The organism is Dickeya sp. Secpp 1600 (assembly GCF_003049805.1).
GTDB lineage: Bacteria > Pseudomonadota > Gammaproteobacteria > Enterobacterales > Enterobacteriaceae > Dickeya > Dickeya fangzhongdai.
Genome location: NZ_CP023484.1, coordinates 3169679 through 3227349, shown reverse-complemented (window position 1 = coordinate 3227349; position 57671 = coordinate 3169679). Strand labels below are relative to the sequence as shown.

At 55.1% G+C, this 57671-nt stretch carries 53 protein-coding genes and 1 tRNA gene (2 of these 54 running past the window's edge); 35 read left to right on the top strand and 19 right to left on the bottom strand.

All coding sequences use genetic code 11. The features are described from left to right. The 3 genes from CPA59_RS14225 to CPA59_RS14215 all read right to left on the bottom strand — a co-directional run. Positions 1-1111 carry the 5' portion of a methyl-accepting chemotaxis protein gene (locus CPA59_RS14225; RefSeq protein WP_107759786.1) on the bottom strand. The gene continues 494 nt to the left of window position 1, outside the view, so only the first 1111 of its 1605 coding nucleotides appear in the window; its start codon is at positions 1109-1111; the stop codon falls past the left edge of the window. Between the two features lie 603 nt (positions 1112-1714). Beyond that, positions 1715-1804, bottom strand: a tRNA-Ser gene (locus tag CPA59_RS14220). Positions 1805-1988: 184 nt separating this feature from the next. Then, on the bottom strand, positions 1989-2627 hold the full coding sequence (locus CPA59_RS14215) for an RpiB/LacA/LacB family sugar-phosphate isomerase (protein ID WP_038667967.1): 639 nt from the start codon (positions 2625-2627) through the stop codon (positions 1989-1991). Positions 2628-2910: 283 nt separating this feature from the next. On the opposite strand from CPA59_RS14215, the gene betI reads away from it, so the two are divergent. The 3 genes from betI to betA are packed head-to-tail and all read left to right on the top strand — an operon-like array spanning position 2911 to position 6685. Beyond that, a complete protein-coding gene (gene betI / locus CPA59_RS14210) occupies positions 2911-3525 on the top strand; it encodes a transcriptional regulator BetI (RefSeq protein WP_038919543.1) in 615 nt (204 codons plus the stop codon). A gap of 2 nt (positions 3526-3527) precedes the next feature. Then, entirely contained in the window at positions 3528-5000 is a 1473-nt protein-coding gene (betB, locus tag CPA59_RS14205) for a betaine-aldehyde dehydrogenase (protein ID WP_107759784.1), read from the top strand. Positions 5001-5017: 17 nt separating this feature from the next. Next, positions 5018-6685, top strand: a complete 1668-nt coding sequence (gene betA / locus CPA59_RS14200) for a choline dehydrogenase (protein ID WP_107760850.1) — start codon at positions 5018-5020, stop codon at positions 6683-6685. Between the two features lie 172 nt (positions 6686-6857). On the opposite strand, the gene fabA is transcribed toward betA, so the two are convergent. Then, positions 6858-7376, bottom strand: a complete 519-nt coding sequence (gene fabA / locus CPA59_RS14195; protein ID WP_033567674.1) for a bifunctional 3-hydroxydecanoyl-ACP dehydratase/trans-2-decenoyl-ACP isomerase — start codon at positions 7374-7376, stop codon at positions 6858-6860. Between the two features lie 90 nt (positions 7377-7466). After that, positions 7467-9197: a Lon protease family protein gene (locus CPA59_RS14190; RefSeq protein ID WP_049855062.1), complete on the bottom strand. Its 1731-nt coding sequence runs from the start codon at positions 9195-9197 to the stop codon at positions 7467-7469. Positions 9198-9407: 210 nt separating this feature from the next. Here CPA59_RS14190 and matP point away from each other — a divergent pair, with 210 nt between their 5' ends. Further along, a complete protein-coding gene (matP, locus tag CPA59_RS14185) occupies positions 9408-9872 on the top strand; it encodes a macrodomain Ter protein MatP (protein ID WP_022634045.1) in 465 nt (154 codons plus the stop codon). A gap of 146 nt (positions 9873-10018) precedes the next feature. Here matP and CPA59_RS14180 read toward each other — a convergent pair whose 3' ends face one another. Continuing rightward, positions 10019-10204: a GhoT/OrtT family toxin gene (locus tag CPA59_RS14180; RefSeq protein WP_023637881.1), complete on the bottom strand. Its 186-nt coding sequence runs from the start codon at positions 10202-10204 to the stop codon at positions 10019-10021. 592 nt (positions 10205-10796) lie between these two features. Here CPA59_RS14180 and CPA59_RS14175 point away from each other — a divergent pair. After that, positions 10797-11072 carry a hypothetical protein gene (locus tag CPA59_RS14175; protein ID WP_038667978.1) on the top strand — a complete coding sequence of 92 codons (276 nt, stop codon included), beginning with the start codon at positions 10797-10799 and terminating at the stop codon, positions 11070-11072. Between the two features lie 1083 nt (positions 11073-12155). Next, the gene (locus CPA59_RS14170) at positions 12156-13820 is read left to right on the top strand and encodes a methyl-accepting chemotaxis protein (protein ID WP_038919537.1); all 1665 of its coding nucleotides are present in this window, start codon (positions 12156-12158) and stop codon (positions 13818-13820) included. A 144-nt stretch (positions 13821-13964) separates the two neighbouring features. Here the strand turns inward: CPA59_RS14170 and CPA59_RS14165 are convergent, their stop codons facing one another. Both CPA59_RS14165 and CPA59_RS14160 read right to left on the bottom strand, forming a co-directional pair. After that, complete coding sequence (locus tag CPA59_RS14165; RefSeq protein ID WP_107759782.1) at positions 13965-15455, bottom strand: PepSY domain-containing protein; 1491 nt, start codon at positions 15453-15455, stop codon at positions 13965-13967. Between the two features lie 165 nt (positions 15456-15620). Continuing rightward, positions 15621-16073, bottom strand: a complete 453-nt coding sequence (locus CPA59_RS14160) for a DUF2946 domain-containing protein (RefSeq protein ID WP_107759780.1) — start codon at positions 16071-16073, stop codon at positions 15621-15623. 470 nt (positions 16074-16543) lie between these two features. On the opposite strand from CPA59_RS14160, the gene CPA59_RS14155 reads away from it, so the two are divergent. Beyond that, complete coding sequence (locus CPA59_RS14155; RefSeq protein WP_107759778.1) at positions 16544-18046, top strand: glucan biosynthesis protein G; 1503 nt, start codon at positions 16544-16546, stop codon at positions 18044-18046. Further along, positions 18039-20591, top strand: coding sequence for a glucans biosynthesis glucosyltransferase MdoH (gene mdoH, locus CPA59_RS14150; RefSeq protein ID WP_038919533.1), 2553 nt, complete (start codon positions 18039-18041; stop codon positions 20589-20591). The genes CPA59_RS14155 and mdoH overlap by 8 nt, the downstream gene beginning before the upstream one ends. Before the next feature lie 103 nt (positions 20592-20694). Here the strand turns inward: mdoH and mdtG are convergent, their stop codons facing one another. The 3 genes from mdtG to CPA59_RS14135 all read right to left on the bottom strand — a co-directional run bounded on the left by mdtG (position 20695) and on the right by CPA59_RS14135 (position 24200). Next, a complete protein-coding gene (gene mdtG, locus CPA59_RS14145) occupies positions 20695-21921 on the bottom strand; it encodes a multidrug efflux MFS transporter MdtG (protein WP_038919532.1) in 1227 nt (408 codons plus the stop codon). A gap of 30 nt (positions 21922-21951) precedes the next feature. Next, positions 21952-22872: a Kdo(2)-lipid IV(A) acyltransferase gene (locus tag CPA59_RS14140; protein ID WP_107759776.1), complete on the bottom strand. Its 921-nt coding sequence runs from the start codon at positions 22870-22872 to the stop codon at positions 21952-21954. A gap of 230 nt (positions 22873-23102) precedes the next feature. Next, positions 23103-24200: an NADH:flavin oxidoreductase/NADH oxidase gene (locus CPA59_RS14135; protein WP_107759775.1), complete on the bottom strand. Its 1098-nt coding sequence runs from the start codon at positions 24198-24200 to the stop codon at positions 23103-23105. Positions 24201-24409: 209 nt separating this feature from the next. Here CPA59_RS14135 and CPA59_RS14130 point away from each other — a divergent pair, with 209 nt between their 5' ends. Beyond that, entirely contained in the window at positions 24410-25468 is a 1059-nt protein-coding gene (locus CPA59_RS14130) for a rhodanese-related sulfurtransferase (RefSeq protein ID WP_107759773.1), read from the top strand. A gap of 48 nt (positions 25469-25516) precedes the next feature. Here CPA59_RS14130 and CPA59_RS14125 read toward each other — a convergent pair whose 3' ends face one another. The 5 genes from CPA59_RS14125 to pyrC form a co-directional block, all read right to left on the bottom strand. Continuing rightward, entirely contained in the window at positions 25517-26095 is a 579-nt protein-coding gene (locus CPA59_RS14125) for a YceI family protein (RefSeq protein ID WP_038667996.1), read from the bottom strand. Positions 26096-26123: 28 nt separating this feature from the next. Beyond that, positions 26124-26678 (bottom strand): cytochrome b, encoded by a 555-nt coding sequence (locus CPA59_RS14120; RefSeq protein WP_107759771.1) that lies wholly within the window; start codon positions 26676-26678, stop codon positions 26124-26126. A 379-nt stretch (positions 26679-27057) separates the two neighbouring features. After that, a complete protein-coding gene (gene bssS / locus CPA59_RS14115) occupies positions 27058-27312 on the bottom strand; it encodes a biofilm formation regulator BssS (protein ID WP_013318447.1) in 255 nt (84 codons plus the stop codon). A gap of 296 nt (positions 27313-27608) precedes the next feature. Continuing rightward, on the bottom strand, positions 27609-27851 hold the full coding sequence (gene dinI, locus CPA59_RS14110; RefSeq protein WP_038919528.1) for a DNA damage-inducible protein I: 243 nt from the start codon (positions 27849-27851) through the stop codon (positions 27609-27611). Between the two features lie 109 nt (positions 27852-27960). Beyond that, the gene (pyrC, locus tag CPA59_RS14105; RefSeq protein ID WP_038919526.1) at positions 27961-29004 is read right to left on the bottom strand and encodes a dihydroorotase; all 1044 of its coding nucleotides are present in this window, start codon (positions 29002-29004) and stop codon (positions 27961-27963) included. Positions 29005-29184: 180 nt separating this feature from the next. On the opposite strand from pyrC, the gene CPA59_RS14100 reads away from it, so the two are divergent. Beyond that, a complete protein-coding gene (locus CPA59_RS14100; protein WP_033111932.1) occupies positions 29185-29472 on the top strand; it encodes a putative quinol monooxygenase in 288 nt (95 codons plus the stop codon). A 72-nt stretch (positions 29473-29544) separates the two neighbouring features. On the opposite strand, the gene rne is transcribed toward CPA59_RS14100, so the two are convergent. After that, positions 29545-32730 (bottom strand): ribonuclease E, encoded by a 3186-nt coding sequence (rne, locus tag CPA59_RS14095; RefSeq protein WP_107759769.1) that lies wholly within the window; start codon positions 32728-32730, stop codon positions 29545-29547. Between the two features lie 578 nt (positions 32731-33308). On the opposite strand from rne, the gene rluC reads away from it, so the two are divergent. Then, the gene (gene rluC / locus CPA59_RS14085; RefSeq protein WP_107759766.1) at positions 33309-34265 is read left to right on the top strand and encodes a 23S rRNA pseudouridine(955/2504/2580) synthase RluC; all 957 of its coding nucleotides are present in this window, start codon (positions 33309-33311) and stop codon (positions 34263-34265) included. A gap of 54 nt (positions 34266-34319) precedes the next feature. Here rluC and CPA59_RS14080 read toward each other — a convergent pair whose 3' ends face one another. After that, positions 34320-34904: a nucleoside triphosphate pyrophosphatase gene (locus CPA59_RS14080; RefSeq protein WP_038921030.1), complete on the bottom strand. Its 585-nt coding sequence runs from the start codon at positions 34902-34904 to the stop codon at positions 34320-34322. Positions 34905-35064: 160 nt separating this feature from the next. On the opposite strand from CPA59_RS14080, the gene yceD reads away from it, so the two are divergent. From yceD to CPA59_RS13965, 23 genes are all read left to right on the top strand, one after another. Next, the gene (yceD, locus tag CPA59_RS14075; RefSeq protein ID WP_038668008.1) at positions 35065-35586 is read left to right on the top strand and encodes a 23S rRNA accumulation protein YceD; all 522 of its coding nucleotides are present in this window, start codon (positions 35065-35067) and stop codon (positions 35584-35586) included. A gap of 16 nt (positions 35587-35602) precedes the next feature. After that, positions 35603-35773, top strand: a complete 171-nt coding sequence (rpmF, locus tag CPA59_RS14070; RefSeq protein ID WP_012769343.1) for a 50S ribosomal protein L32 — start codon at positions 35603-35605, stop codon at positions 35771-35773. Positions 35774-35799: 26 nt separating this feature from the next. Continuing rightward, positions 35800-36846 (top strand): phosphate acyltransferase PlsX, encoded by a 1047-nt coding sequence (plsX, locus tag CPA59_RS14065; RefSeq protein ID WP_038919521.1) that lies wholly within the window; start codon positions 35800-35802, stop codon positions 36844-36846. A 6-nt stretch (positions 36847-36852) separates the two neighbouring features. Next, entirely contained in the window at positions 36853-37803 is a 951-nt protein-coding gene (locus tag CPA59_RS14060) for a beta-ketoacyl-ACP synthase III (protein WP_038919520.1), read from the top strand. Between the two features lie 19 nt (positions 37804-37822). Continuing rightward, a complete protein-coding gene (gene fabD / locus CPA59_RS14055; protein ID WP_038919519.1) occupies positions 37823-38752 on the top strand; it encodes an ACP S-malonyltransferase in 930 nt (309 codons plus the stop codon). Between the two features lie 14 nt (positions 38753-38766). Next, complete coding sequence (gene fabG, locus CPA59_RS14050) at positions 38767-39501, top strand: 3-oxoacyl-ACP reductase FabG (RefSeq protein ID WP_013318435.1); 735 nt, start codon at positions 38767-38769, stop codon at positions 39499-39501. Between the two features lie 154 nt (positions 39502-39655). After that, complete coding sequence (gene acpP, locus CPA59_RS14045; RefSeq protein ID WP_012765204.1) at positions 39656-39892, top strand: acyl carrier protein; 237 nt, start codon at positions 39656-39658, stop codon at positions 39890-39892. Positions 39893-39973: 81 nt separating this feature from the next. Continuing rightward, the gene (gene fabF / locus CPA59_RS14040) at positions 39974-41212 is read left to right on the top strand and encodes a beta-ketoacyl-ACP synthase II (RefSeq protein WP_038919517.1); all 1239 of its coding nucleotides are present in this window, start codon (positions 39974-39976) and stop codon (positions 41210-41212) included. A 124-nt stretch (positions 41213-41336) separates the two neighbouring features. Next, positions 41337-42140, top strand: a complete 804-nt coding sequence (gene pabC / locus CPA59_RS14035) for an aminodeoxychorismate lyase (protein ID WP_107759764.1) — start codon at positions 41337-41339, stop codon at positions 42138-42140. Positions 42141-42146: 6 nt separating this feature from the next. Continuing rightward, positions 42147-43178: an endolytic transglycosylase MltG gene (gene mltG / locus CPA59_RS14030; protein WP_100849770.1), complete on the top strand. Its 1032-nt coding sequence runs from the start codon at positions 42147-42149 to the stop codon at positions 43176-43178. Beyond that, complete coding sequence (tmk, locus tag CPA59_RS14025; RefSeq protein ID WP_107759762.1) at positions 43168-43812, top strand: dTMP kinase; 645 nt, start codon at positions 43168-43170, stop codon at positions 43810-43812. Before mltG ends, tmk begins: the two co-directional genes overlap by 11 nt. Positions 43813-43819: 7 nt before the next feature. Next, complete coding sequence (gene holB / locus CPA59_RS14020; RefSeq protein ID WP_049855073.1) at positions 43820-44830, top strand: DNA polymerase III subunit delta'; 1011 nt, start codon at positions 43820-43822, stop codon at positions 44828-44830. Positions 44831-44849: 19 nt separating this feature from the next. Beyond that, positions 44850-45644 (top strand): metal-dependent hydrolase, encoded by a 795-nt coding sequence (locus CPA59_RS14015; protein ID WP_038668027.1) that lies wholly within the window; start codon positions 44850-44852, stop codon positions 45642-45644. 316 nt (positions 45645-45960) lie between these two features. Further along, a complete protein-coding gene (ptsG, locus tag CPA59_RS14010) occupies positions 45961-47394 on the top strand; it encodes a PTS glucose transporter subunit IIBC (RefSeq protein ID WP_049855074.1) in 1434 nt (477 codons plus the stop codon). A gap of 283 nt (positions 47395-47677) precedes the next feature. Then, positions 47678-48739: a malate/lactate/ureidoglycolate dehydrogenase gene (locus CPA59_RS14005; RefSeq protein WP_107759760.1), complete on the top strand. Its 1062-nt coding sequence runs from the start codon at positions 47678-47680 to the stop codon at positions 48737-48739. A gap of 113 nt (positions 48740-48852) precedes the next feature. After that, a complete protein-coding gene (gene hinT, locus CPA59_RS14000) occupies positions 48853-49203 on the top strand; it encodes a purine nucleoside phosphoramidase (protein WP_107759758.1) in 351 nt (116 codons plus the stop codon). A 7-nt stretch (positions 49204-49210) separates the two neighbouring features. Beyond that, positions 49211-49594 carry a YcfL family protein gene (locus CPA59_RS13995; protein ID WP_038919509.1) on the top strand — a complete coding sequence of 128 codons (384 nt, stop codon included), beginning with the start codon at positions 49211-49213 and terminating at the stop codon, positions 49592-49594. Positions 49595-49615: 21 nt separating this feature from the next. Next, entirely contained in the window at positions 49616-50206 is a 591-nt protein-coding gene (gene lpoB, locus CPA59_RS13990) for a penicillin-binding protein activator LpoB (RefSeq protein WP_038668036.1), read from the top strand. Next, complete coding sequence (locus tag CPA59_RS13985; RefSeq protein ID WP_107759756.1) at positions 50184-51047, top strand: phosphotransferase; 864 nt, start codon at positions 50184-50186, stop codon at positions 51045-51047. The genes lpoB and CPA59_RS13985 overlap by 23 nt, the downstream gene beginning before the upstream one ends. Before the next feature lie 96 nt (positions 51048-51143). Next, positions 51144-52169 carry a beta-N-acetylhexosaminidase gene (gene nagZ, locus CPA59_RS13980; RefSeq protein WP_107759754.1) on the top strand — a complete coding sequence of 342 codons (1026 nt, stop codon included), beginning with the start codon at positions 51144-51146 and terminating at the stop codon, positions 52167-52169. A 35-nt stretch (positions 52170-52204) separates the two neighbouring features. Next, complete coding sequence (ycfP, locus tag CPA59_RS13975; protein ID WP_038668043.1) at positions 52205-52747, top strand: alpha/beta hydrolase YcfP; 543 nt, start codon at positions 52205-52207, stop codon at positions 52745-52747. Between the two features lie 294 nt (positions 52748-53041). Next, on the top strand, positions 53042-54349 hold the full coding sequence (locus CPA59_RS13970) for an NAD(P)/FAD-dependent oxidoreductase (RefSeq protein ID WP_038919504.1): 1308 nt from the start codon (positions 53042-53044) through the stop codon (positions 54347-54349). 354 nt (positions 54350-54703) lie between these two features. Then, positions 54704-55243 (top strand): glycine zipper 2TM domain-containing protein, encoded by a 540-nt coding sequence (locus CPA59_RS13965; protein ID WP_038919503.1) that lies wholly within the window; start codon positions 54704-54706, stop codon positions 55241-55243. A 74-nt stretch (positions 55244-55317) separates the two neighbouring features. Here the strand turns inward: CPA59_RS13965 and CPA59_RS13960 are convergent, their stop codons facing one another. Next, positions 55318-56391 carry a LacI family DNA-binding transcriptional regulator gene (locus tag CPA59_RS13960; RefSeq protein WP_038921029.1) on the bottom strand — a complete coding sequence of 358 codons (1074 nt, stop codon included), beginning with the start codon at positions 56389-56391 and terminating at the stop codon, positions 55318-55320. Between the two features lie 303 nt (positions 56392-56694). On the opposite strand from CPA59_RS13960, the gene CPA59_RS13955 reads away from it, so the two are divergent. Then, a protein-coding gene (locus tag CPA59_RS13955; protein WP_107759752.1) for an MFS transporter crosses the window boundary here: on the top strand, positions 56695-57671 show its 5' portion. It continues 322 nt past the right edge of the window; only the first 977 of its 1299 coding nucleotides appear in the window; its start codon is at positions 56695-56697; its stop codon lies beyond the right edge, outside the window.

The window sequence follows — 57671 nt, the reverse complement described above, 5'->3', positions numbered from 1 at the left end:
TATTGGTCTGGAAGGCGATACCCTCAATGAGATTGGTGATATCGGCTACTTTTGCGGACCCGTTGGCGATCTCTTCCATCGCGCGCATCATACGCTGCACCGCTTCATCGCCATGTTGGACCGCAACGCTCGCTTGCTGACCCAGCCGATTGGCCTGGGCGGTATTGTCGACATTACTTTCGATGGTGGATGAGATTTCATGCATACTGGCGGCGGTCTGTGCCAGCGAAGAGGCCTGTTCTTCCGTTCTGGCGGAAAGGTCTTCGTTGGCGGCGGCGATTTCACCGGATGCCGTTGAAACGCTTTCACTGGCGGAACGCACGTTAGCCAGAACGGTGGCGAACCGCTGAATCAGGTTGTTAAAGGCGCTGGCGGTCTGGCCGATTTCATCGTTCTTTCTGGTGTCGGCCTGCAGGGTTAAATCCAGATTTTCACTAACGGTGAGCAGCGTCTGACGCAGGGCGTTCAGGCTGGCGCGCACATAGCTGATAATCACCGTGGACAAGGTGCCGGCGGCGAGCAGGGCAACCACAATCAACCCGACCAGCCCGAAGAACGCCTGTTTGAAACTGGTGGTATTTTGCTCCTGCAGTCCGCCGGCCAGACCGACGTTGTAGTTGTACTGATCCTGAAAGCCTTTTACCAGTTTCTCCTGAGCCAGCGTGACATAGCCCTGAGAGGCAAAGGCCTTCTCTGCGGCCTGAGTATCGGTTTGGGACTGCTGAAAAAGCTTATCTTTAGCGGCACGGAAGTCGCTCAGATATTGCAGATTATCATTAGCCATCTGCGCATCTTTGTTGTCAGAGACCAGATCCTTTTTATACGTGGCATTCAGTTTTTCAACGCTGCTCAGCGAGTCATCAAGCGCTCGTTTTAAGGTATTGCGCTGTTGCTCTTCCCGGGTAAGAAAAATAAGCGCCAGATCGCTACGTGCATCGTTTAATGCATTATTCGATTTCACCAAATTATCAAGGCTGGGTAATGTGTTAGTCATCACATATTCCAGACGATCTTTTGACTGGCTAAGTGAATGAAGACCGAAACCACCTACGCTAATCAGCGCCAGGGAAAATATACTGATTGCGATAGCTAATTTTTTCACAATGGTCATGTTGAAATGCTCCGCCAGAAATGAGGATGGAGGTAAAAAAGTATAATTATCTTACCGCGCTGAATTTATTTTATTTAGATTAAGTGAACATTAATGACAATAAAAAATCGATTTTTATTTAGGTTTCCATGGAAAATATAAGCTGGATGATTAATAGTTTGATTTGTTATTTGGTTCTTATATCAACGAGTTGTTTAATGTTGGGATAATATGATTGCAGTATTCTAAAGAGGGCAGTGTTAAAGAGAATGCATGGAACAGATTGTCATGTAAAGGAAAGTTAATATTTTTTGCTTTTAACAAATGGTTTTTCTTTTCTGTGAACATCTACCGTTGCGATGCTGTCTGGCAACGGGCCATCTTTGTCGACTTCGGCATGGATTCTCGTCGAGCCCGAACGCGGGTAAAAACTCAGACATGGTTTGGGAAGGGAAGTCGGTTCGGTTGGGATAGATTTGCGCGCAGCGCTCGCCATACTGGTCGTCTACGGCGGTCCAAAACGGCGGGCCGTTTTGTCGAATCCTGTCGCGGGTTCTCATCCGTCCCATCAGCGGTTAAAAAACAAAAACCCCAGACTTGCGTCTGGGGTTTTTGTTTTTAATCTGGCGGTGAGGGAGGGATTCGAACCCTCGATACGTTTTCACGTATACACACTTTCCAGGCGTGCTCCTTCAGCCACTCGGACACCTCACCGGATCGTCGCCGTCAGGGGCAACGGGGCGCTACTATAGGGAGTCACCCTGTTATGGTCAAGCAGTATTTCAGGCTTTTGAAACGTCTGGCTAACTGTTGTTCGACCTGAACGGAAGCACGCCAAATAACCGATAAAAAAAGACCACCGCCGGGGCGGTGGTCAGAATAACGCTACCCGGCGGAATTAGTTCAGCAGGGATTTGATGTAGCTGGTCAGTTCAGCGTTGGTGCTGTTAGCGAAGAAATATTCCTGGAATTTCGGACCGGCAATAGCGCCTTTGACCAGATCCTGATCCAGACCTTTCAGAATGGTGATCAGGTCGCGGTAGGTCACCTCTTTAACGGCATCCAGGATTTTCTTGTTACGCTGCTGCGGAACTACGCGATCGCTTGGGTAGCCGCGGCCGCCTTCTTCTTTGAACAACTGAGTGAACAGGTTTTCCAGGTTCAGCTCGGCGCCCCAGCCAAAGCCTTTGGCGTAAGGCAGAGAAACCGCGTTACCGTTGTTGATCTGGGAGAACAGGTAAGCGTCAGACGGGTCAACAACCAGACCACAGATCACACCCGGGAAAGAGTTACAGGCCAGCATGGCGCCCTGACCGGTACCACAACCCGTGACCACGAAATCAGCGGCACCGGAGTTCAGCAGGATGGCAGCCAGGATACCGTTCTGGATGTAGGTCAGCTGTGCAGCATCTTCAACAGCATATTGACCGTAGTTGTATACGGTGTGACCCTGCGGCTCAACGGCTTTGGACAGGGCTGCGGCGATAATCGCGTTCTTTGCGGCCTGGCTGTTCTCGTTAATCAGTGCAATTTTCATGTTCGTTCCTTTATATGTGCGGACAACTACATTTTTTAAAACACTATTTCATTTCGATGGCCCAGTATACCTTGCTCGCCAGAAACCGCAAACCACCAGAAACCGGAATTGATCGCAAAAACGTGAGCTGATCGATCTCTCGCGGTTGTCGTCGTTCCTGCGATTTGTGGGGCGGATTTATTTTTGATTGATCGTTCAATTAAAAAAAGTTTCAATGAACCCTTTATAACCAGACAACAATTCGGCTGACGCAGCCGTAATACGTCCGCCGCAGGAGGTGTTTATGCCCAAAGTCGGGATGCAACCGATCAGGCGACAGCAATTGATCGACGCCACATTGATGGCGATTGACGAAGTGGGACTGCATGAGGCGTCCATTGCGCAGATTGCCCGACGAGCGGGCGTTTCTAACGGCATCATCAGCCACTATTTTCAGGACAAAAATGGCCTGCTTGACGCCACCATGCGTTACCTGTTGCGTCTGCTGGGCACCGCCGTCAGGACGCGTCTGGCCGCGCTGACGTCAGACGACCCCAGGTTACGGTTACAGGCGATGGTGGCAGGGAATTTCGATGCGAGCCAAACCAGCGCCGCAGCGATGAAAACCTGGCTGGCCTTTTGGGCCAGCAGCATGCATTCCCCCAACCTTTACCGACTGCAGCGCGTCAGCAGCCGCCGGCTTTATTCCAACCTGTGCGTCGAATTTCGTCGCTGTTTACCGCGTGAAGAGGCGCGCCGCGCGGCAAGAGGTTTGGCGGGGCTAATTGACGGATTGTGGCTGCGCAGCGCGCTGAACGACAAGGAGGGGAACCGGGAGGAGTCTCTGGCGGTTGCCTGCCACTTTATCGACTGTCTGCTGAGGACAGCGCCCTGCGCCACACCTGAACAGGAGAACTGATCATGTCACGTTATGGTTTACAGCCGCTGTTTATCCACGGCGAACGGGTCAACAGCGACGGTAACGACAGCTTTCCTGCCGTTAATCCGGCGACGGGCGAAGTCATCGCCCAGCTACAGGAAGCCACGGTCGGCGATATCGAACGGGCGGTCGCGTCTGCGCAGCATGGGCAACGCGTATGGGCTGCGATGACGACGATACAACGGGCGCGGGTGTTGCAGCGCACCGTGGCGATACTTCGCGAACGCAATGACGAGCTGGCATTGATGGAAACCCATGATACCGGCAAACCGTTGGCGGAAACCCGAGCAGTGGACATCGCCACCGGGGCTGATGTGCTGGAGTATTACGCCGGGCTGGCACCATCGCTGGAAGGGCAGCAGATCCCGCTGCGCGATCTGTCCTTTGTCTATACCCGGCGAGAGCCGTTGGGCGTGGTGGCGGCGATTGGCGCCTGGAATTACCCGATTCAGATTGCGCTCTGGAAATCCGCCCCTGCGCTGGCGGCGGGCAACGCCATGATCTTTAAACCCAGCGAACTGACCTCGCTGACAACCTTGCAACTGGCGGAGATCTATCATGAGGCGGGGCTGCCGGCGGGCGTATTCAATGTACTGACCGGTAGCGGCAAGCGCGTTGGTCAGGCGCTGACGCGTCATCCCGGCATCGCCAAAGTGTCTTTTACCGGCGGTGTGGTGAGCGGCAAAACGGTGATGGCGAATGCCGCTGAGTCCAGCCTTAAAGCGGTGACGATGGAACTGGGCGGCAAATCGCCGCTGATTATTTTTGATGACGCCGATTTGGATCGGGCCGCCGATATCGCCATGGCGGCCAACTTTTTCAGTAGCGGCCAGGTGTGTACCAATGGTACGCGGGTATTTATCCCGGCTGCGCTGAAGCGGGCTTTTGAGCACAAAATTCTTGAGCGCGTGGCTCGTATCCGCATGGGCGACCCGACCGACCTAACGGTGAATTTTGGTCCGCTGGTGAGCGTTGCCCACCGGGAGTCAGTGCTGCGTTACATCGAACTCGGCAAGACACAAGGCGCCAGATTGTTGACCGGAGGCGATGTGCCTGAAGGCGACGCATTCGCTCGCGGCGCCTGGGTGGCTCCCACGGTATTCACCGATTGCCGGGATGACATGACCATCGTGCGCGAAGAGATTTTCGGGCCGGTGATGAGCATCCTCACATACGGCGATGAAGAAGAGGTGATTCGGCGCGCCAACGCTACCGATTATGGATTGGCGGCTGGCGTGGTGACGCGCGATATCAGCCGGGCGCATCGGGTTATCCATCAGTTGCAGGCCGGAATCGGCTGGATCAACACCTGGGGCGAATCGCCGGCGCAGATGCCGGTTGGCGGTTACAAGCACTCGGGCATCGGACGTGAAAACGGCATCGTCACGTTGCAAAGTTACACCCAAACCAAATCCATTCAGGTCGAACTGGGAGATTTCAATCCGATTTTTTAATGCTGACGGAGAATGACATGGATTATGACTACATCATTATTGGCGCCGGCTCTGCCGGCAACGTGCTGGCCGCCCGGTTGACGGAAGACCCGGATGTCAGTGTTTTGCTGCTGGAGGCGGGCGGCCCCGATTACCGGCTGGATTTTCGAACTCAGATGCCAGCCGCACTGGCCTGGCCGTTACAAGGGCGGCGCTACAACTGGGCGTATGAAACCGATCCTGAGCCGTATATGGATAACCGGCGGATGGAGTGCGGGCGCGGTAAAGGATTGGGCGGATCGTCGCTGATCAACGGCATGTGCTACATCCGCGGCAACGCTATGGATTTTGAACACTGGGCGTGCTTGCCCGGCCTGGCAGACTGGCGCTATCGCGACTGCCTGCCGTATTTTCGCCTGGCGGAACGGCGCGATAGCGGCGCTGATGCATATCACGGCGATCAGGGACCGGTGTGTGTGACGACACCCAAAGCGGGAAACAACGAGCTTTTTCATGCGATGGTCGCCGCAGGCGTACAGGCGGGTTATCCGCGTACGGATGACCTGAACGGCTATCAGCAGGAAGGGTTTGGCCCCATGGATCGCACGGTAACCCCCGACGGACGCCGGGCCAGCACCGCCCGCGGTTATCTGGACATGGCGCGGGGGCGAGCGAATCTGACCATCGTGACCCATGCGCTGACCGATCGCCTCCTGTTCGACGGCAAGCGGGCGATCGGCGTCAGCTATCTGCGTGGCGACAGCAATCAGCCGCAGCAGGTTTTCGCCCGGCGTGAAGTCCTGCTGTGCGCGGGAGCGATTGCATCGCCGCAGATATTGCAGCGCTCCGGCGTCGGCCCGGCGGATTTGTTGCGCAGTCTGGATATTCCGCTGGTGCAGCATTTGCCGGGGGTGGGGCAGAATCTGCAGGATCATCTGGAAATGTATCTGCAGTACCGCTGTAAACAGCCGGTTTCGCTTTATCCGGCGCTGAAGTGGATCAATCAGCCGAAGATTGGCGCCGAATGGTTGTTTTTCGGTACCGGTATCGGCGCCAGCAATCAGTTTGAAGCCGGTGGGTTTATTCGCAGCAGCGAAGCATTTGACTGGCCTAACCTGCAATTCCACTTTTTACCGGTGGCGATCAATTACAACGGCTCTCAGGCCGTGCGTGAACACGGTTTTCAGGCGCATGTCGGATCGATGCGTTCGCCAAGCCGCGGCCGTGTCCATCTGCGATCCGGCGATCCGCGTCAACACCCGAGTATTCTGTTCAACTATATGTCGACTGAACAGGACTGGCAGGAGTTTCGCGCGGCGATTCGCATTACCCGGGAAATCATATCGCAGCCGGCGTTGGATCGTTATCGGGGGGCAGAAATCAGTCCGGGGCCGCAGGCGCAGAGTGACAACGAGCTGGATGCGTTTATTCGCCGGCAGGCGGAAACCGCCTACCATCCTTGCGGTTCCTGCAAGATGGGGCAGGATGCGATGGCGGTGGTGGACGGTCAGGGGCAGGTGCACGGGCTTTCCGGATTGCGGGTGGTGGATGCGTCGATCATGCCGCAGATTATTACCGGTAACCTCAACGCCACCACGATCATGATGGCGGAGAAAATCGCCGATCGGATTCGCGGACGTACGCCGTTACCACCCAGCGAGGCGGATTTTTATGTCGCGAGCTCCGTGTCGGCTCATCCGGAATGAACCCTCAACAGCAATATACGCCATGCGGCACGTTGTCATATGACGAGTAGCCGTGCAGGGAAATCGCAGATAAAAAACGGCGGTAAGAGAGTGTGTTGAAGGGAAGGGATAACCTGTGTCGGCATTGCCCTTCATAGCAAAACGCGGCGTTAGCGCCGCGTTTTATCTGCTGTCAGAAGGTGCTGGTATCTTTGAACAGACCCACTTTCAGGTCGGTTGCGGTGTAGATGAGACGACCGTCGACCAGAACTTCACCATCTGCGATGCCCATGATCAGCTTACGGTTGATAACGCGTTTAAAGTGAATGCGATAAGTCACTTTTTTCGCCTCCGGCAGTACCTGACCGGTGAATTTCACTTCGCCCACGCCCAGTGCGCGGCCTTTTCCTTCGCCGCCCAGCCAGCCGAGATAGAAGCCTACCAATTGCCACATGGCATCCAGACCCAGGCAGCCTGGCATCACCGGATCGCCGATGAAGTGGCAACCGAAGAACCACAGATCCGGACGGATATCCAGTTCTGCTTCCACATAGCCTTTTCCATGCAGACCACCTTCTTCGGTCATCGAGATGACACGATCCATCATCAGCATGTTGCCGGCCGGCAGTTGTGGTCCCTGCGGACCAAACAGTTCACCGCGTCCGCTGGCGAAAAGGTCTTCTTTGGAATAGGAATCGCGTTTGTCTACCATGTTTCTATAAGCCCTGTTTTTGTGGAGCACGCAGGTTAGCGTACAGATGTACGCTGAGCAAGTCTGTTGCTTCTGGACCAACCAGTTTCCTCAACGGAAAAACCACGGGAAGCGGCGGCGTTCCGGAGGCGCCAACTGCGCGATCCGCTCGCGGATCGCCGCCAGCAGACTGGGCTGCCGATCGTCATCATACGGCATCTGGGTCAACAGCATCAGCGCTTCGGCCACCGAATCCACGATGTAGATATGGAATTGCCCTTCACGCACGGCGTCGACCACTTCCGGCTGCAGACACAGATGACGCTGATTGGTCGCTGGAATAATTACGCCCTGTTTGCCGGTCAGACCACGACGCTGGCATACTTCGAAAAAGCCTTCGATTTTTTCGTTGACGCCGCCGATCGGTTGCACATGCCCAAACTGGTCGACAGAGCCGGTGACGGCCAACTGTTGATTGATGGGGAGCAGCGACAGGGCGCTGACCAGCGCGCTGAGCTCAGCCAGCGAGGCGCTGTCGCCATCGACTTCACTGTAGGACTGTTCAAACACGATCGATGCGGAAAACGGCAACTGCTGTTCCAGTTCCAGTTCGGAAATCAGGAATGCCTGCATAATCATCATGCCTTTGGCGTGCAGGTTGCCGCCCAGCTCAGCCTTGCGCTCGACGTCGGTCAGCTCGCCGTCGCCCGGGTGCACCACGCAGCTGATGCGGGTCGGTTCGCCAAACATCAGCGGATAACCGGGATACTCCAGCACTGATAACCCATTAACCTGACCGATCATGTCGCCTTCGGTTTCGATCAGGATCTGACCAAGCTCGATTTCGTCCTGCATACGTTCGGACAGGTAACCTTCACGCCAGCGACGCGCGGTAACGGCATCAATAATAGCCTGCCCGGTGATGTCTTCCTGACGGGCATAGAGCGCGGCGTGTTTGAGCTGATGGAGCAGCCACTGCGGGCACAAGGGGACATTGCCCTGATCGCCGCTATAGCGCACCGCCAGCGTAAACAGTTCCGGCCAGGCATCGGCGGCCAGCAGCGGCAACTGGTTTTCCAGGCATAACGCATTGATGTAGGAACACCAGTGCACCATGTCTTCGGGTTCGATCAACTGCAACTGTGATTCAAATTCGCCATAAATCGCCAGTTCGCCCAGCTCCGGCTCCATCTCATGGATATCGCCCAGGCTTTCACGATCGCCAAGCACGATCAGACGCAAATCGACCGGCATCGGCGGAATCTCTACTGGCAAGGGCCGCCGTTCGTCGGGAGACAGCCAGTGGTACTGACCGTCAATGATGATCTGCTTGAGCCGCAGCCACATCAGCGGCTGCGCCAGTAATGTTCGGGCGGACAGAATCAGCGTACCGCCGTTGACGCGATGGAGCAGGCCGGGCTGCAGGCTGATATCGTCTTTGTACACCCGCACACAGCCAAACAGCTGTTCCGGCTCGATCCACTCCTGATAGCCGCAGCGCAGGGTGGCCGCAAAATTGTCATCCGGATATTGGGCTGGCTGGATACTGATTTGACGACCGTCGATCTGATAACGGTTACCATGCAGCGTTTCCGATTGTCGGGCCGGTAGATGAGCGATGGCATTGGCAATCAGTGCCAGATAAGCGTTGTTCTCCTGTGCCTTCAACAACATGAATCGGGAAGGCGAGCGGGGATGGCAGAAAATCGTCAGCGCATCGGCCAGGCGCGGCTGTACCGCTGAGAACTCGGCGGGGGCAAGTTGGGCTGCCTGGGAGAATAATGTCTGATATGGCGTATGATCGGGCAGCAGTTGCTGCCATTCGAGTCGGTTACTGGTCAAAGTATCTGCTGTAATCGTTTAAAGGAAAACCGTAATTATACAAGAATTCTTGGGGCTGCATATGCACTGAGTCCGGAGATGCGAACAAGAGAACATCCACAGGCGAATTTTTGGACGAAAAATAGTCAGCAAGGCATTGCCTGAAACGGGAATATCGGGCAACAATGGGGACAAGTTCAGGCACGTTACACGGTCACTAAAGAATAATGTATGAAATATCAACAACTAAAAAATCTTGAGTGCGGCTGGAAGTGGAAGTACCTGGTCAAAAAACATCGCGAAGGCGAGCCAGTCACGCGCTTTATCGAGCAAAGCGCGGCCGATGAAGCCGTAGATCGATTGCTGAAAATGGAAAGCCAGCCAGTACTGGTGCTGGAGTGGATTGCGCAGTGCATGAATCCGGCTCTGGAAAACCGCATGAAACAGACGATCCGCGCCCGGCGCAAACGGCACTTCAACGCCGAGCACCAGCATACCCGCAAGAAATCCATCGATCTTGAATATCTGGTCTGGCAGCGTCTGGCGGCGCTGGCGCAGCGCCGCGGCGTTACCCTGTCGGAGACGATCGTGCAGTTGATCGAAGACGCAGAGCATAAAGAGAAATATGCCAGCCAGATGTCGCTGCTCAGACAGGATCTGCAAGCGATGCTGAACCAGCCGCCGGAAAACGAATAGCCTGATTAATGTATGCCAGCGACAGAAAACGGTCTGACTGTTAAACAGAACAGACATCAGCGCTGGCGAATCCTCATTTTCCGTACGACCCGCATTTTGAACCGGGCAGCAAATATCATGTCTGCTAATTCATTAAGTGATAATAATTAAAAAAATGAAAAAACGATCACCACTGGAAAACTTAATGGCCAGGTGACGCCGATTAATATTGAGGCCAGAAAGCGCATGGTCAGAGAATTATCTTTGCTCATAAAAAAAGTAAATAGCATCGAGACCGAAAGGCCCAGGAAATAGAGGGTTCTGATCATTTCCCACAGGTGATGGTGTGACACATTTACTTCCTTATGGTTACAGGGGCGCGTATTCTATGCTGTTAAAACTTTTCGATCAATCGATTAACCTGCCTGATGCCCGGATGCGCCCGCGGATGGACAACCCCCGCTACGCGGCCGCTGGCGGAGCGCTTTGGTTCGCCTCAACGTACCGGTGAGCCGTCATCTGTCGGCTGATGCGTCGGTAAAATGTTAACAACGTGGTATCGCGTTGTTGGCGCCGTCGGTCAGCCGTGCATTCGTTGTAATAATATTACGCGCAGTCTCTATTTATTTTTGACGGACGTGTCAAAGAATACAGATCCGGAAGAATCCGAACCTCAATTGATAATTTTTTCAGCGGCTATTTATTTACAGGTGGAACGGATAGCTGAAAATGTTAAATCTATCCGGCGCAGACAGCCGATATGACAAAGATAAAACGCCGGATGAAAAATGTGAGATAAAACTGCGATCTATATCACATCAAAAGTATGCTTGTTTATATTTTTTTGTGGTTTTCATGACATTTATATTAATTTTTTGTTTCAGTATGGACTTTATCAGGAGACTGGCATAGTTTGAGATTTTCTCCTGCCATAAAGGTAATGAAATGAGTGAGATATCAAGTCTGTCACTGAAAATCCCGTTGGATCTGAAAGAAAAGATCAAAGCGGCTGCGCTGGAAAACGAGGTCTCGATCAGTGCTGAGGTCAGTGCTCGTTTGCTGAAAAGTTTTGATATCGAAGACCATGCCCATGACGCTGATGAGGCAGAGATCGTTGATAGTCAGAATACGGAAGAGATCGTGGAGCAACCGCTGACGGCGAAGGAAATCAAAAAACTTCGTCAGCTGCTGAAAGGCAAAGGCACTTCCAGGAAGAAGTAATTCCGGCTTTCGCATGCTGTATCCATCGCAGGGATACAGCATTCATCCCACCTTCATGCTGTTCTTCCTCATTTCCCCATTTTTTCTTTTGGCTCGCGTATAGCGGACGTCAGGGGCGAACGCGCCTGTGGCAACGTGGATGATATCTGTACGTGACAAGGCGCGGGCGACGATTTCAGATAATCTGGCGGAACTCTTACGGTATTCTACTTACTTAACCTCAAAGGGACGGTAAATGGAGAGAACGTGGCAATTCCCGGTCGATAATCGTTAAAAACCGGGTAAGAATCATCGAGCGTAATAGCGAGGAATAACCATTAAGCAGGTAAGACGAAAGGTATCTGAATGAAATAAGATTCACTTTTCTGTTAGAACATTACTCTGAAAGCGTAAATATTCGGCTGGTTTTACCAAAATTTGTCGAGTATTTTTCTGTTCTATCGTAGACTGACGCCAATTTCAGAAGAAAAATTTTGGGCGTAATGATATTTCTTGTATGGAAAGTCACGTGAGTTATCGCGTGACGAGGTAGAAATTTCTGTAAGATTTTTTTTGTATTAACAACAACGCACTTATCATTCCTTTTATAATGTGAAACAATCCGCTATCAGCGTGGTCTTAGACAAGGTGATTGCGCTGATAATGGGGATGGCAGGATGCCGCATCCGATTATTGTTAATCAATAGCCGGAATAAATAACCGTGCCGCGGTTTAGGTTTTGGCCTGAACCGTGGCATGGTTACTTCACCTGCTGATTCATGGCGGGAATTGATGATCACGGAGGATAAAATGATTCCCAGGACTGGAATAACACGTTGGCGTGTTCATTGCGCCGACTGGATTGGTTCGACTTTCACCCATACCGGGTTCCATCATTCAGACTCTACTGCATGGCGTGCAGGTAAGAGCTCTGTGCTGTTACCTCACCCCGTTTCTCTGCTGCCCGGGCAGCGATGGCTTGCCGATGGTTCATCTTGCAATGGAATGACTTTCTTAAGGTATGGAGCCTGGTAAATATAAATTATTTGCCACTTGATTTTTAATTGGATTGTAACCGAAAGGATTTTATTAAAGGGGCTTGCAATGAATTTTTCTAATTTAAAAATAGGCTATAGACTGGCAATCGGATTTTCATTTCTTATCATTATGCTACTGATCGCAGGGGCGGTGGCATTAAGTAATCTGAGCGATTTTAACCGTAAGATGGATTATACCGTTTCCGAACTTTATCCGATGACGGCAAAAGGAAATAAACTGATCGATGAGCTGAATAATGCCCTATTGGGACAGCAACTCATATTGATGCTGGATTCTAATGAGGATATTAAACGCAAGAATGAAGAAACCAAGGGACATTCTGCGGAGATTACGGCCTTGCTGGCCGATTTAAGCAAAAATGTCAAAGATGCTCGCTCAGCCAGTCTGCTAAGTGATATTCAACAGATTCGTAGTGAATATAGCGTATCGGGAAATAAGCTGATGGATCTGGCCAGCCGCGGCAATAAGCAAGACGCGGTGGCAGAATTGATTAATGTCTCTCTGACGTTGCAACAAAAATATAAGGACAAGGTAGCCGAGTTCATTGACTATCAGGATGATCTGATGATGAACGCGCGGGAAGCGGTGCAAAAGAGCTATACCGATATTCGCATGGTCTTGTGGCTGGTTTTTATTATTAGCATCGTAGCCGGAGGGCTGATCGCCTGGTGGATCACCCGTAGTGTGACGCAGCCGCTGCAGGAGGCGTTAACGCTGGCGGAAAAGGTCGCGAAAGGCGATTTGACTACCGAAGCCTCTGCCTGTGCGCAGGATGAAACCGGCAAGTTGTTGCATGCGCTGTATGAAATGAATGACAGCCTGCGTAACATTGTCAGTCAGGTGCGTGATGGCGCGGAAACCATTTCTTCCGCCGCATCGCAGATTGCCGCCGGCAATCAGGATCTGTCCGCTCGTACCGAAGAACAGGCCAGTTCTCTGGAACAGACCGCCGCATCGATTGAACAACTGACCGCCACCATCAAAAATACGGCGGCAAATACGGAGCATGCGGCTTCGCTGGCGGGGCAGGCTTCCGAGATTGTTCGCCAGAGCGGCGAAATGATGGCGGATGTCACGCGGGAAATGCGCGAAATCCGAAGCGGATCCCAGCGCATGGCGGAAATCATCGGCGTGATTGACAGTATCGCCTTCCAGACCAATATTCTGGCGTTGAATGCCGCGGTGGAAGCCGCCCGCGCCGGTGAGCAGGGAAGGGGATTCGCCGTTGTGGCTAGCGAAGTCCGGGCGCTGGCGCAGCGCAGCGCCAATTCGGCCAAGGAAATCAAGGAACTGATTGATAACTCGGTGCAGAAGGTGCAGGACGGCATGTCGCTGGTGGAAAATACGGAACAGACGATGGGCGCAGTGATTGATAATGCGCACAACGCCGATGGCGTGATCACTGAAATCGCCAAAGCCAGTCTGGAGCAGAGCGAAGGCATCAACCAGATTAACCTGGCGATTGGGCAGATCGATACCACGACGCAGCAGAATGCGGCGCTGGTGGAAGAATCTGCAGCGGCGGCGCTTTCTCTGCAGGAACAGGCACAAACGCTGGCAAAAACCGTCAGTGTGTTCAAACTGAATAGCAACTGGTCCGACAAAGGAACGACGCGGCGGCAGCCGGGAGGAAAGGGACTGGCGCTGGCCGGTTTGCCAGGCGCTAAAGACGCAACCGGATCTGATGCGCCGGAATGGGCGACCTTCTGATTCGTAATAATGTTGAATGAAAACCGCAGTCGATTATGACTGCGGTTTTTTTACATCCGCCCGTGCTGACTGAACATGTGCGTTGGCCGATACAACATGCCGGCCCGCGTCAGTCATACCGGCCTTCGGTGGTCAGTCGGAATGTTACGCCGTCTGACGTTGTCGCGACCAGCGCCAGATATCGACCAACAGGAACATGACCAGACTGATCCCCATCACCGGCAGGCTGACCGCCAGCGCACCCGTAATAACCAGCACCAGCAACCGAAGGCGGCCGTTCAGTTGCAGGAAGGCGGTCGTCAGTGTTTGCAGTGGGTTATAGGGGGAAGGACGCGCCGGCCGACGGCTCCACCACATCCGGTATCCCCAGACGATCAGAGAACAAAGCCCGAGGCCGAATGCCGACAGCAGCAGTTGATTGGCTAGTCCGAACAGTACCCCCATATGCGCGTCAATCCCCCAGCGTGTCAGTTTGGCTACTAGCGGATAGTCGGCAAAATTGACTTTGTCGATGACGCGGAACGTCATCGGGTCAATCGCTACGGCGTCAACCTGCGTGGGCCATGCCCGATCAATTTCGCTAACGGTCCACGCCCGCTGAGCCCTGGATGCCGGGCGAATCTCTATTTTCCCGGCATCAATTCCCGCAGCTCTGGCGGCAGCCAGTACGCTATCAAACGTTTGCGGCGTGGTCTGGGAGACTGCCGGATGCATTGGCATTGGCATCGACATCATGTCGTGTTCGGCATGCTCCGAGGGAGGAGAGGGCGGCGCTGTATCAAGGCGGGTATTGACCGACGGCGTTTGCCAGCCCATGACCGCACGAAGCTGGGCGACGTTGTCGCCGGCCCAACGCGACCAGGTCAGGCCGGTCGCTGAAAAGAATAGCAACCCGACCAGCAGCAACAGGCCGGTAACCGCGTGATTGCTGCGTAATCGCTGGCGTTGCCGGGCTGGGCTCAGGTGCCCTGCGGCGGGGCGGTGATGCAGGCGAGGATGATTTTTGCGGGTCGAGATCCAGATATACAGGCCGCCCAGGGCGGCAATCCATAGCCAGGAGGCGGCCAGTTCGCTGTAGTTTCGGCCAAGATCGCCCAGCAACAGACTACGGTGCAGATAATCCAGGCTGGTGCGAAACGGCAGAATGCCGCTGGTGCCGTATACCGTGAGCGCGCCGCGGATGTCGAGTGACACCGGATCTACAAATACCGCAAAACTTTCTGATGGACCGAGATCGGGCAGGGAAAACATCACCCGCGTCGTCTGCCCGGCTTCCGGCGCCGGGCGAACCGCGGTTAGCCGGGCGTGCTGGGCCTTATCGCCCAAAGCGTGGGTCGCCGCCGTAATTTGTTGCGACAGCAACGTAGGCGCTCCTGCGGCGTCAGTAAACAACTGGTGAGAATAGAGTTTTGATTCAATCTGCGGCGTCAGCACATACAGCGTGCCGGTCAGAGCCGCGATAAAGATGAACGGGCCGATGAATAACCCGATATAAAAATGCAACCGCATCAGCAATGCCTGCAACGCTGCGCGCTGTGAGCGGACCTGACTGTTGCGAGTCGCGTCGTACGTTAGCGGTGTATCAATGACCGCTCCCGCCTGAATGAAGGATGTCTCGGTTTTTGACTCGGACATAAAACCTCCGCATAGGGTAAGCCAGCAGTCGACAAAGATGAATGTCACTCCTGTCGACAGGCGTGGTTGTTCAGCGGCATCTGGTGATAAAAAACCATCAGCAAGAGTGACCGTAAGCGGTGTCAGACACGGCTTTAATGAACAAATGGTTTTGATGGTAATGGCTTATCCACGAGGAGGGGCGCGGGGTAGCGGTGAAAGGAAACGTGGGTTATGGAACAGGGAATAGACGGGGAGAAGCGCTTGCCAGCGAGGCGACCAGACGGCGACGACAGCTTGAAGCAGGCCTGATAATGCCAGCAGCGGCAGATAAGAAAGCAGCACGCAGTAACCGCAGGCGGCATGATCCATGCCCATGCCCATGCCCATGCCCATGCCCATGCCCATCTTATCCATATCTCCTTTGGGCGTCGCAGCAGAAACCATGGCATGGTGGCTGTGATGCTCCGGCATGGAGAGGCTGGCGGAAGGCGAATGGTGATGTGGGCGCGGCGATATCTGAACGTGATGACTGGCCCGCAATGACTGCGAGATGGGCGGGGCCAGAAAGATCATGACAAGGGCCAGTATCCCCAGCCAGGCTGGGGTTCGCCATTGTCTCAGTTCAAACAGAGACATGCGTTACATGTGACGATGAGAAAAAGGCAACATAGCCGACACTGTACCCGATCATGGAATAAGGGTTAAGAAAATGTTCTTTTTTGATCATCCCAGGTGAAAAAGTTGCGTTCCGCTTTCCATAAAACACCGGTTAATGGGCGTCAGACCCAGAAGTTTCTTGCTACTGCGGTCATGTGAGAGGAAAATTTACCCTCGTTTCTCAACGGACTAATCCTAGGCATTTTTAGGGCGATATCCGTTATGGTTTTTCATCCTGAAAAGGCGGTTTGTCATTTAGGCGTGTCGATGTTGTTTAAACGATGACCTATTATGATGAACCATTCTTTTCTCAAGTTGTCGGAAAGCTAACTTATCCATTAATATGGGTTTTAGTTGATTTAGGCACACATACAGGGGGAGATGTGCTGGTTAATAAATTTAGGGTTAAGCAGCGGGTTGCTAATCTTCGCTGGGTTTCAGCTGCGGTCATGCTGTCTCTGACATCATTGCACGCTTGGGCTTTTTCCATTGACGATGTTGCGCAGAAGGCGGAAAAGCTTGCTGAAAAGGGGTATGAAGCGCCAAAGAGTAATCTTCCGGCCCAGTTTCGCGACATGAAATTCGCCGATTATCAGCAGATTCGCTTCAACCAGGACAAATCCTACTGGAATTCGGACCAGACGCCTTTCAAACTGCAGTTCTACCATCAGGGTATGTATTTTGACATTCCGGTCAAAATCAATGAAGTGACTGCCACTGAAGTCAACGAAATCAAATATTCTACCGACTATTTCAATTTTGGTTCCGTCAACCACGATCCGGCGACGGTGAAAGATTTGGGCTTCGCAGGCTTCAAGGTCCTGTACCCGATCAACAAAGCGGATAAGCACGACGAAATCCTCAGTATGCTGGGTGCGAGCTATTTCCGCGTGGTGGGTAAAGGACAAGTGTATGGTCTGTCGGCCCGCGGCCTGGCTATCGACACGGCGTTGCCGTCCGGCGAGGAGTTCCCGCGTTTCCGCGAATTCTGGATTGAGCATCCGAAGCCGGAAGACAAACACCTGGTGATTTACGCGTTGCTGGATTCTCCGCGTTCCGTCGGCGCCTATCGCTTTGTGCTCTATCCGGGCAGCGACAGCATGATGGATGTGGAAGCCAAGGTTTATCTGCGCGACAAAGTGGGCAAACTGGGCGTAGCGCCGCTGACCAGCATGTTCCTGTTTGGGCCGAACCAGCCGTCTCCGACGCTGAACTATCGTCCGGCGCTGCATGACTCCAACGGCTTGTCTATCCATGCCGGCAACGGCGAGTGGATCTGGCGTCCGCTGAATAATCCGAAGCACCTGGCGGTAAGCACCTATACGATTGAGAATCCGAAAGGCTTCGGGTTGCTGCAGCGTGGTCGCGATTTCTCCGGTTATGAAGATCTGGACGATCGTTACGATTTGCGTCCCAGCGGCTGGATTGAAACCAAAGGCGACTGGGGTAAAGGCAAGGTGGAACTGGTAGAGATTCCGACCGCGGATGAAACCAACGATAACATCGTGGCTTTCTGGACGCCGGAAAACCTGCCTGAGAAAGGCAAACCGCTGGAAGTTAAATACCGCCTGCATTTCACCAAGGATGAAGAAGCGCTGCATTCGCCGGAACAGGCCTATGTGATGCAGACCATGCGTTCAACCGGCGATGTGAAACAGTCCAATCTGATTCGTCAGCCGGACGGCACCACTGCATTCCTGGTCGATTTCGCCGGCGGCAAAATGAAGGAGCTGGATCCGAATGCGCCGGTCGCGTCACAAGTCAGTATCGGTGACAACGGCGAAATTGTGGAAAACACTGTTCGCTATAATCCGGTAACCCATGGCTGGCGTCTGACACTGCGTATGAAAGTGAAAGACAACAAGCAGCCGACGGAAATGCGAGCGGCATTGGTCAATGGCGAAACTACATTGACTGAAACCTGGAGCTATCAGCTGCCTGCTAATGAATAAATCAACTTCTACTCTCGAGTATATCGAGAAATTGCCTCTGCCTGCCGAGCAGGCAGAGGCCCTGCGTGAGAGCTTGTCCTCGTCTCAGGATCTGTCTTCCCTGCATCATTCTTTGTCTGATGATTCTGTCGTCACTATGCAATCGCCGGATGATGTTCCGCTGGTTTCCGTACCGCGTCGTCTGGAACTGGCGTGGGAAGACGGGTTGAACGGCGGTAAGCAACTGGGTAAAGACCGTGAAGGGCGTACTGCGCTGCAGGCGATGCCGCGTATCACTCGTGCTTCTATGTTCCCTGATGCCTGGCAGACGAACCCGATGGTGCGCTGGTGGGATATGCTCAACGGGCGTTCCAAACCACTTCGTCATCAGTACAAGACGGCGGAAGAGAACGAAGCGGAAAATCGTTGGCGCAGGGTAGGGACGTTGCGCCGCTATATCCTGTTGTTGCTGACGCTGTTCCAAACCGCTATTGCTACCTGGTATATGAAGACCATTCTTCCTTATCAGGGGTGGGCGCTGATCGATCCTTTCGCGATGGTGCATCAGGACGTATGGCGTACGGTTATGCAACTGCTGCCTTATGTGCTGCAGAGTGGGATTTTGATCCTGTTCGCTATCCTGTTCTGTTGGGTCTCGGCCGGTTTCTGGACCGCGTTGATGGGGTTCCTGCAGCTGCTGATCGGCAAGGACAAATACAGTATCTCGTCGACAACGACCGGCAATGAACCGCTGAATCCGGAACACCGCACGGCACTGATCATGCCGATCTGCAACGAAGATGTGGAACGTGTGTTTGCGGGATTGCGGGCGACTTACGAGTCGGTTGCGGCTACCGGCGAGCTGGATCATTTCGACATTTATGTGCTCAGCGACAGTAACGATCCGGATATTTGCGTCGCCGAACAGAAAGCGTGGATGGATCTGTGTCGTGAAGTTGGCGGTGCGGGTCGAATCTTCTATCGCCGTCGCCGTCGCCGTGTGAAGCGTAAGAGCGGCAATATCGACGATTTCTGCCGTCGCTGGGGCAATCAGTACAGCTATATGGTGGTGCTGGATGCCGATAGCGTCATGAGCGGCGAGTGCCTGACTTCGCTGGTTCGGTTGATGGAAGCCAACCCGAGAGCCGGGATTATCCAGTCTGCACCGCGTGCATCGGGTATGGATACGCTGTATGCCCGCTGCCAACAGTTTGCTACTCGTGTTTATGGCCCGCTGTTCACCGCCGGTTTGCACTTCTGGCAATTGGGTGAATCCCATTACTGGGGTCATAACGCCATTATCCGTGTTAAACCGTTCATTGAGCATTGCGCACTGGCGCCGCTGCCGGGTGAAGGGTCGTTTGCCGGTTCCATCCTGTCGCATGACTTCGTTGAAGCCGCGCTGATGCGTCGTGCCGGGTGGGGCGTGTGGATTGCCTACGATCTACCGGGTAGCTATGAAGAGCTGCCGCCTAACCTGCTGGATGAATTGAAACGCGACCGTCGCTGGTGTCACGGTAACCTGATGAACTTCAGGCTGTTCCTGGTTAAAGGCATGCATCCGGTGCACCGTGCGGTGTTCCTGACCGGGGTCATGTCTTACCTGTCCGCGCCGTTGTGGTTCATGTTCCTGGCGCTCTCCACGGCATTGCAGGTGGTGCATACGCTGATGGAGCCGCAGTACTTCCTGCAACCTCGCCAGCTGTTTCCGGTATGGCCGCAGTGGCGGCCGGAACTGGCGATAGCTTTGTTCTCGACAACATTGGTTCTGTTGTTCCTGCCGAAATTGCTGAGCGTCATTCTGGTATGTGCTAAAGGCGCTAAGTCTTACGGCGGAGTGGCCAAGCTGTTTATCTCGCTGCTGATTGAAATGCTGTTTTCCGTGCTGCTGGCGCCGGTACGCATGCTGTTCCACACCGTGTTTGTGGTCAGCGCGTTTCTGGGATGGTCGGTGCAGTGGAAATCACCGCAGCGTGATGATGATGCGACACCCTGGAGCGAAGCCTTCACCCGCCATGGTTCTCAGCTGCTGCTGGGACTGGTTTGGGCGATTGGCATGGCATGGCTGGATTTGCGCTTCCTGTGGTGGCTGGCGCCTATCGTATTCTCGTTGATCCTGTCGCCGCTGGTATCAGTACTGTCCAGCCGTGCCGGCGTGGGGCTGGCCTGCAAACGCGCCAAGCTGCTGCTGATCCCGGAAGAGTTCGAGCCGCCGCGTGAACTGGTGGCGACCGATGAGTATTTCCGTCGCAATCGTGAGCGCAAGCTGGAGCATGGTTTCATGCATGCGATCTTTGATCCGTCAATCAACGCGCTGACCAGCGCAATGGCGACGGCGCGTCACCGCTTCAGCAAGCCGATTGAGGATATGCGCGAGCAACGCGTCAATGATGCACTGAGTCGCAAACCGCAGGATGTTGATGGCAATCTGCGTCTGGCGTTGATTAGCGATCCGGTGACGTTGGCTCGCCTGCACCATCGGGTGTGGAGTCAGCCGGATACTCACAGCGACTGGCGAAGCCATTATCAGGCACTCGCCGCTCCGGTGATTAAAAACGCCCAGTAAGTCAGGGTGATCGACGAAAAAGCAACGGCCAGTCCGTTGCTTTTTTTATGGGCTGATTCTGTCCATTATCAGGATTACGTTCATCCCACACCGGAGAACCGCTTTATTCAGGTTCAGATACCGGTATGCGATTGGGTTTGCGGCGTAGAGAGAACCATGAGTAGAACGCGTTGATCATCACGACGGCAGCGGTAACCAGAAATACGGCTCTGAACCCAAAGCTGGCGGAAATGCTGGCGCCCAGTAGCGGCCCCGTCACGTTGCCGACATCACGGAATGATTGGTTATAACTGAATATCCGGCCGGCGACCTGATGAGAAGAATGGTAGATCAGCAACGTTTGCACGGCGGGTAACAGTGCGCCGTCAGCGGCCCCCAGCAGGAAACGCAGCAACGCCAGTTGCCAGGGCGACTGTACGAACGCCATCGGGATGAGTAGCAGCACCGAGAGTATCAACATGGCGATCAGGATGCGCTCCGGGCCAATCTTGTCGCCGAGTTTTCCCAACCGTGGGGCGCTCAGCAGTGCCGATACGCCCGGAATGGCGGCGATAGCGCCGCTGATAAAGGCCAGATTATCGGTCTGACCCGCCAGTTCACGCACATACAACGTCAGAATTGGCGCGATAGAGCCGGTGGCTATCTGGATAATCATGGTTGTCACAAACAGGCTCATCACCAGATGCGGGTTTTTCAGTGAAATCATCACCTGGCGCCCGCTGAGCATGTCCTTTTTCCGAACGGGCTCAATTCGTTCCCGAATGAGAAAGAGCGTAATTAGAAAACAGATGAACAAGACCACCGCTGTGATGAAGAAGACCGGCCGCAAGCCAAAGGTATCCGCCAGATAGCCGCCTAAGAGCGGCCCGAGCAGCGCACCGCCCACTGCGCCGGTGGACAGGGTTCCCAGCGCCCAGCCGCTACGATTGCGGGGAACCTGGGTGGCGATCAGCGCATTGGCATTCGGCACGAAGCCGCCCAGGATACCCAATGCCGCTCTGAGCAGCAGGAATTGCCAGATATTTTGCACCAGCCCCATCAACGCCATCACTATCGCCATTCCTAACGCAGAGCGCAGTAGCATCAGCTTGCGCCCTTTACGATCGGCAAGACGTCCCCAGAACGGCGAAGCGATAGCTGAAAACAGGAAGGTAATGCTGAAAACCACGCCCGACCACAGATTCAATTCTTCATGGCCCTGTATGCCGAGTTGCTCGACATACAGTGAAAGAAAAGGCATGACCAGGCTGAAAGCGGCCCCGGTAAAGAAACACCCCAACCAGGCGATGTAGAGATTGCGTTTCCAGTCAATCGGGGCGGTGTCATCCATCGTATTTTCCTGACTGGGTTGTCCCAGGGCTTAGTACAGCGAAGGTTCCCCGACAGGGCGTGTTTTGAAGCGTCGATGCAGCCACATATATTGGTCCGGCGCCAACAGGATATTTTCTTCAACCAGTTTGTTCATCCAGGCGGCGGTCGCTTCTTCGCTTTCCAGCGGAATATCCAGCTGTGCCGGCTGAATAATCAATTCATAACCCCTGGCATCCGGCAGGCGGCGGGGAACAAACGGGACGATAGCGGGTTTGGCGGCTCGGGCCAGCATGTAACTGCCGACTGTGGTCGCCGTTTTCTCGACGGCAAATAAGGGAACGAATACGCTACTGCGCGGACCGTAGTCATGGTCGGGAGCGTACCAGATAATTTCGCCCTGTTTCAGGGCGCGAATCATGCCTTTTAAATCCTTGCGATCCAGCATAGATTTGTTGGAACGCATTCTGCCCCAGGTTTGCAGCCAGTCGATCAGCTTATTGTCATTGGGTCGGTAAACGCCGATCCCGGCATTTTGCAGACCGAAGATGCGCGCGCCCAATTCCAGGGTCAGAAAATGCAGACCAATCAACAATACGCCGCGCTTTTGCTCACGCAGAGGCTGCATATTTTCAATACCGATCACCTTGAACCAGCGCTCTACCCGCCAGTCAGGCCAGAACCACGCCATACCGGTTTCCATCACCCCCATGCCGACGGATTCAAAGTTTTTCTTCACCAGTTGTTCCCGTTCTTCTGCCGGCATATCCGGAAAACAGAGTTGCAGATTACGATGGGCGATAGCGACGCGGCGTTTTAGAAAGCGCATGGACAATCTTCCCAGCCCGGTACCGATGCGGTAAATGAAAGGATAAGGCAGCAACACCAGCAGATAGAGAAGAACAATGCCTGACCACGTCGGCCAGTAGCGAGGGTGTAAGAGTGAGCGATGGAAAGAGGGGATTTGTGTCATAGCCTCAGTATCAAAATCAAAAAGCGGCGAACAACGCGCCGACGGTTAACATAATGATCAGCGCTTTCCAACAGAATAGCCGAAAGCGGCGTTGTTAAGGAAAGAATACGCTTGTTGCTTTTATCCGCAAATTCAACACGGTATCTATAATAACATTTGAGGGATATGGGTTTTAGCGTTTGGTGACATTGGGCGGAACAGCCCCCGCACTGGCGGCGGGGGGCATCAATTTATAGCGGGGTGAACAGCCCTTTGGCGTAATGTGGTTCGCAGCGCCAGTACTGGGGAGGCGCGATAACTTTTTCTTTCAGCCGGATCGCCGCGTGCCACGGCCAGCGCGGATTGAACAAAATCGCACGCGCAAGGGCTACCGCATCCGCCTCTTCAGTTGCCAGAATCGCTTCTGCCTGTTCCGGTTCAGTGATCAAGCCGACGGCGATGGTCACCAGCCCGGTTGCCTGACGAATTTTTTGTGCGAAAGGCACCTGATAATTGGGGGCGGGATGAATTTGTTGTAAGGGCGACAGACCGCCGCTGGAGACATGAATATAGTCGCATCCCAACTGGCGCAGCAGTTGGCCTAGCTCAATGGATTGCGCCAAATCCCAGCCGCCTTCGACGGCATCAGTGGCGGAAATACGCACGCCCACGGCTTTATGCGGCGGAAACACTTCACGCACAGCCATATACACCTCGCGCAGCAGGCGCATGCGGTTGGTCAGCGATCCCCCATATTCATCATCGCGCTGGTTGGTCAATGGCGAAAGAAATTGATGCAACAGGTAGCCGTGAGCGGCGTGGATCTCGATCAAATCGAACCCCAGCCGATCTGCCCGTCTGGCCGAGGCGGCAAAGGCATCAATCAGGTTCTTGATTTGATCGTGGCTCATGGCGACAGGCGGGGTGTCATCCGGGTGGTAAGGCAAGGCGGAAGGCGCCACTGTCTGCCAGCCGCCTTGCTCTGGGGGCAGGAAGGTTCGATTGGCCCAGGGCGCGCCGGTTGAGGCTTTGCGGCCGGCATGGCCGAGCTGGATGCCCAACGGGATGGCTGAATGTTTGCGGATGCCCCGTACAACCGGCGCCAGTGCACGTTCGGTATCGTCGTCCCACAGGCCGAGGTCCTGTGGCGAGATGCGCCCTTCCGGCAGGACGGCGGTGGCTTCCAGAATCAATAATCCGGCGCCGGAATGCGACAACGTACCCAGATGCATCATGTGCCATTCGGTCGCTTTACCATTTTCAGCTGAGTACTGGCACATCGGCGCGATGATGATGCGGTTTGGCAGCGTCAGGTTTCCCAATGCCAATGGGCTGAACAGTTTGCTCATGAAGATAACCTCCGTCTGAGATATACCCGGGAAACATTGCCAGAGATGTCGCTGCGCCTGAAATAACGATTTCACATTCCGATATGCACGTCATTCACTGACAGTATGCTATCCCTCGTGTATGATGCGGCGGCAATTTATTGTTTGCGCAACATCGCCTTCATAATATTTTAACGCCATTCACCTCAATAAAAACAGGATCGTACACCATGCCAGTGTTACATAACCGTGTTTCCAATGAGGAACTGAAAGCGCGCATGCTCGCTGAAACCGAGCCGCGTACCACAGTGTCCTTTTACAAATATTTCCAACTGGATGACCCGCAAGCCTTCCGCGATGCGCTCTATATCGCCTTTAGCCATGTAAAGGTATTCGGCCGCGTTTATATCGCCAGAGAAGGCATTAACGCGCAGATCAGCGTTCCGGCCAGCCATTTTGAGGACTTTCGCCGCGCCCTGTTCGGCTCGCATCCGGCTCTGGACGGAATTCGGCTGAATGTCGCACTGGAAGATGACGGTAAGTCATTCTGGGTATTACGCATGAAAGTGCGGGATCGCATTGTCGCCGATGGCATTGATGACGCCAGCTTCGATCCGACCCAGGTCGGTCAGTATCTCAAAGCGGAAGAGGTCAACCGGATGGCGGACGATCCTGATACGTTGTTCGTGGATATGCGTAATCATTATGAGTATGAAGTCGGCCATTTTGAAAACGCGATTGAAGTGCCTTCCGATACGTTCCGCGAGCAGTTGCCGATGGCGGTCGATATGCTGGCGGACGCGCGCGACAAGAATATCGTGATGTATTGCACCGGCGGGATTCGCTGTGAAAAAGCCAGTGCCTACATGCTTCATCATGGTTTCAGAAATGTCTATCACGTGGAAGGCGGCATCATCGAATACGTGCGGCAGGCCAAAGCCAATGGGTTGCCCCTCAGGTTTATCGGCAAAAACTTTGTATTTGACGAACGGATGGGGGAACGAGTATCCGGGGATGTGATTGCCCATTGCCATCAATGCGGTGAGCCGTGCGATACCCATGTCAACTGTAAGAATCAGGGATGCCATTTACTGTTTATTCAATGCCCGACGTGCGCGGAAAAATATGAGGGATGCTGTAGCGCCGTGTGCCAGGATGAGATCCGGTTACCGCTTGAAGAGCAGCGTCAACGCCGGAAAAGTCGTGAAATCAGTATGAAGATCTTCAATAAGTCTAAAGGATTGCTGAATACCACTCTGGGTATTCCCGCCCCGGAAGAGAAAAAATAACGCTGATGGCGAAAAGCGCAGAGTCTATGAAAGACTCTGCGCAAATTATTATTTCTGACGAATACCTTCAACCGAAATGATCAGATCCACTTCCTGAGAAGCCGGGCCAAGATCGGTAGTGATATTAAAATCTTTCAGTTTAAGCTTTCCTTCGGCTTCGAAACCGGCACGATAATTCCCCCACGGGTCGTTACCCTGACCAATCGCTTTCGCTTCCAGCGTCAGCGGTTTAGTTACGCCATTCAATGTCAGATTGCCGGTAATTTTCAATTCATCGCCGTCTTTTTTCACTTCGGTGGATGCGAATGTCGCCTGAGGGTGCTTGGCGACATTCAGAAATTCGGCGCTGCGAATATGTTTATCACGTTCGGCATGATTGGTGTCAACGCTGTTGGTATTGATGGTTACGCTGACTTTGTCTGCGGAAGGATTATTTTCATCAAAGGTAAATGCGCCGTCGAAATCCTTGAAGGTACCGTATAACCAGCTGTATCCCAGATGCTTGATACGGAACTGAACAAACGCATGTTGTCCTTCCTTGTCAATTTTATAATCGGCAGCGGTAGCGGCTCCCGCGAAGCTAAACAGGGAAGCCATAGTCACGCCCAGAATTGCTTTCTTAAACATTGGTCTTTCTCCTTGAACCCAGAATGAATTAATCCGCCTGTCTACCCAACATGCGTTTTAACGTAGCGTCACGATCGATAAAGTGATGTTTAAATGCCGCCAGCGCATGCAAGACGGACAAAATGACGACCGCCCATGCAAGATACAAATGGATGGTACCGGCGGTATCCGCCTGATCCTGAATCCCGCTCAGCGTAGCGGGCACTGAGAACCAGCCAAAGACGGAAATTGGCTGACCTTCGGCGGTAGAAATCAGATAACCGCTAATCAGTATGCTGAATAACAACAGATACAGGAAAATATGCGCCAACGTGGCGCCGATACGGGTCAGTGTGGAATAGCTGGATAGCGGGCGAGGAGGAGGAGAAACCCAGCGCCATATCACCCGGAACAGCAGAGTCAGAAACAGCAATATGCCTATACCTTTATGTATTTCAGGCGCGTTGTGATACCAGGGATCATAATATCCCAGGGCAACCATCCATAGCCCTAATGCAAACATGCCATACACTGTGGCAGCGGTAATCCAGTGCAGCAGCACGCTAATGTGCCCATAGCGGGTTGACGTATTACGCCAAAGCATTATTGAAATCCTTATCGTAGGTTAACCTTTGTTTCAGGAAATTAAACATCCGTAAACATAAAATCAATATAAAAATGACCTATTCAATATGATATTTTTATATTTCAATAAATTTGAAGGTGGTTCGGATTTATTATTCAGGATGACTGTGTAAGTTTATTAAAACATTTCTTTATTTATTTAAATTCAGGAAGATAAATGCTTTTTTATTAAATTGGGTTATTTGTTTTTCTGATTTTATTCTTTTGGTAATTTATTTTTATAAACAAATCAGATGCTAAATTTGTTGTAATGAAGATATAGACGGTAAGACACCGCTCTGGGGAGCGGTGTCAGGGGAGAGAATGGCATTGGTGAATGGTGATAAATATAAAAAATATTAATGCTTAAGATAGTCGGCAGGTTGATATTCATTCGATTCGATTTTGGCAATCCCAGCCTCAAGGATTGAGATAAGCTGTTTTGCCACGTCCGTGGTTAACCATAATGTCCGGTCAACCTGCGCCTCATCTGGCGCCTGGTCCGCCGTAGAAAGGTAATGCAGGCGGATCATCATTGCGTCATAACTGTCAACGGTACTGATATCCCAGCCTACTAGCGGGTGCGTTTGAATAATCTCATTTTTTCTGTCCATAAATACCCCTTATTGACTAGTTACTACCGTGAGTGACTAAACGAGGTTTAAGACGGCTCTTGTAGCTGAGCAATATCAGTATATCTCTGTCAGATTCATTTATGGAAATTAAATGTAAAAAAAACTCAAGTGGATGTTTCAGTTAATTATCTGGTGAAATGAACGATGATTCCTGAACAAAAATAGTACAGCTCGTTAATGTGAACGTGCGATTCAACGCGATATCCGAGGAAAAAATGAAGAGGCCAGACGCAAGAGGACTGGCCATTAGGTAACCTGTGCGGATGGAGAAAGGACTACTCGTTTTGAATAAACCAGTCGTCAGCGCTTTCCCATGTCTCCTGCAGGATCTCCGATATTCTCTCTTTATCGTCCTTGTTACCGCCAAAGACGCTCAGATTATTGGCGGCAGCGTAACGGACGTGTACGGGGGTATCCGGATAAATGCCATGAACCCGGTGACTCAGTTCATCGGTCAGCGCTTCAAGTGCGCCTGCGGGCAGCGGGGTCGTTTTTGCTATGGTAAGTTCAATACGCATGGTTGCCTTCTTATGTGACTGTGTTTTTATACAGTATATCAGGGAAGGCAACAACATGAATAAAAATGCGTACAAAGTGACTCCCTGGCTGGCAGGGAGTTCGGCGCTATCAGGCGACAGACCAGTTCAGGCTCTGGCCGGCAAGAAACGGAATGATAGTTTCTTCGCCTGCGACAATTTCTTCCGGAAACTGCACCGGCTGGCGGCGTAATTCAAGCGTGCCTTCGTTAACCGGCAACCCGTAAAAGCGTGGGCCATTCAGGGAGCAGAACGCTTCCAGTTTATCCAGAGCGTTCAATTCCTCGAATACGGTGGCGTAGGCGCTCAATGAGGCCTGCGCGTTGAAAACGCCGGCACAGCCACAGGATGATTCTTTACGGTGTTTGGCATGCGGGGCGGAGTCGGTGCCGAGGAAGAATTTCTCGCTACCGCTGGCGACCGCTTCGCGCAAAGCCTGCTGGTGTGTGTTGCGCTTGAGGATCGGCAGGCAGTACAGATGTGGGCGGATGCCGCCCACCAGCATGTGATTGCGATTAAACATCAGATGCTGCGGAGTGATGGTGGCCGCAACGAAACGATCGGCAGACTGCACATACTGGGCGGCTTCGCGAGTGGTAATGTGCTCAAACACCACTTTCAATTCCGGGAACTGCTGGCGCAGCGGTTCCATGATGCGCTCGATGAAACGGGCTTCGCGATCGAAAATGTCGACTTCCGGATCGGTGACTTCGCCGTGAACCAGCAGCGGCATGCCCAGTTTTTGCATCGCTTCCAACACCGGGTAGATGGTTCTGATATCCGATACGCCGTGGCTGGAATTGGTGGTGGCATGTGCCGGATAAAGCTTGGCGGCGGTAAAGACACCTTGTTGATAGCCCGAGATGATTTCGTTTTTGTCCAGAGACTCTGTCAGGTAACAGGTCATCAACGGCTGGAAGGTCTCGCCGGCTGGAACGGCGGATAAAATCCGCTGCCGATATGCTTCAGCCTGGGCCGCGGTAGTAATGGGCGGCGTCAGATTCGGCATCACGATCGCTCTGGCGAAAAGTCGGCTGGTATAGGGCAAAACAGCCTTGAGCATCTGATCGTCACGCAGATGAAGGTGCCAGTCGTCAGGACGACGAATCTTCAGAACATTCGGCAAGGGGGTCATGAAAAAACTCCGGCGGTCGGTAAATAACGTCCCTGAAACAGGGAGTGATATGGCGGGGGGTAAGCATAAGCGGAAAGTGTAGCGAATGCATCCGTTTGTTGTGAAAAGGTTGAAATTAGCCTGCAGTTGGCGTTTTATGGTTGGATATTCAATCGGTTGTTATATTCATGGAGTATTATGATGGAAATTCGTATCGTCGCCAGCGTTCAGGCTAAGCCGGAGTTCATTAACGATGTTGCGGCCGCTGTCCGGCAGGTTGTTGCGCCGAGCCGTCAGGAAGCCGGCAATCTGCAGTATGAGTTGCATGAAGAGTTGAACAAAACCGGCTCGTTCGTGTTCTTCGAACGCTGGAAAAGCCAGGAGGCTATCAACGAGCACGAGCAGACTGCGCATTTTCGCGCGCTTGTCGCTCAACTGGAAGGCAAGATCGATGGCATGGACATTAAGTTGCTGCAGACGATTGCCTGAAAAAATAATGCCCGTCATGGACGGGCATTTAATGGGAATAAGCACCCGCCGAAGCGAGGTGCTTTTTTTATATTATTCCACCGGCCGTGTCGCTGGCGCGCTGGCCTGATTCTCGGCAGCATGACCACCGGCAGAACCTTTACCGGTGAAGGCAAATGTCGGGCGCTGCCAGTCGCTGACGCGCGGTGCATCCGGAACATATGCCGGCGCAGGCGCGCGAGTCATCGGCGCGGCGGCATGGTGATGGCGGGCCGACACTACGGTCGTGGTCTCAGCTGGCTCCGGCGCGGCAACCGGCTCCTGAGCAACTGGCGTATTCTCAACCTGCACCGGCTCGTGAATAACCTGCGGTTGTTCAGTTACCTGCGTTTCGGCGGGTTCGCTGCTGGTTGTCGCGTCGCTATCAGCAACAACAACCTCATCAGCAACAACCGCGGCGGGAGCCTGTTCGACAGCCTCTTCAACACGAGCTGCGGTTTCCACGGGTTGTGGTACCGGCGCCGATGCTACCTGAGGTTGAGGAATTTCTTCCTGTACGCTGGCGCCGAGATCCTGAGTCGCTTCGCTCTGCACGGTTTCTTGCTGCGTCGGAGCGGATACTACGGCTGGCGTTTCCGTTGCCGGGGCGTTTGCCGGAGCCGTATCCAGAACATCTACCGCTTCCGGGAGCGTAGCGACCGCTGCTGCCGCCAGTTCCGGTACGACTGAACGCGGGGCGTCAATGGACTCGGATACCTGCTCTTCCACCAGCTCTGGTTGCTGCGGCTGGGCTACCGGATAGCGAATCCAGACTTTGCCTGAGGCCATTTCCGGTGAGGCTGAAGCCTGTGCCATCGGCATCGGCGACTGCGCCGGGTAGCGTTCATCGCGGTAACGACGACGACGCTGACCGCTGACTCGCAGATGGCGAGGCGAACGGCGAGAGCGACGCGGCAGACCATTTTCGCGGTTGCTTTCAGCCGCGTCATTTTCCGTATCAGTTCCCTCAGCAGCCAATGCGACAGGTTCAGTCACTTCAACCACGGACGGTTCCTGAACGTACGGAACGGCGGGAAGCTGCGCTTCGACATTCTCTTCTGTGGCATCGCTGTCCTGAACCCGCACTTTCTGGGCCAGTTGGCGACGTTGACGACGCTGCATCACCTGTGCCGGTTTTTCCTGCTCGGCACCTGCGTCTTCCGCGTCGACAGCCACGGTGTTCAGCTCTTTAACTTCGCTCTGCGCCTGACGTTTTTCTTCCTGGCGGCGGCGTTGACGCTCGGCGCGCTGCTCACGACGTTGTTCATCACGTGCGGCTTTGTCTTGTGCAGAGACTTCCGCTACCGGCGCGGTTTCGATGTCGGCGTTCTGCGACGGCGTGCGCTTATTACGGCGCTGTTCGTCACGCTCGCGCGGCTCACGATTGTCGCGGGTGCGTTCGCGACGACCGGATTGGCGGCGGTTGTTTCGGCGTTCCTGCTTTTGTTCCTGCTCATCGGATGCCGATTCGACAGTTTCAGCCGGTTTGTCTTTGGCGTCGGCCGGCGCGGCAAAGATGCCTTTCAGCGCGCCGACAAAACGACCGAACAGACCGCGTTCGGAAGAGGCCGGTTGTTTTTCCGCTTTCGGAGCGGCAACCGCCGGGGCTGGCTTGGTTTCAGCCGGCGGAATGTCCGACATGGTGAAGGACGCCAGAGCCGGCTGTTCCGGTACCCGACGTTCGGACACCTGTTCTTCCGGCGAGGGCTGTGATTCGACATCCAGCAGCTGAGGCAACATATAGCTCAGGGTCTGCTTTTCTTCGCCTTTGCGGATACGCAGTACGGAGTAGTGCGGGGTTTCCATACCGTCATGCGGTACGATAATGGCGCGAACGCCCCCCTGACGTTTCTCAATCGCGTTGACCGCTTCACGTTTCTCGTTAAGCAGATAAGACGCGATGGGAACAGGTACGATAGCGTGGACTTCTTTGGTGTTCTCTTTCAGCGCCTCTTCTTCAATCAGACGCAGGATCGACAACGACAGCGATTCATTGTCACGGATGGTGCCGGTGCCGCTACAGCGCGGGCAGACATGGTGACTGGATTCGCCCAGTGACGGGCTCAGACGCTGACGGGACATTTCCAGCAGACCAAAGCGGGAGATACGGCCGATCTGGATGCGGGCGCGATCCTGACGCACCGCGTCACGCAGGCGGTTTTCCACTTCGCGCTGATGGCGGACCGGGGTCATGTCGATGAAGTCGATGACGATCAAACCGCCCAGGTCGCGCAAGCGAAGCTGACGGGCAATCTCATCCGCCGCTTCCAGGTTGGTGTTAAAGGCGGTTTCTTCAATGTCGCCGCCGCGGGTTGCGCGAGCGGAGTTGATATCAATGGCGGTGAGCGCTTCGGTTGTGTCGATAACAATCGAGCCGCCGGAAGGCAGACGTACTTCACGCTGGAAAGCGGATTCGATCTGCGATTCGATCTGATAATGACTGAACAGCGGGATCTCGCCGGTATACAGCTTGATTTTACTGCTGAAATCCGGGCGCCCCAGCGCAGCGATATGCTCTTTGGCCAGTTCCAGAATTTTCGGGTTGTCGATCAGAATTTCGCCGATGTCCGGACGCAGATAATCGCGGAACGCGCGGACGATAACGTTGCTTTCCTGATGGATCAGGAATGGCGCGGCACGACCTTCCGCCGCTTTCTTGATCGCTTCCCAGTGCTTCAGGCGAAACGCCAGATCCCACTGCAGTGCGTCGGCGGATTTGCCCACACCGGCGGTACGGACGATCAAGCCCATACCGTCCGGCAGTTCCAGCGAGCCCAGCGCTTCTTTTAATTCGGTACGGTCATCCCCTTCGATGCGGCGGGAAATACCGCCTGCCCGCGGGTTGTTCGGCATCAGCACCAGATAGCTGCCGGCCAGACTGATGAACGTGGTCAGCGCAGCGCCTTTGTTACCGCGCTCCTCTTTGTCCACCTGAACGATGACTTCCTGACCTTCACGAAGCACATCTTTGATGTTCGGGCGGCCATGCGCATTGTAGTTGCTGGGGAAGTATTCACGGGCGATTTCTTTGAGAGGGAGGAAGCCATGTCGCTCTGCGCCATAATCAACAAAAGCGGCTTCAAGGCTGGGTTCTATGCGGGTGATCTTGCCTTTGTAAATGTTTGCCTTTTTCTGTTCATGACCGGGGCTTTCAATGTCCAGATCGTAAAGCCGCTGACCATCAACCAAGGCAACACGCAACTCTTCCTGCTGAGTTGCGTTAATCAACATTCTTTTCATCGTACTTAACTCGTTATTTTTACTTGCATTATTGATAGAGCTGCGGATGAACGGAGGCATGACCGGAGGGGACCGATGGCCTCGTGTCTTATCGCAGGGGCGTCAACCTCACGGTTGTCGCCTGCATAGAGGCGCATGTTTCGGTAGCCTGTATTTCCTGATGGAATACAGCGCATTTACTGCGGGAACAGCTTCTGAAAATAGGTTGCCAGATCTGATTCCATATGCCGGCCAAGCTGCAAACCACAGCTCGCTAACTGCCTGATTATTCAATACGTCTTACGCCATTGCTGCGTTTATGAGTAATCCGGCAAAGATAATAATTCCGCAATTTCCCCTGTTTTACCGGAAATCAGCACGGAAAGCCAAAGCATTATTCCATTGCTGATACGTCGATAGCAAGGTGACTTTGCCTGTCAATATAAAGTTTGTTGTGCTGTTTTTAACCAAACTGAAACCAGTTGATGCTGAAATCAGTCGGGATGCGAACAGTAACAATATCTTCATAAGCCAGACTGACAGTTAAGCATAGAAAAAGATGTGGCGCTATCGGTGTGTGCTATTTAGAATCCGCCTCCATGAAAACAGAGAACCCAACCGTACAGTTTCTGACGGTTTCCTCCGAGGAAGCCGGTCAGCGAATCGACAATTTTTTGCGCACCCGGCTTAAAGGCGTGCCGAAAAGCATGATTTATCGCATCCTGCGCAAAGGCGAGGTGCGGGTGAATAAAAAGCGCATCAAGCCGGAATACAAGTTGCTGGATGGCGACGAAGTGCGCATTCCGCCGGTGCGTCAGTCGGAGCGTGAAGAACCGGCGGTTTCCGCCAGCCTGGATAAAGTCTCGGCGCTGGCTGATTGCATCCTTTATGAAGATGATTATCTGTTGCTCCTGAATAAACCGTCGGGCACGGCGGTGCACGGCGGCAGCGGACTCAGCTTCGGCGTGATTGAAGCTCTTAGAGCGTTGCGCCCTGAAGCGCGCTTCCTGGAACTGGTTCACCGTCTGGATCGTGACACTTCCGGCGTGTTGCTGGTGGCTAAAAAGCGCTCGGCGCTGCGTGCGTTGCACGAGCAACTGCGCAGCAAGGGGATGCAGAAGGATTATCTGGCGCTGGTCCGCGGGCAGTGGCAGTCGCACTGTAAGGCGGTACAGGCGCCGCTATTGAAAAATGTGCTGCAAAGCGGTGAACGTATCGTCCGGGTTAATAGTGAAGGAAAACCGTCTGAAACGCTGTTCAAGGTGGAAGAACGGTTCGATTGCGCCACGCTGGTGCGCGCCAGCCCGATTACCGGGCGAACCCACCAGATTCGCGTTCACACCCAATATGCCGGGCACCCGATAGCGTTCGACGATCGTTACGGCGATCGTGAATTCGACGCCCAACTGGCGGATACCGGGCTCAAACGCCTGTTCCTGCATGCGCAGGCGTTGCGTTTTGAGCATCCTCACACCGGTGAGACGCTGCGTATTGAAGCGCCGCTTGATGCCGCCTTGCGTCATTGCCTGCAAGCTTTGCGGCAGCGCCAGAAATAAGCGTGCGCCGCGTCCCTGATTACCCGCAGGGACGTGGTTTGCACCTCGCCATCATCACGGTAATAACGGATTCACGCCTTCCTCTCGCAATAATTCCAGCAGCGTAATCAGCGGTAAACCGATCAGGGTATTGGGATCCCGGCCGGATAACCGGTCAAACAGCGCGATGCCAAGCCCTTCGCTTTTAAAGCTGCCGGCGCAGTCAAAGGGATGTTCGCAATCGACATAGCGTTCGATTTCGCATGTGCTGAGCGTACGGAAATGCACCTCGAACGGCTCTACTACGCATTGCAGACGCGCGGTTGCGCTGTTGAATAAGGCCAGTCCGGTATAAAAAGTGATGCATCGCCCGCTGGCCTGTTGCAATTGGCGTATGGCGTTTTCCCGGGTGTGAGGTTTGCCGGTGATGACGCCCTCCAGCACACAGACCTGATCGCTGCCGATGATCAGGTTGTCGGGATATCGCCCGGCCAGCGCGCGGGCTTTGCCGGTCGCCAGTCGGCCGACCAGTTCGCCGGCGCTTTCGCCGTCGGCCGGAGTTTCATCGATATCGGGCGCCGCGCAGACAAACGGCAGCCCCAGCTTTTCCAGCAGGGCTTTGCGGTACAGAGAGGTGGAAGCAAGGACAATTCGGGACATAAATGCAAACCAGGTCATAGCGTAATCAGTGAATGCATTTTAAACTGTCTGCCGCTTTAGAAGCGAATTTGGGTGTGCGAAGGCAAATTTGGGTGAAAGCACTGACATCGCCACCTTTTTCTTTGACTCTCCGTCGTTACGACGTTAATATGCGCGCCCTATGCAAAAGGTAAAATTACCCTTAACCCTTGATGCGGTTCGCACTGCTCAAAAGCGTTTAGATTATGTTGGTGTCTATACGGCTGAACAGGTGATGCGTGTTGCCGAATCAGTGGTTAGTGTGGACAGTGATGTGAATGCGACGCTGTCGTTCAGCATTGACAGCCAACGGCTGGCGGTGATTGATGGACAGGCTGATGTGACGGTGACGTTGCTGTGTCAGCGCTGCGGCAAGCCTTTCGAACATCAGGTCCACGCCACGTTCTGTTTTAGCCCGGTCATCAGTGATGAACAGGCCGAAGCCTTGCCGGAAGCGTATGAACCTATCGAAGTCAATGAGTTCGGTGAGGTTGATTTGCTGGCGATGGTTGAAGATGAGCTTATCCTCTCTTTGCCCATTGCGCCGGTGCATGATTCTGAACACTGTGAAGTGTCCGAAACGGATATGGTGTTTGGTCAGTTACCCGCCGAGGCGGAAAAACCGAATCCATTTGCCGTATTAGCCAGTTTAAAGCGTAAGTAATTAAGGAGTAAGGTCCATGGCCGTACAACAGAATAAACCTAGCCGTTCCAAACGTGGTATGCGTCGTGCTCACGATGCGCTGACCACTTCCGCTGTATCCGTAGATAAAGTTTCCGGCGAAACGCATCTGCGTCACCACGTCACTGCGGATGGTTACTACCGCGGTCGCAAGGTTGTTGCCAAGTAATTCCTGCGATTTAGCAAGGAAACACTTTGACGCGCCTAACCTTGGCGTTAGATGCAATGGGCGGGGACTTCGGTCCCTGCATTACAGTGCCTGCAGCGTTGCAGGCACTGGCTTCTAATCCAGACCTCCATCTGCTGCTGGTTGGCGACCCTTCTGCGCTTACTCCATTACTCGCTAAAGTCGATTCCCCTTTATTTTCCCGTTTGGAAATCGTGCCGGCTGAATCGGTAATAGCTGGCGATGCGCGTCCATCCCAGGCTATTCGTGCCAGTCGGGGGACATCTATGCGCATCGCTCTGGAGTTGATCAGGGAAGGGCGAGCGCAGGCCTGCGTTAGCGCAGGCAATACCGGCGCATTGATGGGGCTGGCGACATTATTGATCAAACCCATTGAGGGGATTGATCGTCCGGCATTGGTGACAATGCTGCCCCATCAGCAGCACGGGAAGAGCGTGGTGCTGGATTTGGGCGCGAATGTTGATTGCGATAGCGCAATGTTAGTGCAGTTCGCCGTGATGGGATCGGTCATGGCGGAAGAAGTGCTCGGATTGCAGAATCCGCGCGTGGCGTTGCTGAATATCGGTGAAGAAGAGAGCAAGGGGCTCGCTAGTATCCGGGGCGCAGCGGCGCAACTGAAAACCATGCCTTCGATTAACTATATCGGTTATCTGGAAGGCAACGAATTACTGACCGGCAAAACGGATGTGATGGTCTGTGACGGTTTCGTGGGAAACGTCACGTTGAAAACCATGGAAGGTGTAGTGCGAATGTTTCTGTCTCTCCTGAAGGGCTCGTCCGGCAGGGGAGAAAGTCGGCAAGCACAGCCATGGTGGTTGAAATTTTTAGGGCGCTGGTTGCAACGGCGTCTGGCCAGGCGGTTTGGACACCTGAACCCTGACCACTATAACGGCGCATGTCTGTTAGGATTACGTGGAACTGTCATAAAAAGCCACGGTGCAGCAAACCAGAATGCGTTTGCTGTTGCAATTGAACAGGCGATGCAGACGGTGCAGCGGCAACTCCCGGAGAGGATTGCGTCGCGACTAAAGGCTGTATTACCCAAGAGTGACTGAGCGTACATGTATACAAAGATTCTCGGAACGGGAAGCTATTTGCCCGAACAAATCAGGACGAACGCTGATTTAGAAAAAATGGTGGATACGTCGGACGAATGGATCGTCACACGTACCGGTATTCGCGAACGCCGCATTGCTGCTCCAGATGAAAGCGTTGCCTCCATGGGGTACCGTGCCGCGCAGAACGCGCTCGACATGGCGGGAGTCGACAGTAATCAGGTAGGCTTGCTTATCGTAGCGACCACGTCGTCCAGCCATGCTTTCCCCAGTTCGGCCTGCCAGATCCAGCAGATGCTGGGTATTAAAGACACGATCGCCTTTGATCTTGCCGCCGCCTGCGCGGGATTCGCCTATGCATTGAGCGTGGCCGATCAGTATGTGAAAAGCGGCGCGGTGGATTATGCACTGGTCATCGGTTCCGATGCCTTGTCCAGAACGCTCGACCCGGCCGATCGCGGCACTCTGATTCTGTTCGGCGACGCCGCTGGCGCTGTCTTGCTGGGCCGCTCGGAAGAGCCGGGAATCCTTTCCACGCATCTGCACGCAGATGGTCGCTATGGCGATCTTCTGACATTGCCTTATGCGGATCGCCAGGAACCGCAGCCTGCTTATTTGACGATGGCGGGCAACGAAGTATTTAAAGTCGCCGTAACGGAACTGGCCCACATTGTCGAAGAAACGCTGGATGCGTCCGGCCTGAATAAAAGCGAACTCGACTGGCTGGTCCCTCATCAGGCAAACCTGCGCATTATCAGCGCCACCGCTAAAAAACTAGGCATGGGCATGGATAAAGTGGTGGTGACGCTGGATCGTCACGGTAATACGTCCGCCGCTTCCGTTCCTTCCGCACTGGATGAGGCCGTCCGCGATGGTCGTATCCAGCGCGGTCAGTTGATTTTGCTGGAAGCGTTTGGCGGCGGCTTTACCTGGGGCTCTGCTCTGATTCGTTTTTGATTTATCAGGACGTATGACTATGACGAAATTTGCAATGGTATTTCCCGGTCAGGGTTCCCAGTCGGTGGGTATGCTGGCTGAACTGGCTGAAAAATTCCCGCTGATCAAAGAAACGTTTGACGAAGCCTCCTCGGTTCTGGGATATGATCTGTGGCAGCTTTCCCAGCAAGGACCGGCGGAAGAACTGAACAAGACCTGGCAGACCCAGCCGGCGCTGTTAACGGCGTCAGTCGCTCTGTGGCGCGTCTGGCGGCAGCAGGGCGGCGCGTTGCCGACGCTGATGTCCGGCCATAGCCTGGGCGAATATTCTGCACTGGTGTGCGCCGGCGTTCTGGATTTCAAGCAGGCGGTCAGCCTAGTTGAACTGCGCGGCAAACTGATGCAGGAAGCGGTACCGGAAGGGACCGGCGCAATGTATGCCATCATCGGTTTGGATAATGATGCGATTGCCGCAGCCTGTGCCGAAGCCGCGCAAGGTCAGGTAGTTTCGCCGGTCAACTTCAACTCGCCGGGGCAGGTGGTTATTGCCGGTAACAAAGAAGCGGTTGAGCGCGCGGGCGCAGCCTGTAAAGCTGCGGGTGCGAAACGCGCGTTGCCGTTGCCGGTCAGCGTACCTTCCCACTGTGCGCTGATGGAGCCGGCGGCCCGTAAGCTGGCGGATGCGCTGGAAGCGATCACCTTTAATGCGCCGGACGTACCGGTGGTCAATAATGTGGATGTTCGCGCTGAATCCGCACCGGAAGCGATTCGCAGCGCGCTGGTGCGCCAGTTGCATAACCCGGTCCGTTGGACGGAATGTGTCGAATACATGGCCGCGCAGGGTGTGGTTACCCTGGTGGAAACCGGCCCTGGTAAGGTGTTGACCGGGCTGACCAAACGAATCGTTGATAGTCTCACGGCAACGGCGATTAATGATCCTGCTTCCTTATCGGCAGCGCTTGAACAGTAAAAACGGTGAAGATAATGAATTTTGAAGGAAAAATTGCCCTGGTGACGGGCGCAAGTCGTGGCATTGGTCGGGCGATTGCCGAGACGCTGGCTGCCCGCGGCGCCACCGTAATCGGTACGGCCACCAGCGACAAAGGGGCGGCGGATATCAGCGAGTGGCTGGGGCCGAAAGGCAAAGGCTATGCGCTGAACGTTACGGATAGCGCCTCGATTGAAAGCGTTTTAGCCAGCATCAAAGAAGCGTTCGGCGATATTGATATTCTGGTGAATAACGCCGGTATTACGCGTGATGATCTGATGATGCGTATGAAAGACGAAGCCTGGCAGGAAGTGCTGGATACCAACCTGAGCTCCGTTTTCCGGCTGTCCAAGGCGGTGCTGCGCGCCATGATGAAAAAACGTTTTGGCCGCATCATCACTGTAGGGTCTGTCATCGGTTCCCGCGGCAACGCCGGTCAGGCCAACTATGCCGCCGCCAAGGCTGGACTGGTTGGCTTTAGCAAATCGCTGGCGCAGGAAGTCGCGTCTCGCGGCATCACGGTTAACGTGGTGGCGCCGGGCTTTATCGAAACCGATATGACGCGGGCATTGACAGAAGAACAGCGTGTGGGCATTTTGGCGAATGTTCCTGCCAACCGTCTGGGTGATGCGAAAGAAATCGCTAGCGCTGTAGCGTTTTTAGCCTCTGATGAGGCGGGTTACATTACTGGCGAAACATTGCATGTCAATGGTGGCATGTATATGATCTGATAAGCAACACCGTAATTTGCGTTAATTTGCAGCGAAAACTGCAAAAAGCACAAAATCTTGGTTCGACCAGTCTTGATTTTGTTGCATCTTTTTCAACATTTTATACACTACGAAAACCATCGCGAAAGCGAGTTTTGATAGGAAATTTAAGAGTATGAGCACTATCGAAGAACGCGTTAAGAAAATCATCGTTGAACAGCTGGGCGTTAAGCCGGAAGAAGTCGTGAACAATGCCTCTTTCGTTGATGACCTGGGCGCTGATTCTCTTGACACTGTTGAGCTGGTAATGGCATTGGAAGAAGAATTCGATACCGAGATCCCAGACGAAGAAGCTGAAAAAATCACGACTGTTCAGGCAGCCATCGATTTTATTCAGGCTAATCAGCAGTAATCGAACATATCTAGGCGGTCGCTCGACCGCCTAAGTTTTCTTCTACCTCAGTATCTTTTTTTCCCTCCCTGGAGGATCAGCGTGTCTAAGCGTCGAGTAGTTGTGACTGGTCTGGGCATGTTATCTCCTGTCGGCAATACAGTAGCGTCAACCTGGAATGCTCTGCTTGCCGGTCAGAGTGGCATCAGCCTGATTGATCATTTCGATACTAGTGCCTATGCAACGCGTTTTGCTGGCTTAGTAAAAGACTTTAATAGTGAAGATTTCATCCCGCGCAAAGAAGCGCGCAAGATGGATGCCTTTATTCAATACGGGGTTGCAGCCGGCATTCAGGCCATGCAGGATTCAGGCCTTGAGGTGACGGAAGCCAATGCGAGTCGTATCGGAGCCGCTATCGGGTCAGGTATTGGTGGTCTGGGGCTGATTGAGGAAAACCATGGCGCGCTGGTGCATGGTGGCCCGCGTAAAATCAGTCCGTTCTTTGTGCCATCCACCATTGTCAACATGGTCGCCGGGCACCTGAGCATCATGTTCGGCTTGCGTGGTCCAACCATTTCCATTGCCACCGCATGTACTTCTGGTGTGCATAACATCGGCCACGCTGCGCGCATTATCGCGTATAACGATGCCGATGTTATGTTGGCCGGCGGGGCGGAAAAAGCCAGTACGCCGCTGGGTGTTGGCGGATTCGGCGCAGCGCGCGCCCTGTCGACCCGCAACGATAATCCGCAGGCGGCAAGCCGTCCGTGGGACAAAGATCGCGATGGCTTCGTGCTGGGCGACGGCGCCGGCATTCTGGTGCTGGAAGAATATGAGCATGCCAAAAAGCGCGGAGCGAAAATCTACGCTGAAATCGTCGGTTTTGGCATGAGCAGCGACGCCTACCATATGACGTCTCCGCCGGAGAATGGCGCTGGCGCGGCGCTGGCGATGGAAAATGCCTTGCGTGATGCAGGTATTACCACGGAGCAGGTGGGTTATATCAATGCGCACGGTACGTCCACGTCGGCGGGTGATAAAGCCGAAGCACAAGCGGTGAAATCGGTTTTCGGTGCGGATACTCGCGTACTGGTCAGCTCGACCAAGTCCATGATCGGTCACCTGTTGGGGGCTGCGGGCGCGGTGGAGTCGATCTTCTGTATTATGGCGTTGCGCGATAAGGCTGTTCCGCCGACCATCAACCTGGATAACCCGGATGAAGGCTGCGATCTGGATTTCGTGGCGCACGAAGCTCGTCAGGTGGCCAATATGGAATACACGTTGTGTAACTCCTTTGGTTTCGGCGGCACCAACGGTTCCGTGGTGTTCCGCAAAGTCTGATGCGATGTTTTAATGAAGAGCCCGGTTCTGCCGGGCTTTTTTTTGTCTGACTGAAAATCGGATATTGCCGCTTGCTGGACGCCCAGACGACTGACAGGCTTGCACCCTGGCCGAGGAGACGAATATGTGGTGGATTGACGGAAAAGCGGAGCAATGCCTGCCGGTATCGGATCGCAGCGTACAGTTTGGCGACGGCTGTTTTACCACGGCCAGGGTTGTGAACGGCCGTATTGTATGGCTGGAGCGACATATTCGGCGGTTGCAGCAGGCGGCGGAAAAATTGTTGTTGCCCGACCCGGACTGGCAGCGACTGAGCGACGAGATGCAGCAGGCCGCCGAGGGCCGCGTTGACGGCGTGGTGAAAGCCATCATCAGTCGGGGCAACGGCGGCCGCGGCTACAGCTCGGCGGGATGCCACAAACCGGTGCGCATTGTTATGCAGGCGGCGTACCCACAACACTACGCCCAATGGCGTCAGGACGGCATCCGACTGGCGCTGAGTCCGGTTCCGCTGGCGCAGAGCGCCTGGCTGGCGGGGATAAAGCATCTAAACCGGCTGGAGCAGGTGTTCATCCGCATGCATCTTGAACAGTCCGGCGCTGATGAGGCGCTGGTGCTTGACACCTCCGGGGCGCTGGTGGAATGCTGTGCGGCTAATTTATTCTGGCGCAAGGGAAAGCGGGTTTTCACGCCGGATGTATCGCTTGCCGGCGTTGACGGCGTCGCGCGTCGGCATATTATGGCGCTGTTGTCGGCATCGGCGTTTGAGCTGCATGTGGTGACTGAACCGCTGGAAACGCTGGCGGACGCAGACGAAGTGCTGGTGTGCAATGCGTTGATGCCGGTGATACCCGTAAACCAGGCGCATAGCTGGTGTTATCGCTCACGAGAGTTGTTCGACTTTCTGAGCCCTAACTGTGAGTCATGATGTGTTATGAAGAGAATAAAATGGGGTCTTGGGATTATTGTTCTGCTGGCGCTCGGTGCCTGGTGGGGCTGGAAACAGATACAGCACCTTGCCGATTCACCGTTGGCTATCAGACAGGAAACCATTTTTACTCTCCCGGCCGGCACCAATCGTGAAGCGCTAAAAGAGCTGCTGGTAGAACAACAAATTATTGGCGCCAGCGGCTGGTTCCCCTGGTTGCTGCATCTGGAGCCGGAGCTGGCGGCGTTTAAGGCCGGGACCTATCGGCTGACGCCTGCGATGACGGTGCGCGACATGCTGGCGTTGCTGGCCAGCGGCAAAGAAGCTCAGTTTTCGCTGCGGTTTGTGGAAGGTTCGCGCCTGAAAGACTGGCAGGAAACGCTGAAGTCGGCGCCTTATCTCAAGCACACGTTGGATGATAAAACACCGCAGGAAATCGCCGAAGCGATGGGGTTGAAAGACAAGCCTAACCCCGAAGGCTGGTTTTATCCGGATACGTATCTGCACACTGCGGGCATGAGCGACAAGTCGATCCTGCAGCGCGCTCACCAGCGGATGACGAAAATGCTCAATGACGTCTGGCAGGGGCGAGACGAAGGGTTACCCTATAAAACCCCGGACGACCTGTTGGTGATGGCGTCGCTGATTGAAAAAGAAACCGCTATTAATGAAGAGCGGCCGCTGGTGGCCTCGGTATTTATCAATCGCCTGCGCGCCGGTATGCGGTTGCAGACCGACCCGACGGTGATCTACGGCATGGGGGACAGCTATAACGGCACCATTACCCGCAGTGCGCTGGAGGCTCCCACGCCTTACAATACCTATGTCATCAGCGGGTTGCCGCCCACGCCGATTGCCATGCCGGGCAAGGCGTCCCTCGAAGCAGCCGCGCATCCGGCCAAAACCGGCTATCTCTATTTTGTGGCCGACGGCAAGGGTGGACACAAATTTACCACCAACCTGAACGATCATAACCGCGCCGTGCAGGCGTATCGTTCCGCGCAGGCTGCCGCCGGAAAGGAAAAGAATGAACAGTAAATTTATCGTAATTGAAGGTCTGGAAGGCGCGGGTAAGACCAGCGCTCATACGGTGGTGGTGGACACGCTGCGGACATTCGGCATTGATGACATTGTGTTTACCCGTGAGCCCGGCGGCACGCCGCTGGCAGAAAAGCTGCGCGAGTTGATCAAACAGGGCGTGGCGGATGAAAAGCTGACAGATAAGGCCGAACTGCTGATGCTGTATGCGGCGCGCGTGCAGCTGGTGGATAACGTGATTCGACCGGCGCTAGCCCGCGGCGCCTGGGTTGTGGGCGATCGGCACGATCTCTCTTCCCAGGCCTATCAGGGCGGCGGCCGGGGTATCGATGCGCGATTGATGACCTCGCTGCGGGATACCGTGCTGGGCGATTTCCGCCCTGACTTAACGTTGTATCTGGATATTTCGCCTGAGCTGGGGCTTAAACGCGCCCGCCAGCGCGGCGCGCTGGATCGCATCGAGCAGGAGTCGCTGGCGTTTTTCGAGCGCACCCGCGCCCGCTATCAGCAACTGGCGGCGGCCGACGCTTCTATCGTGACGATTGATGCATCCCGCGACCTGGCGCTGGTCAATGCCGACATCCGTCAGGTCTTGTCTGACTGGCTGCGGCAACTGAACGAGCGAGGGGAGTGAGCGACTGATGGAGTGGTATCCCTGGCTGAATGCGCCTTACCGCCAGTTGCTGGCGTCGCATCAGGCGGAGCGCGGCCATCATGCGCTGTTGCTGCATGCTATCGACGGTATGGGCGACGCCTCGCTGGCGTACGCATTCAGCCGCTGGCTGCTGTGTCAGCAGCCGGATGGCGCAAAGAGCTGCGGACGCTGCCACTCCTGTGAGTTGATGAACGCCGGCACCCATCCGGACTGGCATACCCTCAGCCCGGAAAAAGGTAAGCACAGTCTGGGCGTTGACGCGGTGCGCGATGCGTTAGAGCAAGTGTACCAGCGCTCGCGGCAGGGTGGTGCGAAGGTGGTTTGGCTGCCGCAGGCGGAAAGCCTGACCGAAGCGGCGGCCAATGCGCTGCTGAAGACGTTGGAAGAGCCGCCGGCGCAAACCTATTTTCTGCTGGGATGCCGCGAACCGGGACGGTTGCTGGCGACGATGCGCAGTCGCTGCCTGCATTTGTACCTGGATGTGCCGGCTGAGCCGCAAGGGATGCAATGGCTGCGCGGACGCGGACATCATGATGAGCTGGCGCTGCAGACCGCGTTGCGACTGGCGGCGGGGGCGCCGCTGGCCGCTGAAGCATTGCTGCAGCCGGATAGCTGGAAAGCGCGTCAGGCGGTTTGCCAGCAGCTGGCGCAGAGCCTGCAGTCCAGTGATGCGCTGGCGCTGTTGCCGGCACTCAATCATGATGACGCCGATCGTCGTATTCACTGGGTGAGTACGCTGTTGCTGGATGCGCTGAAATGGCGCCATCAGGCTGCCGATCAGCGGACCAACCTGGATCAGGCGCCGCTGGCGGCGCAATTGGCGTCACAGCTGGGCGACGCCCGCCTGCACCACGGCCTGCGGCGCTGGCTGCACTGTCGTCACCAACTGTTGTCGGTGACGGGCGTTAACCGCGAGTTGTTATTGACGGAACTGTTGCTGGCGTGGGAGAGCCTGTTGTCGTCTCCGACGCTGCCGGTGTCGTCATCTTTTTCCTGAATACCGGATACCCTTGATTATGTTGTTAGTTGATTCCCACTGCCACCTTGATGGTTTGGATTATCAGTCGCTGCACAAAGACGTGTCTGACGTGCTGAACAAGGCTCGTGAGCGCGAGGTAGGCTTTTTTCTGGCGGTGGCGACCACCTTACCGGGATTCCGCGCCATGACCGAATTGATCGGCGAACGCGACAATGTGGCGTTTTCCTGCGGCGTGCATCCGCTCAGTCAGGAAGAGCCGTACGATTTCGCCGAGCTGCGCACACTGGCGGCCTTACCGTCGGTTGTCGCACTGGGGGAAACCGGGCTGGATTACTATTATCAGCAAGATACCATCCCGCAGCAGCAGGCATCGTTTCGCGAACATATTCGCGTTGGCCGGGCGCTGAATAAGCCGGTGATTGTGCATACCCGTTCCGCCCGTGAAGATACGCTTGCCATCCTGCGTGAGGAAAAAGCGGACGAATGCGGCGGCGTGCTGCACTGCTTTACCGAAGATCGGGAAACAGCGGAGAAACTGCTGGATTTGGGGTTCTATATTTCCTTTTCCGGGATTGTGACTTTCCGTAATGCCGACGCATTGCGCGACGTCGCGCGTTACGTGCCGCTGGACCGGCTGCTGATTGAAACCGATTCCCCGTGGCTGGCGCCGGTTCCCTACCGCGGCAAGGAGAATCAGCCCGCCTACGTGCGCGATGTGGCTGAATATCTGGCTGTACTCAAAAATGTCAGTCTTGAACAGTTGGCATCCACCACTACCGAAAATTTTGCTCGGCTATTCCACATTGATGCAGCGCGGTTGACCGTGGCCTGATACTGGTTGAGAATACGCGAGTTTTTTTTGGCTTCGTAATTAATCGCTGATAATCCCTGCCATTTGCAGCTTGCGCTGTACGGTGGCGGGGTTAATTTTTAGCGTTAGATCACAAACCATAAGACTTCTGATAGTAACGTGGGTTTCCCATGAGTTGAAACGTGACTGCTATCAAACATTTGATGCAACATTTATTTTACTCTGCGTAAAAATTAATGAGGATGCATATCACATCCCGACCGCGTGAAGGATGACCTCCCCACCTTCATGCGAACTGTCAGAAGTAGAAGCACTATTACTCAGGAGCACTCTCTATATGTTCAAGAATGCATTTGCAAACCTACAAAAAGTAGGTAAATCGCTGATGCTGCCAGTATCCGTGCTGCCTATCGCCGGTATTCTGCTGGGCGTCGGGTCGGCCAACTTTAGCTGGCTGCCGGCGGTTGTTTCCAGCGTGATGGCGCAGGCGGGCGATTCGGTTTTTGCCAACATGCCGTTGATTTTTGCTATCGGCGTAGCGTTGGGCTTCACCAATAATGACGGCGTGTCCGCGCTGGCTGCGGTGGTGGCTTACGGCATTATGGTGAAAACCATGGCGGTGGTTGCGCCGCTGGTGCTGCATATGTCGCCGGCAGATATCGCCGCTAACCACATGGCCGACACCGGCGTGCTGGGGGGGATTATCGCCGGTGCGATTGCCGCCTACATGTTCAACCGCTTTTACCGCATCCGCTTGCCGGAATACCTGGGCTTCTTTGCCGGTAAGCGCTTTGTGCCGATCATCTCCGGCCTGACCGCCATCATTGTCGGTGTGGCGCTGTCGTTCATTTGGCCGCCGGTGGGCAGCGCGATTCAGACTTTCTCTCAATGGGCCGCTTACCAGAACCCGGTGCTGGCGTTCGGTATCTACGGCATCGTTGAGCGTAGTCTGGTGCCGTTCGGTCTGCACCATATCTGGAACGTGCCGTTCCAGATGCAGGTCGGCGAGTTCACCAACGCTGCGGGTCAGGTGTTCCACGGCGATATTCCGCGCTATATGGCGGGCGACCCGACTGCGGGTAAACTGTCTGGCGGTTTCCTGTTCAAAATGTATGGTCTGCCGGCCGCCGCGCTCGCTATCTGGCATTCGGCTAAACCGGAAAATCGCGCCAAAGTGGGCGGCATCATGATCTCCGCTGCGCTGACCGCGTTCCTGACCGGTATCACCGAGCCGATCGAGTTTTCCTTCATCTTCGTGGCGCCGATTCTGTATGTCATCCACGCGGTGCTGGCCGGTCTGGCGTTCCCGATCTGTATTCTGCTTGGCATGCGTGACGGCACCAGCTTCTCGCACGGTCTGATCGACTTCGTCGTACTGAGCGGCAACGGCAGCAAACTGTGGCTGTTCCCGATCGTCGGTCTGTGCTATGCCGCGGTGTACTACACCGTGTTCCGCGTGCTGATCGCCAAGCTGGATCTGAAAACCCCAGGCCGCGAAGAGTCTGCGTCCGAGCAGTCTGCTCAGGGCAACTCTGAAATGGCGGCGTCGCTGGTTTCCGCATTCGGCGGTAAAGAAAACATCACCAACCTGGATGCTTGTATCACTCGTCTGCGCGTCAGCGTGGGTGATGTGTCCAAAGTTGACCAGGCCGAGCTGAAGAAACTGGGCGCGGCGGGCGTGGTGGTGGCCGGTTCCGGCGTGCAGGCGATCTTCGGCACCAAGTCCGATAACCTGAAAACCGATATGGACGATTACATCCGTAATCACTGAAATATCCGTAACCACTGACGGATTACGGGGAGTTGACGAAAAGGGGCTACGGCCCCTTTTTTACATTCTGCATTTTTACATCCCGCTCTTTTATATTCTAAAACGCCTCCCGGCAGGACAGAATCGTTTCCCCTCACCGGAAGTTCGGCAGTAGGATAACTGATGCTGCCGTGCGTGATACGCCCGTTGTCAGTCACGACAGTGGATAACCAACGCCGCTCTGCCCATAACAACATCGTCTATCAGCGGCGTACCACAACATCATTCTTTCAGAGGGAACAGTATGCGGATTTCAGCTGAGCGTTTAACGCAGATAGCCTATGAACTGTTACGTAACACCGGGTGTGACCACGACGAGGCCGAGTGCGTGGCGCTTCATCTGGTTGGCGCGAATCTCAAGGGGCACGACAGCCACGGAGTCGGCATGTTGCCGGAATACGTCAGTTTCATCGCGCAGGGCATCATGCATCCCAACACCCCGGCCCGTTTGCTGCAGGATGGCGGCGCGGTGCTGCAGTTCTCCGGCGATCGCGGGTTCGGGCAGCGCACCGGGCGCGAAGCGATGCAAGCGGCGATTGAACGGGTGAAGACCACCGGTATTTGCCTGATGACGCTGGCGTCGACCTGTCATCTGGGGCGTATCGGCACCTACGGCGAAATGGCGGCGCAGGCCGGTCTGATTTCGATTCACTTCGTTAATGTCGGCGATATCGCGCCGCTGGTGGCGCCGTTTGGCGGCAGCGAGGCGCGTTTTGGCACCAACCCGATCTGTATTGCCTTCCCAGGCAGCGACGACAACCCCGATTTTATTCTGGACTTCGCCACCAGCATTGTGGCGCTGGGTAAAACGCGCGTGGCCTGGCTGGCGGGGAAAATCTTTTATGAGCCGGTGATGCTGGACAGCGACGGACGCCCGAGCGCCGATCCGCGGGTGATGTGGGAAGGCGAGGCGACCGGCGCGTTGCTGCCGATCGCGCGTCACAAGGGCGGCGGCCTGATTCTGGCGGCGGAACTGCTGGCGGGCATTTTGTCCGGCGGCGGCACCATTCAGCCGGGCAATGCGCGCGAAGGCGCCATCGTCAACAACATGACCACCATTGTGATCGATCCGTCTAAACTGGTGGGGATGGCGTGGCTGAAGCAGGAGTACGATGCCATGTTGGCGTATGTCCGCGCCTCGCGCTTGCCGGATCCGTCCGTGCCGATTCTGATTGCCGGCGAACCGGAACGTCAGGCCCGTCAGCAGCGTCAGGCTGAGGGCATCACCATTTCCGAGGGAGAGTGGCGGAAAATTACCGACGCCGGGTGTTCTCTGGGGATGCCGGCGGCATTTTTCGCGGCATAACGCCGGTGCTACGCGTGGCGAGCACCGACAAAGAGAGTTGAAAAGTATTGGATTTATCACTCATACTGCAAGCCGCATCGCTGAACAGCGCTCGTTTTTAAAGGAACTGTGTTATGGCTGAAGAAACCATTTTCAGTAAAATCATTCGTCGGGAAATCCCCGCCGATATCGTGTATCAGGATGAACTGGTGACTGCCTTTCGCGACATCGCGCCACGTACCCCCACCCACATTCTGATTGTGCCGAATATCCTGATCCCCACCGTGAATGACACCGCGCCGGAGCATGAAGCGGCGCTCGGCCGTATGATCACCGTCGCGGGCAGTATTGCCCGTCAGGAAGGGATTGCGGATGACGGCTACCGTCTGATCATCAACTGCAATCGCCACGGCGGTCAGGAGGTGTATCACATCCATATGCATCTGCTGGGCGGTCGCCCGCTGGGGCCGTTGCTGGCCGGTTGATGCGGTCATGCGCGTATTCTCATCAGGCGCATTGGCCGCCTTGCTGCTGGGCATGTCGCTTGTCGGATGCAGCAAGACGGCCAGTCTGACCATTAATTCCAAACAGACGCTGGTGCTGGACGCCTCGGTGATGGCGGCCGGCATTAGCGCCTCTCGTCCGTCGCTGTCGCGCGGCGGTGCGGGTCAGCAGGCGTCGGCCCGTATCAGCAATACGTCGGGGCAGCCGGTGACGCTGCACTACCGTTTTTACTGGTATGATCAGCAGGGGCTGGATGTGCCGCCGCTGGGTGTCAGCCAGACGGCGGTGATCCCTGCCCATACGGATATCTCCCTTGTTGCCACGCATGCTGACCCGGCAGCCAGCCAGGTACGGCTTTATCTTTTTCTCTGATGCGTGATTGAGAGGACAGACATGAAAAAATATCTTGGCATCGTGCTGATGGCGCTGGTGATTGCCGGCTGTACCAGCCGTGCGCCGCAAACGGAACAACCGGCCACTATCGAGCCCGCCGTCCCCGCACCGTCGAAACCGCAGTTGCCGCCGGCAGAAAGTCAGCCATTGCCGACGCCGCCGAAGATTCAGGTACCGGTGTTGGACTGGTCGGCCGCGGCTACGCCGTTGGTGGGGCAGATGGTGAAAACCGACGGCATCGCCAGGGGCAGTATTTTGCTGCTGAACAAGCTTAAAAATAACACCAACGGTTCGCTGCAGACCGCTCAGGCGACTACCGCGCTGTATAACGCGCTGGCGTCTTCCGGGCAGTTTACGATGGTGTCTCGCGAACAACTGGGCGTTGCCCGGCAGTCGCTGGGATTATCGGAAGAAGACAGTCTGGAGTCGCGCAGCAAAGCGGTGGGGTTGGCCCGCTATGTCGGCGCGCAATACGTGCTGTATGCCGACGCCAGCGGGGACGTGAAGTCACCGGATCTGTCGATGCAACTGATGCTGGTGCAGACCGGCGAAATCGTCTGGTCCGGCAATGGTACGGTTCGCCAGCAGTGAGGCGCTGAACGCGCTGTTGCAGCAGGCTCTGCCGGCGGTAGCGACCGCCGGTTTTTATTTACAGCCGGTCAACGGCCTTAGTCACCAGAGCTGGCGCGTTCATTCTCCGGCAGGGCTGTGGCTGGCGCGCGGCGAAACGCCGCAGGGGCGCCAGCTTGGCACCTCCCGACAGCGTGAATTTCATGTGCTGCGGCACCTGGCCGGGCAGTCGCTGGCGCCGCATCCGGTGTGCTGGCGCGATGGCTGGTTGCTGGTGCAGTGGCTGGCGGGCGAGCCGGCCGATGAGCGCCAGTTGGCGCAGGCGCTGGCGGAAGGACCGCTGGCGGCGATGCTGGCGCGTCTGCATCATCAGCCGCGTTATGGCTATCCGTTGCCGTTGAAACGCCTGATGGCGCATCACTGGCACCATATGGACCCGGCCCGCCGCTCGCCGCGTCTGAGGCGCGTCTATCAGCAGGTGGTGGATAAGCCGTTGCCGACGCCGTTACTGATCGCGCCGCTGCATCTGGATGTGCATCCCGGCAACCTGCTGCGTACCGAGGCCGGCTGGCGATTGATTGACTGGGAGTACGCGGCGGACGGCGATATCGGGCTGGAGCTGGCGTTGCTGTTCCGGTCCTGCGAGCTGGATGACGCGCGTCAGCAGGATTTTTTGCAGGCGTATTGCCAGCACTGGCGCCACCTGAACCCAGCGTCATTGCGGCGGCAGGCGGCACGCTGGCAATATTGGGTGGATTATCTGGTGCTGATGTGGTTCGAAGTCCGTTGGCGGCAGAGCGGTGAGGCGTATTACCGACAGACGGCTGACGCATGGCGGCGGGCGGCGGGATGGCGCGATTAAGCCTTTCCCTCTGAGGCGGGCGTTTGCGCGGGCCGTTTGATTATCAGGCCGATTTTTCCATCATGCCGATGTGGCAATCATACAGAAGGGGTGTTTGTGGGGCCGTTAATGTTAGATGTGGCCGGCTATGAGCTGGACGCGGAAGATCGCGAGGTGCTGGCGCATCCGCTGGTGGGGGGCGTGATCCTGTTTAGCCGTAACTTTCACGACGCCGACCAGTTGGCGGAACTGGTGCGTCAGATGCGTCGCGCCTCTCGCGAGCGGCTGGTGGTGTCGGTCGATCAGGAAGGCGGGCGCGTGCAGCGGTTTCGCGACGGTTTTACCGCGCTGCCGGCCGCGCAGTCGTTTGCCGCATTGAACCCGTTGCCGCAGGCGCAACTGCTGGCGGAAGAAGCGGGCTGGGTGATGGCGGCGGAGATGATCGCCATGGATATCGATGTCAGCTTTGCGCCGGTATTGGATGTCGGGCACCAGAGCGCGGCGATTGGCGACCGTTCCTTCCACGACGACCCGGACACCTTGCTGGCGGTGGTGGAGCGTTTTATTGCCGGCATGCGTGCCGCCGGTATGAAGGCGACAGGCAAGCATTTCCCCGGTCATGGCGCGGTAACGGCGGATTCCCATAAGGAAACGCCGCGGGACGAGCGGCCGCTGGCGCAAATTCGGGAACGGGATATGCGGGTGTTTCGGGAATTGATCGCCCGCCAGCAGTTAGATGCGGTGATGCCGGCGCACGTGATTTATACCGATGCCGATCCCCGCCCGGCCAGCGGGTCGCCCTACTGGCTTAAACAAGTGCTGCGTCAGGAGCTGGGATTTGGCGGCATCATCTTCTCGGATGATCTATCGATGGAAGGCGCAGCGGTGATGGGCGGTTACGCCGAACGCGCGCAGGCGGCGCTGGACGCGGGGTGCGACATGATTCTGGTATGTAACCAGCGTCAGGGCGCGATCAGCGTGTTGGATAACCTGTCTCCGGTCAAAGTACCGGGGTTGGAGACGCTCTATCATCGGGGGTTGATCACTCGCCGTGAACTGCTGAATTCATCGCGCTGGAAGCAGGCGACGTCGCAGTTGACGGCACTGAGTGAACGCTGGCAGGCGCATAAAGCCGCCGGTTAAATCACCTGCTAAATGAGGCTGGAGGGAAGGCACCGATGATCATTTATTTGCACGGTTTTGATTCAAGCAGTCCGGGTAATCATGAGAAAGTGCTGCAGTTGCAGTTCATCGACCCGGATGTCCGGCTGGTGAGCTACAGTACCCTGCATCCGCGCCATGATATGCAGCATCTGCTCAGGGAAGTGGACAAGATGCTGCAATTGAATGCGGATAACCGCCCGCTGATTTGCGGCGTCGGGCTGGGTGGCTTTTGGGCTGAACGCATCGGTTTCCTGTGTGATATCCGCCAGGTGATGTTCAATCCCAACCTGTTCCCGCAGGAAAACATGGAAGGCAAAATCGATCGTCCGGAAGAGTACGCAGACATCGCCACCAAGTGCGTGGAGAATTTCCGCGAGAAAAACCGCGATCGCTGTATGGTGGTGCTGTCGCGCCACGATGAAATGCTGAATAACCAGCGCAGCGCCTGTTTGCTGGGTGAATACTACGAAATCATCTGGAATGAGAGCGAAGGCCATAAATTCCGCGATATCTCGCCACACCTGCAACGCATCAAGGCGTTTAAATCACTGGGGTGATTTTTCCTCTACACTGTCTTTGTGGCTGTCAAACCCGCGTCAGGCTGGGGCGACAGCCGCTTTCCCTCTGCTGACCTGCTGCACTAACTTGTTGGATCTCAACGTCTAATTCTTCGCTCTGACGATCTGTAACTAAAATAAATTGATATAAATCAATTTTGGTATGACCAAATGACCTTACATGCTATTCTCATCGCATATATCCAATTTTCATTATCATAACCATATGTAATATAAGGATATTATTTTTTACCCTTTATTAACTATTGGTTCACAAATTTTCAGGGGGTCATTTTGACATCATTGCCAATCAAGAAAATCGTGATTGTCGGCGGTGGCGCCGGAGGGCTGGAGCTGGCAACCAGTCTGGGGCATAAGCTGGGTCGCAAGAAGAAGGCGGAAATAACACTGGTGGATCGCAACCACAGCCACCTGTGGAAACCGCTGCTGCACGAAGTGGCGACCGGCTCGCTGGATGATGATATGGATGCGCTGAGTTACCTGGCGCATGCCCGCAATCATCACTTCAATTTCCAGTTGGGTATGATGACCGACATCGACCGCGAGCAGCGTACCGTCCAACTGGCCGAAATCCGCGGCGAGCAGGGGGAACTGCTGGTGGCGGCCCGTTCACTGTCGTACGACATTCTGGTGGTGGCGCTGGGCAGCACCTCCAATGACTTCGGTACGCCGGGCGTCAAAGATCACTGCATTTTCCTGGACAACCCGAAACAAGCCCGCCGTTTCCATAACGAAATGCTCAATCTGTTCCTCAAGTTCTCCGCTTCTCAGGGGCAGCAGGAGAAGGTCAATATCGCGATTGTCGGAGGGGGCGCCACCGGGGTGGAGCTGTCCGCCGAACTGCACAACGCGGTGAAACAGCTGCACAGCTACGGTTTTGACAGCCTCAGCAATCAGGCGCTCAACGTCACGCTGGTGGAAGCCGGGGAACGTATTCTGCCGGCGCTGCCGCCGCGTATTTCTGCGGCTGCGCACCATGAACTGACCAAGCTTGGCGTGCGCGTGCTGACCAAAACCATGGTGACCAGCGCCCAGCAGAACGGCCTGAACACCAAGGACGGCGAGTTTATCGACGCCGACCTGATGGTATGGGCGGCGGGTATCAAGGCCGCCGACGCCATGAAGGACATTGCCGGTCTGGAAACCAACCGGATCAACCAGCTGGTGGTGGAGCCGACGCTGCAGACCACGCGCGATCCGGCTATTTTCGCCATCGGCGACTGTGCGTCCTGCCCACAGCCGGGCGGTGGCTTTGTGCCGCCACGCGCGCAGGCTGCGCATCAAATGGCGTCGCGCTGTTACAGCAACATCCTGGCGCTGATGAATAATCAGTCGCTGAAGCCTTACGTCTACAAAGACCACGGTTCGCTGGTGTCATTGTCTAAATTCAGCACCGTCGGTAGCCTGATGGGCAACCTGATGCGCGGTTCGGTGATGGTGGAAGGACGTATTGCCCGCTTCGTTTACATTTCGCTGTATCGCATGCACCAGATTGCGCTGCATGGCTACATCAAGACCGGCCTGATGATGTTGGTCGGCAGCATCAACCGGGTGATCCGCCCGCGTCTCAAACTGCATTAAGGCCGGATAGCTCTGGTCTGGCGTCTCGGTTGCCCGCTATTCGGCGGGCAACCTGTTATTCCCCGCTATATTGTTCACATCACAGAATAAAATATTGCACTAACACCAACTAAAGGTAAGAAAACTCTCAAATGTGACGGTTTTGTTATCTGTGCAACCCTTTTGAGGTAGAAATCCGATTGAGAGTACCTGGTGGATTAGGCAGACTTCATCACGTCAGGCGGCGTAGCGCGCACGCCGCGCCCCGGAAGGTGGGGCTTTCGGGTTAAAAGCCATCAGCCCGTTATGAGCCGTAAGAGCGCTCAACGCAGGGTGGAGTGGAGGATGCGTGGTTATTTATTCAGGAGGTTTCCTGTGAACAAGTCAATGTTAGCGGGTGTGGGTATTGGTATGGCTGCAGCTCTGGGTGTGGCAGCCGTCGCCAGTCTGGATGTGTTTGCGTCCAGACCGCAGTTTGCACAGGTGCTGACAGCAACACCTATCAAAGAAACCGTGAAAACGCCGCGTCAGGAATGCCGTAATGTCACCGTGACGCACCGCCAGCCGGTACAGGATGAAAACCGTATTGCCGGGTCATTGCTGGGCGCCGTGGCTGGCGGCGTGCTGGGGCATCAGTTCGGCAATGGCCGTGGCCGCGATGTGACGACGGTAGTCGGCGCGCTGGCCGGGGGATACGCCGGCAATCAGGTGCAGGGAAAAATGCAGGACGGTGATACCACCACCTCCACGCAACAGCGTTGCCAGACGGTGTATGACAAATCGCAGAAAGTGCTGGGTTATGATGTCACCTATAAAATCGGCGATCAGGAAGGAAAAGTGCGGATGGACCGCGATCCCGGCACTCGTATCCCGCTCGATCGCAACGGTCAGCTGATTCTCAGTCAGTCCAGCTGATGCGGCGGACAGGCAGGCCCGCGTTGTCACGCTGCTGACCGCGGGCCTGATGCCGTCGATACCGCCCGCCTGACTCATGCATCATATAAATCGGTATCCTGCACCGGCGAGTGGCGCTGGCTGGGCCGAATGCGTTTGACCGAATCTCTCACCGCCAGCGTACCGTTAAGCAGAATATTGCCGGTACCTCGTCCCGGCTGCATCAGCTGAAGCTGCAATAATCTCACCGCCTCTCGTCCCAACTCTTCACGCGGGATCAGCACCGATGTCAGCGGAATATCGTGCACCGCCGCCAGATTGGCGCCATCCATGCTCATGACCGATATATCCTGCGGCACGCGCAGCTTCGCTTTATGCAGCGCATTGACGGCGCCCACCGCCATAAAGTCGCCGCCCGCCAGTATGGCTGTAGGGTACTGTTCCCGCGGGCAGGCGGCCAGAAAATCAGTGACGGCCTGTTCCGTTTCCGCGCTGCCGAAGCCACGGGGCGTCAGTAAATGGATGTCGTCAATAAAAGGCAGGTTGTGCTGTTGATAGGCATCACGAATGCCCGCCAGTCGCCACTCCATGGTGTAGCGCCGCAGGCACAGCAGGGTCAGGATCTGACGGTGCCCCTGATCGATCAGATAGTTGGCGGCAAATTCGCCGATAAGCTGGTGCGCAGGCGACACGCCGGACAATTTCATTTTATTGTCGAGACAGTTGACCAGCACGCAGGGTTTGTTCAATTCGGCCGCCAGCGCGTGAATATAAGGATCGTCAATGCCGATCAGAATGGCGCCTTCGGTTTCCGGCGACGACATTTTTTCCAGAAACAGCGCCGCATCGCTGTCGTTTTCCGCCAGCCCGCAGTAGCGCAGGCGTACATCGTGCGAGTCCAGCGAGTCGAGAATCCCTTCCAGTACCTTATGGTAGAAAATATCCGCCCGGCGATTAAAAGCGCGCTCCGGCGCGAACACCGTCAGGCTATTAAGCAGCAAGCGGCCGGTGGCCAGATGATCCATCACGCCGTATTGCCGGGCAGAGGTCAGAATTCGCGTCCGTGCCGCATCGCTGGTATTGGATTTTCCCGCCAGCACCCGGGAAACGGTACTGACGGAGAAGCCGGTCTGCATGGCGATTTCACGAATTTTGAGGTTTTTTTTCATTTTGTGATCCCGTTCAATTTGAATCGTGAAAAAATTTTCATCACCAGAAAAATGGCGGCAGCCGGCGGATGAATGGCCGGAAATAATATATTTCGACGCTACCATGAAAATAGTTGCAAAAAAGTGAGTATCTCCGGCTTTTTAATTTTTCTACGCTGAATCGGTCGTGATTCTTCAGGCGTCATCACGCCGCGGAATACGCCGTCGCGACATAAAAATACTTATAAAAATCTGAAAATTAGAACATCAGGATGGTGTTGCGCCGGGAGGCGTTTCACTGTTGTCTGCCGCAAGGAGATCACCATGAGTCTCGACGTTAATTCCTCGCCCGTCATCAATGAAAAACGAAAGTTCAAACAATTGCGCTGGTGGATACTGGCGTTATTTCTGTTTGGCGTCACCGTTAATTATATTACCCGCAATTCGCTGGGTATTCTGGCGCCCGAATTAAAAACGGTGCTGAATATTACCACCGAGCAATACTCCTGGATTGTCGGCGCTTTTCAATTGGCCTATACGCTATTTCAGCCTTTATGCGGATGGCTGATCGACGTGATTGGATTAAAGCTGGGCTTCATGATCTGCGCCGTGATTTGGGCGCTGATGTGCCTGCTGCATGCCGGCGCCGGGAGCTGGGTGCAGCTTGCCATTTTGCGTTTCATGATGGGTGGAGCTGAAGCGGCGGCCACGCCGGCCAACGCCAAAACCATCGGCGAGTGGTTTCCCCGCCAGGAACGGCCCATCGCCGCCGGTTGGGCCGGCGTGGGCTTTTCCATCGGTGCGATGCTGGCGCCGCCCATTATCGTGGTCGCGCACTCCGCGTTCGGCTGGCAAGGGGCATTCCTGTTTGCCGGGGTGCTGGCGATGTTGTGGGTGGTGTTGTGGTGGCTGTTTTACCATAACCCGGGAGAACACCCGCGCCTGAGTAAAGAAGAACTGGCGTTTATCCGTCAGGACAATGAGCCGGAGCCGGTGAAACAACCGTTTTTTACCGCTATGAAAACGGTAATGAAAAACCGCCGTTTCTACGGCATCGCCATTCCCGCGTTTATGGCGGAACCCGCCTGGGCGGTGCTGAGTTTCTGGGTGCCGCTGTATCTGGCCAAAGAGCGTGGCATGGATTTGAAACAAATCGCCATGTTCGCCTGGCTGCCGTTTCTTGCCGCCGACTTCGGCAGTATCGCCAGCGGTTACCTGACCCGGCTCTACACCCGATGGTTTGGCTGTTCACGCATCAACTCGGTGGTGGGCAGTTCGGTGACCGGCGCGTTTCTGATGCT

Bases quoted from the DNA above. Each gene is read 5' to 3' on its own strand.
- CPA59_RS14060 (WP_038919520.1), top strand. From the start codon at position 36,853: ATGTATACAAAGATTCTCGGAACGGGAAGCTATTTGCCCGAACAAATC.
- CPA59_RS14140 (WP_107759776.1), bottom strand. From the start codon at position 22,872: ATGACACAAATCCCCTCTTTCCATCGCTCACTCTTACACCCTCGCTAC.
- CPA59_RS13995 (WP_038919509.1), top strand. From the start codon at position 49,211: ATGCGCGTATTCTCATCAGGCGCATTGGCCGCCTTGCTGCTGGGCATG.
- CPA59_RS14175 (WP_038667978.1), top strand. From the start codon at position 10,797: ATGAGTGAGATATCAAGTCTGTCACTGAAAATCCCGTTGGATCTGAAA.
- rpmF (WP_012769343.1), top strand. From the start codon at position 35,603: ATGGCCGTACAACAGAATAAACCTAGCCGTTCCAAACGTGGTATGCGT.
- mltG (WP_100849770.1), top strand. From the start codon at position 42,147: ATGAAGAGAATAAAATGGGGTCTTGGGATTATTGTTCTGCTGGCGCTC.
- mdoH (WP_038919533.1), top strand. From the start codon at position 18,039: ATGAATAAATCAACTTCTACTCTCGAGTATATCGAGAAATTGCCTCTG.
- fabD (WP_038919519.1), top strand. From the start codon at position 37,823: ATGACGAAATTTGCAATGGTATTTCCCGGTCAGGGTTCCCAGTCGGTG.
- lpoB (WP_038668036.1), top strand. From the start codon at position 49,616: ATGAAAAAATATCTTGGCATCGTGCTGATGGCGCTGGTGATTGCCGGC.
- pyrC (WP_038919526.1), bottom strand. From the start codon at position 29,004: ATGACCCCCTTGCCGAATGTTCTGAAGATTCGTCGTCCTGACGACTGG.
- CPA59_RS14160 (WP_107759780.1), bottom strand. From the start codon at position 16,073: ATGTCTCTGTTTGAACTGAGACAATGGCGAACCCCAGCCTGGCTGGGG.
- CPA59_RS14125 (WP_038667996.1), bottom strand. From the start codon at position 26,095: ATGTTTAAGAAAGCAATTCTGGGCGTGACTATGGCTTCCCTGTTTAGC.
- rne (WP_107759769.1), bottom strand. From the start codon at position 32,730: ATGAAAAGAATGTTGATTAACGCAACTCAGCAGGAAGAGTTGCGTGTT.
- betB (WP_107759784.1), top strand. From the start codon at position 3,528: ATGTCACGTTATGGTTTACAGCCGCTGTTTATCCACGGCGAACGGGTC.
- CPA59_RS14215 (WP_038667967.1), bottom strand. From the start codon at position 2,627: ATGAAAATTGCACTGATTAACGAGAACAGCCAGGCCGCAAAGAACGCG.
- hinT (WP_107759758.1), top strand. From the start codon at position 48,853: ATGGCTGAAGAAACCATTTTCAGTAAAATCATTCGTCGGGAAATCCCC.
- CPA59_RS14165 (WP_107759782.1), bottom strand. From the start codon at position 15,455: ATGTCCGAGTCAAAAACCGAGACATCCTTCATTCAGGCGGGAGCGGTC.
- bssS (WP_013318447.1), bottom strand. From the start codon at position 27,312: ATGGACAGAAAAAATGAGATTATTCAAACGCACCCGCTAGTAGGCTGG.
- mdtG (WP_038919532.1), bottom strand. From the start codon at position 21,921: ATGGATGACACCGCCCCGATTGACTGGAAACGCAATCTCTACATCGCC.
- CPA59_RS14135 (WP_107759775.1), bottom strand. From the start codon at position 24,200: ATGAGCAAACTGTTCAGCCCATTGGCATTGGGAAACCTGACGCTGCCA.
- CPA59_RS13985 (WP_107759756.1), top strand. From the start codon at position 50,184: ATGGTACGGTTCGCCAGCAGTGAGGCGCTGAACGCGCTGTTGCAGCAG.
- betA (WP_107760850.1), top strand. From the start codon at position 5,018: ATGGATTATGACTACATCATTATTGGCGCCGGCTCTGCCGGCAACGTG.
- CPA59_RS14170 (WP_038919537.1), top strand. From the start codon at position 12,156: ATGAATTTTTCTAATTTAAAAATAGGCTATAGACTGGCAATCGGATTT.
- pabC (WP_107759764.1), top strand. From the start codon at position 41,337: ATGTGGTGGATTGACGGAAAAGCGGAGCAATGCCTGCCGGTATCGGAT.
- fabA (WP_033567674.1), bottom strand. From the start codon at position 7,376: ATGGTAGACAAACGCGATTCCTATTCCAAAGAAGACCTTTTCGCCAGC.
- matP (WP_022634045.1), top strand. From the start codon at position 9,408: ATGAAATATCAACAACTAAAAAATCTTGAGTGCGGCTGGAAGTGGAAG.
- fabG (WP_013318435.1), top strand. From the start codon at position 38,767: ATGAATTTTGAAGGAAAAATTGCCCTGGTGACGGGCGCAAGTCGTGGC.
- rluC (WP_107759766.1), top strand. From the start codon at position 33,309: ATGAAAACAGAGAACCCAACCGTACAGTTTCTGACGGTTTCCTCCGAG.
- CPA59_RS13960 (WP_038921029.1), bottom strand. From the start codon at position 56,391: ATGAAAAAAAACCTCAAAATTCGTGAAATCGCCATGCAGACCGGCTTC.
- holB (WP_049855073.1), top strand. From the start codon at position 43,820: ATGGAGTGGTATCCCTGGCTGAATGCGCCTTACCGCCAGTTGCTGGCG.
- ptsG (WP_049855074.1), top strand. From the start codon at position 45,961: ATGTTCAAGAATGCATTTGCAAACCTACAAAAAGTAGGTAAATCGCTG.
- CPA59_RS14130 (WP_107759773.1), top strand. From the start codon at position 24,410: ATGCCAGTGTTACATAACCGTGTTTCCAATGAGGAACTGAAAGCGCGC.
- acpP (WP_012765204.1), top strand. From the start codon at position 39,656: ATGAGCACTATCGAAGAACGCGTTAAGAAAATCATCGTTGAACAGCTG.
- ycfP (WP_038668043.1), top strand. From the start codon at position 52,205: ATGATCATTTATTTGCACGGTTTTGATTCAAGCAGTCCGGGTAATCAT.
- CPA59_RS14015 (WP_038668027.1), top strand. From the start codon at position 44,850: ATGTTGTTAGTTGATTCCCACTGCCACCTTGATGGTTTGGATTATCAG.
- CPA59_RS14120 (WP_107759771.1), bottom strand. From the start codon at position 26,678: ATGCTTTGGCGTAATACGTCAACCCGCTATGGGCACATTAGCGTGCTG.
- CPA59_RS14080 (WP_038921030.1), bottom strand. From the start codon at position 34,904: ATGTCCCGAATTGTCCTTGCTTCCACCTCTCTGTACCGCAAAGCCCTG.
- CPA59_RS14100 (WP_033111932.1), top strand. From the start codon at position 29,185: ATGGAAATTCGTATCGTCGCCAGCGTTCAGGCTAAGCCGGAGTTCATT.
- dinI (WP_038919528.1), bottom strand. From the start codon at position 27,851: ATGCGTATTGAACTTACCATAGCAAAAACGACCCCGCTGCCCGCAGGC.
- yceD (WP_038668008.1), top strand. From the start codon at position 35,065: ATGCAAAAGGTAAAATTACCCTTAACCCTTGATGCGGTTCGCACTGCT.
- CPA59_RS14155 (WP_107759778.1), top strand. From the start codon at position 16,544: ATGCTGTCTCTGACATCATTGCACGCTTGGGCTTTTTCCATTGACGAT.
- betI (WP_038919543.1), top strand. From the start codon at position 2,911: ATGCCCAAAGTCGGGATGCAACCGATCAGGCGACAGCAATTGATCGAC.
- tmk (WP_107759762.1), top strand. From the start codon at position 43,168: ATGAACAGTAAATTTATCGTAATTGAAGGTCTGGAAGGCGCGGGTAAG.
- CPA59_RS14005 (WP_107759760.1), top strand. From the start codon at position 47,678: ATGCGGATTTCAGCTGAGCGTTTAACGCAGATAGCCTATGAACTGTTA.